Genomic DNA, 57671 nt, shown 5'->3' with positions numbered 1-57671 from the left:
TTCCAGGATGGCAAGGCGGATCCGCTCGGAGGCGAGCACGGAGCCGCCCGGCGAATCGACGCGAACGACCAGCGCCTTCAGGTCCTTCTTCGCGAGGCCGTTGAGGATCGCCTTGGCGATCGTATCGCCATGGGCGCTGCCCGGCCCGCCCTCGCCATCCACGATGTCGCCGGCGATCGTCACCACGCCGATCGAGTCGCCGGTACGCGGCAACGGATGCGCATCGACCCATGCGTTATAGGGGATGGCCGCATAGCCGCCGAGCGGCTTGCTGCTGTCGGCTCCCGCGACCTGGGCGACGCGCTGGCCGAAGGCGACGCGGTCGCCCAGCTTGTCGACGATGCCCGCAGCCAAATTCGCCTTGGCCATGTCGCCGCCAGCACCCAGGATCATCTTGTCCGGCTGGGTCAGGAAGGCGCGTACGTTCGCCTTTGGCCGCGCCTTGGCGATCGCCTCCTGCCACTGGCCGAACAGCGCGCCATAGAGCGCCTGGCTGGCGGCACGCGCCTCCGGGCTTTGGTCGGATCGCGTATAGGGTTCGACGAAACTCTTGAACTTCCCGACGCGGTAGACGTGGACGTTGACCCCCAGCTTGTCGATCAGCCCCTTGTAGTACAGGGAATTGCCACCGGGCCCCGTGAATATCGTACCCCCCAGCGGATTGACCCATATCTCGCTGGCGTTGGCGGCAAGCCGATATCCCGCGTCGGTATAGGCGGTTGCGTAGGCGAGGACCGGCTTGCCGCTATCGCGGAAGCGGCGAATCGCATCGGCGACCTCGTTGAGGGAGGCCGGATAGCCGCCGCCGAACTCGTCGAGATCGAGCACCAGCGCCTTGACCCGGTCGTCGCCGCGGCCGGCGTCGATGCTGCGCACCAGATCGCGCAGCCGGTACTGATGGGGCACCTTGCTGCCGCCGCCGGACAGCATCGCCGTGATGGAGGGCGTTTCCGGCTGTTCGACGATCGGCCCGTCGAGGTCGAGCACCAGTGCGCCGTTGCGGATCGGCTTCGATCCCGGCCGCGCGTTGAGCGCCGCGAACAACAGGCCAAAGAACAGCAGCATCGCGACGAGGACGAGCCCGTCCTTGATCGCCACCAGCAGCTTCCAGGCACCCCGAACCAGCTTCACGTCATGCTCCTCGCTCTCGTGACCGACAGAGCTAGAACAGCTGCGCCCCGCTGGCAACGGCCCGTATTACCGAGGCAACACAGGATCGGCGCTCGATTCCCCTCCCGCGAGCGGGAGGGGCGTGACAGGGTCACCCGCGCGACGGTTTCTCCGCGGCATAGGACATGGCCGCCGCGGTACCCGTCGCGGGCTTGATATGCCACCAGCCCGGGCGGTCGATCGCGACGAGAAAGGCAAGCGCGAGCAGGCCGAACGCGAGCACCAGCGCCGACGTCCAGTTTGGCTGGTAACGCTTCTTTTCGTCTTTTCCGTGCATCGATCTGTCCTTCTTCAGATTGGTCGCGGGTCGAGCACGGGAAATAGGCCGCGGGGATCAACGCTCCATGGTTGCGACGTTACGTTTTCTTGCTGCGTTGCGGCATGCGGCGGGACGACCCGGATGGCGGGACGGATCGATCACTCGGCGCTAAATCGCGCCGGCGGCTCTCTTGACCTTCATCGAGGGCGGGCACATATCCGCCGCCGTTGGCACTCCCGACATAGGAGTGCCAGAAAAGTGTCACACAACCTAAAGAGGGTATCCGCAATGAACTTCCGTCCGTTGCACGACCGCGTCCTCGTCCGCCGCGTCGAGGCCGAGGAAAAGACCGCAGGCGGGATCATCATTCCCGACACCGCCAAGGAAAAGCCGCAGGAGGGCGAGGTCGTCGCCGCCGGTGCCGGCGCCAAGAACGAGAAGGGCGAAGTCGCCCCGCTCGACGTCAAGGCCGGTGACCGCATCCTGTTCGGCAAGTGGTCGGGCACCGAGGTCAAGGTGAACGGGGAGGACCTCCTCATCATGAAGGAATCCGACATCCTCGGGATCGTCGGCTAACCAGCCTTCCGCACCACCCTGCGCACGAGGGTGCGAAGGGTGGGACTTTTGAGACTTTCCACATTCTAGAAAGGGCAGTCACATGGCAGCCAAGGAAGTTAAGTTTTCGCGCGATGCCCGTGAGCGCATCCTGCGCGGCGTCGACATTCTCGCCGACGCGGTCAAGGTCACGCTGGGGCCGAAGGGCCGCAACGTCGTGATCGACAAGAGCTTCGGTGCGCCCCGCATCACCAAGGACGGTGTGTCGGTCGCCAAGGAGATCGAGCTCAAGGACAAGTTCGAGAACATGGGCGCGCAGATGGTGCGCGAAGTGGCCTCGAAGACCAACGACATCGCCGGTGACGGCACCACCACCGCGACCGTTCTCGCCCAGGCGATCGTGCGCGAGGGCATGAAGTCGGTGGCCGCTGGCATGAACCCGATGGATCTGAAGCGCGGCATCGATCTCGCCGTGATCAAGGTCGTCGAGGACGTCAAGGCGCGTTCGAAGCCCGTCTCGGGCTCGTCGGAAGTCGCGCAGGTCGGCATCATCTCCGCGAACGGCGACAAGGAAGTCGGCGAAAAAATCGCGGAAGCGATGGAGAAGGTCGGCAAGGAAGGCGTCATCACCGTCGAGGAAGCCAAGGGTCTCGAGTTCGAGCTCGACGTCGTCGAGGGCATGCAGTTCGACCGCGGCTACCTGTCGCCCTACTTCATCACCAACCCGGAGAAGATGACGGTCGAGCTCAACGATCCGTATATCCTGATCCACGAGAAGAAGCTGTCGAACCTGCAGGCGATGCTCCCGATCCTGGAAGCCGTCGTCCAGTCGGGCCGCCCGCTGCTGATCATCGCCGAGGACATCGAGGGCGAGGCGCTCGCCACGCTCGTCGTCAACAAGCTGCGCGGCGGCCTCAAGGTCGCGGCCGTCAAGGCGCCGGGCTTCGGCGATCGCCGCAAGGCGATGCTCGAGGACATCGCGATCCTCACCGCCGGTGAGCTGATCAGCGAAGACCTCGGCATCAAGCTCGAGAACGTCACCGTCGGCATGCTCGGCACCGCCAAGCGCGTCACGATCGACAAGGACAACACCACCATCGTCGATGGTGCTGGCAACGCCGACGCGATCAAGGGCCGCACCGAGGCGATCCGCGCGCAGATCGAGAACACCACCAGCGACTACGACCGCGAGAAGCTCCAGGAGCGCCTCGCCAAGCTCGCCGGCGGCGTTGCGGTGATCAAGGTCGGTGGTGCGACCGAGGTCGAGGTGAAGGAGCGCAAGGATCGCGTCGACGACGCGCTGCACGCGACCCGCGCCGCGGTCGAGGAAGGCATCGTTCCGGGCGGCGGCACCGCGCTGCTGTACGGCACGAAGGCGCTCGACGGCCTGAAGGGCGAGAACGACGACCAGACCCGTGGTATCGACATCGTCCGCAAGTCGCTGACCTCGCTGGTCCGCCAGATCGCGCAGAACGCCGGTCACGACGGCGCCGTCGTGTCGGGCAAGCTGCTCGACCAGTCGGACACGTCGTTTGGCTTCAATGCGGCGACCGACCAGTATGAGAATCTGGTCCAGGCCGGCGTGATCGATCCGACCAAGGTCGTGCGCACCGCGCTGCAGAACGCCGCTTCGGTCGCCGGCCTGCTCATCACCACGGAAGCCACCGTGGCCGAGCTGCCGGAAGACAAGCCCGCCATGCCGGCGATGCCGGGCGGCGGCATGGGCGGCATGGACTTCTAAGCCGCATGCGGCCCCGGCCAGCGCCGCTGGTCGGGGACCCGCATCGGCGCGGCGGGCGGGGGTGGCGATGCCCGATCCGTCCGACGTCCGGTCGGCGGCTCTGCCTTCGCGGTCCGCCAAGCCATTCGAGAAGGGGAGCGACGGAGCGATCCGTCGCTCCCCTTTTTCGTCAGGCATGCGTTTCCGCGCCAGGCAACCCGCCCCGGCGCCGCACGTTTCCGCGGGCGATGAGCCAGGACGCCACCCGCACCGCACCGCCCGCCGACAGCATCATCCTGGGCTATGGCCCGATGCTGCCCACTCTCGCCGCCGCGATCGGTGCATGGGTCCTGCCGCCACCCTGGCCGCTATGGGCGCTGCACCTCGGGATCCTATGGGCGGCGATGATCCTGATCTTCATCGCCGGCGTGCGTCGAGGCTTCGGCTTCGGTTTTCCCGCCGCGTCGAAGGCCGCCTCCATCGCCAGCAGCCTTGGCTATTTCGTGCTCGCGGGCGTGGCGCTCGTCCTAGCCTCGCCGGTACTCGCGCTAATCCCGCTGCTGTTCGGCTATGCGCTCGTCGCGCTGCTCGACCGGCGTGCGGCGCAGCATGGCGATGCGCCCGCCTATTTCGCCGCACTGCGTCCGCGCCAGATGCTGGTCGCGCTGCTCGGCCTTGCCGGACTTTGGGCCTGGGTGCTCACCCGCTGACGCGGCATCGACCAATCCGCCACGCCCGATCGCTAGCGTGCGATCCAGCAAGGCTGTGTCGGTGGGGCGCCGCTTCCACGCAAGTGGAACAGACCCTAGAAGGACGCTGTGCACCGTGCCCTAGCCATCCTGCCGTTCGCGCTGATCCCCGCGGCGCTGTTCGCGCTCTTCTTCCACGTCGCGATCCTGGATCCGTCCCATATCGGCTGGCTGATCCGTGGCAGCGACAATGGCGAGAACGCCCTCGGACTGCACGCCTATCTCCATGACGCGACGGCCGCGTGGAGCCTTCGCACTTCGCTGCTCAACGCGCCGGAGGGGGTGCCGCTGCTCTTCACCGACAGCAATCCGCTGATCGGCCTTGTGACCCGACCGTTCTCGCCGCTCCTCCCGCGCGATGCGCAATTCGTCGGGCCGTGGTTCCTGCTGTGTCTTGTACTGCAAGCCGCGTTCGCCGCCGCCCTGCTGCGCCGTCACGCGCCGGACCGGCTCGCGCTTTGGGCCGGGACCGCGCTGCTGTGCCTGCTACCGACCTTGTTCAACCGGATCATCCACGCCAATCTGTTCGCGCACTGGCTGATCCTTGCGGCGCTGTGGCTGCACCTCGAGCCGCGTCAAGGCCACGCCCGCTGGTGGCTGCCGCTGCTCGCCGTCACGGCGCTGGTGCACAGCTATCTGCTCGTCATGATCGGCGCGCTCTGGGCGTGCGCGACCGCCTCGCGCATCGCCGGAACGCATGGCCCGCCGCGCCGGAGCGCGATATCGGGCGCGGCGGCGGCGCTCGTCCTCGTGGCGGCGCTCGCCTGGTGGCTGGGGGCGGGCGGGCGGTACGCGCTGGCGGGGAATTACGGCGCCTTCGCGATGCCGCTCGATGCGCTGGTCAACCCGGGCAATCCGTCCTTTTCGACACTGCTCCCGGCGACGCTTCAGCGCGAGGGCAGGGGGTTCGAAGGATTCCAGTATCTTGGTGCGGGACTGCTGGCGCTTCTCCTGATCGCGGCCGTTGTCGCCGTCGTCCGGCCGCGACCTGCGGCAGAGCGAATCATGCACCGCCGGTTGCTTTGGCTCGTGCCCGCCTTCGCCGCGCTGACGCTCTTGGCGATCAGCAATTATCCCGACATTGCCGGTCACCGGCTGCCCCGCATCGCCCTGCCGGCGATATTGGCGCCTGCGCTGGACATGGTCCGCGCCTCGGGGCGGCTGTTCTGGCCGGTCGCCTATGCGCTCGTGCTGCTCGCGGTGGCCGCGGCTTACCGGCTGGGGCGCGACCGCGCCGGACTGGTGCTGATGGCGCTGATCGCGCTGCAAATCGCCGATCTATCGGGAATGGCGACCGCGCTGCGGACGCTCACCCATGGAGGAGACACGACGTTCGTGCGAACGCGTGATCCCCGCTGGGGGGCGGCGCTGGCGCATGCGCGCGACGTCGCGGTTCTTCCCGCCGAGCCCACGCACGATCTCCAACTGTTCCAGGAAGTCGCCTGGCGCGCGACGTCCGCCGCGAAGCCGGTGCGCGCCGTCTATGCCGCGCGCACGCCCCGCGTGACGCAGGTGCGCGCCGCAGCCGATCTCGCCGGTTTCCGCGCGGGCCGGCTGCGCTGCGGGCGACTGTACCTGCTGCTCGACGCCGAACCCGCGCCGCCAGGTGCGGCGGTCACCACGCTCGACGGTGCCCGCATCATTTGGCCCCGGGCGTGCCGCCGTCCTTCATCGCCTCGATCAGCTTCTTGACCTCCTGGCTGCGACCGCGCGGCAGCACCAGCACGTCGTTGCCGCTCGCCACCACGATGAGATCCTCGACCCCGACCGCCGCGATGCGGATACCGTCGGAGCGCAGCAGGCAGTTCGTCGTGTCGATCGCCAGCACCTCGCCGCGATGGACATTGCCCCGGTCGTCCTGCTCGCTGATCGCGTGAAGCGCGTCCCAGCTGCCGACGTCGCTCCACCCCATCGCAACCGGCACGACCGCGACGCGTCCGGCCTTTTCCATGACCGCATAGTCGATCGAGTCGGACGGCGAGGCGACGAAGGCGGCGGCATCGGGCCACACGCAGGTCCGCTCGCGCCGCGCCTTGGTCATCGCCTCCTGCGCCGCGGTCAGCATCGCCGGCGCATGCTGTCCCAGTTCGCCAAGGAAGATATCCGCGCGGAACAGGAAAATGCCGCCGTTCCACGCAAAATCGCCCGCCGCGAGCATCGCCTCGGCCCGCTCGCGTGGCGGCTTTTCCACGAAGCGCGCGACGCGGTGGACACCCTTGCCGATCTCCTCACCGACCTGGATCCAGCCATAGCCGGTCTCCGGCGCGTCTGGCGTGATCCCGAACGTCACCAGCCAGCCTTCCGCGACCAGTGGCATCGCCGCTTCGATCGCGGCGTGAAAGGCGGCGACGTCGTGGATGACGTGATCCGATGGCATCACCAGCAGCGCATCCTCGCCCTTCGCCGCGAGCGCGCCGAGCGCGATCGCAGGGGCGGTGTTGCGAGCGGCCGGCTCCAGAATCACGGCCTGCGGCGCGATCCCCGCCGCGTCGAGTTGCCCTTCGATGTCGCGGACATGCGCCGCATTGGCGACGACGATCGGTGCGGCGAAACCTTCCCCATGCGCCCGCTTCGCGGTCAGCTGCAGCATCGTCTCCTCGGCCGTCAGTGCGAGCAGCTGCTTGGGCATCTCCGGGCGCGACATCGGCCACAAGCGAGTGCCCGACCCTCCGGAGAGGATCACGGGAACGATGGTCATAACGGTCGTAGTCTCCCTGGGAGGCGCATCTCTAGACAAAAGGATGCGATGCCGAAACAATCTTGGGCACGTTCCTGTTCCACGGCGGGTGCATTCGTCCGCGATCGTACATGTTCAGCAAATCTTTGCCTTTTCCTGCCAATCGGGGAACGTGTCGGAAAAGCTTACACCAAAGCGGATCGCGCGGGCTAGCCGGGAGCCGGATCGGTGATCCGCCTCTTCAAACATTATGTGCCGCAGGCGGTGCTGCTGCTTGGGGTCGTCGATGCCCTGCTGCTGCTCGTCGCTGCCGAGGCGGGCTGGGTCATTCGGGCGCATCAGATCGGCATGGCGGCCGGATCGATCACCACGCGCATCCCGCAGGTACTCAGCTTCGTCGTCGCGTTGCAGGTCGCCCTGGTATCGGTGGGCGCCTATGGCGTCGCCTCGTTCCTGTCGTTGCGGTTCGCCGCGGCGCGGCTGGCGGTCGCGATCGGACTCGGCGTGCTCTTCCTGTCGCTGATCTTCTTCCTGGTCCCCGCCCTGACGTTCTGGCGGTCGAACCTGTTCTACGCGATGTTGGTGGCGATCGTGCTGCTCGTCACGGTGCGCGCGCTGCTCGGCCGGACGCTCGGCGGCGACACTTTCAAGCGGCGCATCATCGTCCTCGGCGCAGGGCCCCGGGCCGCGCGCATCGGCGAACTCGCCCGCCGCCCGGGATCGAACGTCATCGTCGCGGGCTATGTCGCGATGGGCGAATCCGGCGTCGCGGTCGACGATGCGGTCGCGCGCGCCGACATTCCCAACCTCGCGGCGCATGTCATCGACCGGCGCGCGACCGAGGTCGTGCTCGCGCTGGAGGAGCGGCGCAACGCGCTTCCGCTCAAGGATCTTCTGCGTGTACGCACCACGGGCGTCGCCGTGTGCGAGATATCGACGTTCCTGGAGCGCGAGACCGGGCGAATAGACCTTAATTCCGTCAATCCGTCGTGGCTGATCTTCTCCGACGGCTTCGCATCCGGGCGGATCGTATCGGGCATCGTCAAGCGGGCGTTCGACATCGCGGCCAGCCTGTTGCTGCTGACGCTGACCCTGCCGCTGATCGTGGTCGCTGCGATCGCGATCAAGATCGAATCACGCGGCCCCGCCTTCTACCGGCAACGCCGCGTCGGCTTGTACAACCAGCCGTTCGAAATCCTGAAGCTGCGGTCGATGCGGCAGGATGCGGAGGTCGGCGGCAAGGCGGTATGGGCGGAGAAGGACGATCCCCGCATCACCCGGATCGGCCGCTTCATCCGCAAGGTCCGCATCGACGAACTGCCGCAGACTTGGACCGTGTTGAAGGGCGAGATGAGTTTCGTTGGCCCGCGTCCCGAACGCCCGCAGTTCGTGGCGCAGCTGGAGGATCAGCTACCCTATTATGCCGAGCGGCATATGGTGAAGCCCGGCATCACCGGTTGGGCGCAGATCAACTATCCCTATGGTGCCTCGATCGACGATGCGCGCCACAAGCTCGAATACGACCTGTATTATGCGAAGAATTATTCGCCCTTCCTCGACCTGCTGATCCTCCTCCAGACGCTCCGCGTCGTAATCTGGCCGACGGGGGCGCGGTGACGCTCGCGCTGATCCTGTGGGGCTATGCGATCGCCGCGCTCGCGTTCGGCGTGCTGGCCGTGGCGGTCGCGCGCGGTCCGGCGGCGCTGCCCGCGCGCGTGGGGCTGACGAGTGCGCTCGGGCTCACCGCGCTCTGGGCGCTCGCGGTGGCGGGGATCGCGGCACGCGATCCGGTGACGACCTTGGCGGAAAGCCTGCGCAACGTCGCCTGGCTCGCCCTGCTATGGTATCTGGTCCGCCGCGCGCGCGCGGGCAATGTCGCGCTGACGGCCCTGTATCTGGTCACTGCCGCGGTCAACGCCGGCGCCGTGGTGCTCGCCCTGCTCCAGACGCTGCCGCTGGGCGCGGATGTCGCGGCGGCCGTCGGCGGCCTTTGGCTTGCCGCCCGCATGGTCGGCGCGCTGCTGGGCCTGATGCTCTGCCATCAATATGCGACCCGCGTCGCGGCGATCGGCAGATCGGCCGCGCTACTGCCCGGTATCGCGCTCGCCGGCATGTGGACGATGGACCTGGCGCTTGCCGTCCTCGCCTATGGCCTCGACGGCTGGCCGGACGCGATGGTGGCGATGCGCGGCTTCGGCTTGGTCGCGGTCGCCGCGCTGATGCTGCCCGCGGCGATGGCGTCGGACCGGACGCTGACCGTGTCGCATGGCGGGGCGCTTCGCCTGCTGTCGGGCTTCGCAGTGCTTCTCTATGTCGCGCTGACGCTCGCGCTGCTGCGCGTGGCGGAAGGACTGGCGGGCACGCATGCGCGGATCGCGGAGACCGCGATCGTCTGCGGCGCCACCGCCGCGCTCGGCACCGTGCTGACCGCGCCGTGGCTGCGTGCGTGGGCGAAGGTGAAGCTGGCCAAGCATTTCTTCCATCACCGGTACGATTATCGGGTCGAATGGCAGCGGTTCGCGGCGCGGCTCGGCGCCCCGGGCAGCGGCGAACCGCTCGGCCGGCGCGTCGTGCGAGCGCTGGCGGACCTTACCGATTCGCCCGGTGGCCTGCTGCTGGTCGCGGCGGGCGAGGGGCTCGAGCGTGACGCGGCGTGGAACTGGTCCGCCCCCGGCGACGCCGATGCGGCGCTGGCGGCCCATCTCGCCGGCAGCGAGCGGATCGTCGCGCTGGACGAGGTGCGCGGCGGGCTCGCCCCCGTCGAAGAAGCCGCGGTCGTCCCCGACTGGATGCGGGCGCAGGCGGATGCCTGGGCGCTGGTGCCGCTGCTGCACGGGCGCGATCTCGTCGGCGCGGTGCTGCTCGCACGACCGCCCGTGGACCGGTCGCTCGATTGGGAGGACCTAGACCTGCTGCGCATCGCCGGGCGTCAGGCCGCGGGGTATCTCGCCGAGGAGCGCGCGCACGTGGCACTGGCGGAGGCGGCGCGGTTCGACGAATTCAATCGCCGCTTCGCGTTCATCCTGCACGATATCAAAAATCTGGTCAGCGGCGTCAGTCTGGTCGCGCGCAACGCCGAACGTCATGCCGACAACCCCGCTTTTCGTGCCGACATGATCGCCACCCTCCAGGATTCCGCCGCCCGCATGAATGCGCTCCTGTCCCGCCTGTCGCAGCATCACCTGAGCCAGCCCGAGGCGCTCCAGCCGGTCGACGCGGGGGCGCTTGCGGCGCGCATCGCGCGCCGACGCCGTGCCCAGCATCCGGTCGAGGCGCGCGGCGCAGGAGTCGCGCGCGCGCATCCAGGCCGGCTCGAACAACTGCTCGACCATCTCGTGCAGAATGCCCTGGAGGCGAGCGCGCCCGACGCTCCCGTCACGATCGAGATCGCGGAGGTGGACGGGTGCGTCACCATCGTCGTCGCCGACCGGGGCTGCGGCATGAGCCCGGCGTTCGTCCGGGACCGGCTGTTCCGTCCCTTCGCCTCGTCCAAGCCCGGCGGGTTCGGCATCGGCGCCTATGAGGCGCGCCAGCTCGCAGCGGCGATGGACGGCACCATCGCGGTGACCAGCCGCGAGGGCGAGGGCAGCCGCTTCACCGTCACCTTGCCGCTCGCCGCGCCGGCGGAGGCGGCGGCATGAGCGGGCACGCCGATGCCATGCCGGTTCTCCTCGTCGTGGAGGATGACCTCGCGCTGCAGCGCCAGCTGCGATGGGCTTATGACGGCTATCAGATCGTTACCGCCGCGACGCGTGCCGAGGCGATGGAAGCGCTGCGCAGCCACGAGCCCTCGGTCGTCACGCTCGACCTCGGCCTGCCGCCGGACCCCGACGGGACGAGCGAGGGCTTCGCCCTGCTCGCCGAGATCCTCGCCGCCAAACCGGATACAAAGGTCATCGTCGCCTCGGGCCATGGCGCACGCGACAGCGCGCTGATGGCGATCGACCGGGGTGCGTGGGATTTCTACGCCAAGCCGATCGACATCGACGCATTGGGCCTGATCGTCGCGCGCGCGTTCCACGTCCAGGCGCTGGAAGCGGAGAACCGGCGTCTGGCGCAGCGGGCCGATGCGGGTGCCAGCAGCTTCGGCGGCCTGATCTATGCGTCCGACGAGATGGCGCGGGTCGTGCGAACCGTCGAACGCGTCGCCCCCGCGGACGTATCGGTGATGCTGCTCGGCGCGAGCGGAACGGGCAAGGAACTGCTCGCGCGCGGCCTGCACGACGCCTCCCCACGCGCACGCGGGGCGTTCGTCGCGATCAATTGCGCCGCCATTCCCGAAACGCTGCTCGAGAGCGAGCTGTTCGGGCACGAAAAGGGGGCGTTCACGGGTGCGGTCAAGACTACGCCCGGCAAGATCGAGATGGCGGCGGGCGGCACGCTGTTCCTGGACGAGATCGGCGACGTGCCCCTGGCGTTGCAGGTCAAGCTGCTGCGCTTCCTGCAGGAACGGACGCTGGAACGGATCGGGGGACGCAAGGCCATCGCCGTCGACACGCGCATCGTCTGCGCAACGCACCGCGACATCGATGCGATGGTCGCGTCCGGGGACTTCCGCGAGGACCTCTATTACCGGCTTGCCGAGATCGTCGTGCGCATCCCGGCGCTGGTCGAGCGGCCCGGTGACGCCGTGCTGCTCGCGCGCCAGTTCGTGCGGCGTCATGCCGCGGCGATGAAACTGCCCGTCGCGGGCCTCGCGCCGGATGCGATCGACGCGATCGGCAGCTGGGGCTGGCCCGGCAACGTCCGCGAGCTGGAGAATCGGGTCAAGCGCGCGGTGATCATGGCCGACGGCAAGCAGGTGACCGCCGCCGACCTGGACCTTGCCGATCGGGCGCAGGAGCCGGTGCCGCTCAACCTGCGCACCGTGCGAGAGGCGGCGGACCGGCGCGCGATCCGCCAAGCGCTGGCGCAGGCGGAGGGCAATATCTCGGGCGCCTCGCGCCTGCTCGGCGTCAGCCGGCCGACGCTCTACGACCTGCTCAAGAGCTACGACCTTCATGGCTGAAGCGGTCTATCCGATGCTGCGCCCGCGTCGGCGAAAGCGCCGGGCCGCACCATCCGCGCGGACGGTACGCCTCCTCGCGGTCTTGGTCCTGTTCGGAATCGCCGCGGCAGCGGCGGCGCTGATCGTCCGCCGCCCCGCCCCCGTCGATCCGCAGCGTGCGCTGTCGGATGCCCGCCGCGCCTATGCGCTGGGCAATTACAGCGCCGCGCGCAATCATGCCTTGCGCGTACTCGGCGTCGCACCGCAATCGGTGCCCGCGCAACGCCTGCTCGCGGACGCCTATCTCCGGCTGGGTGACGGTAACGCCGCCGAAGGAGCGCTCAGCCGAGCGCGCGCCGCGGGCGCGCCGGGCCTGGCAGGGCATCTCGCCGCCGCCAGGCTGTTGCAGGGCGATGCTCGCGGCGTGGTCGCGCTGCCGCTGCCGGATGGCGATGTACTCGCCCTCCGCGCGCGGGCAGGGGCGCTGGCGCTGCAGGGTGACGTCGGGCAAGCCGCGCGGCTGCTGCTCGATCGCCTCGCCGCGCGACCCGACGATGGCGAGACCTGGGCGGCACTCGGCCGGATCAGGCTGGACGCGGGGCAGGTCGCCGCCGCCGCGGATGCGAGCGCCCATGCCCTGCGCCTGCGGCCCGGCGATCCCGTGGTGCTGACGCTCGCGGCGCAGCTGATGCGGACGCGCTATGGCCTCGTCGCGTCCCTGCCCTGGTTCGAGGCGGCGCTGCAACGCGACGCCTATTTCTATCCCGCTCTGGTCGAATATGCCGCGACGCTCGGCGACGCGGGCCGTTATCGCGACATGCTCGCCGCCAGCCGGCGCGCGCTCGCGGCGAGGCCCGATGCGATCGCGCCGCTCTATCTCCAGGCGATCCTCGCCACCCGTGCCGGTCGTGCCGACCTTGCCCGCGACCTCTTGCAGCGGGCGGGCGTGGGCGGCGCGGACCTGCCCGGTGCGACGCTTGCCGCCGGCGCGGTCGCCTATGGCGGCGGCCGCTATGAGCGGGCGATCGACGCCTGGCGCCAACTCGCGGTCGCGCAGCCGCTCAACGTCACCATGCGACGTCTCCTCGCGGCGGCGCTGCTCCGCTCGGGTGACGCAGCCGGCGCCATCGCCGCGCTGGCGCCCGTCGTCGCACGCGCCGATGCCGATACTTATGCGCTGACGCTCGCGGCGCGCGCGCAGGAACGCAGCGGCGACCGCGTCCGCGCGGCGATGCTGCTGGACCGCGCAGCCAGCGGTACGCGCGGCCCGTCGGCGGTCTTCGCCAGCGACCAGGGCGTCGCGGCACGGGTCGCCGATGCCGCCGCCGCGCCCGGCGACCCCAATTACATATTGGGCGTGATCCGCGCGCAGCTGACGCAGGGCGACGTGGCGGGGGCGGTCGCCCGCGCGCGGGCCTTGGTCGCGCGCGCGCCCGGCAGCCCGGCGCCGCTGCTCGCGCTCGGCGACGCGCTCGCGATCGGTGGTCGTTACGCGGAGGCGGCACCCGTCTATGCGCGCGCCGCCGACCTTGCCTTCGACGAGCCGACGATGCTGCGCGTCGTCGACGCCTGGGGCCGGGCGGGCAACCCGCGCGCGGCGGCCGCGGCCCTGTCGCTTTACCGCCAGCAAAACCCGCAGAGCCTCGTCGCGGCGCGCCTGCTCGGCCATTGGCAGGTGCTGGGCGGCGACGCGGATTCGGCGATCGACACGCTTGAAGACGTGCGCCGGCTCGTCGGCGACCGCGACGCGGGCCTGCTGGCCGATCTCGCCTACGCCTATGCGGCCGCGGACGAGGGCGCGGTCGCGCGCGTCTATGCGCGTGCCGCCTATCGCCTGCAGCCGATGAACGCGAGCGTGTGCGACGCCTATGCCGTGTCGCTCGCGGCGGCGGGCGAGATCGACGGCGCGCGCCAGCTCGCCGCCAAGGCGCTGGCGCTCGCCCCGCGCGATCCCGTCATCGCCGACCACGCCCGGCGCATTTTGAAGGCCTGAGGCCGCCAACGGTCTCGCTGCCGGACCGAGGGTCTGTTCACCTGCGCGGAAGCGGCACCGGCCCTCGCCCCCGGTGAGTATGGGGCCGGCACCGCCCCGATCCGGCCTTGCCGGATTGCCGATCATCCGATCCCATCGCGACGGTTCAGCTTTCGGGCGTCTTGTTGTACCGCGCGGCCATGGCCGATCCCCTGGACCGTATCGCCGCCGCGCTGGAGCGGCTGTCGCCGCCGCCGCCGCCCGCGGCCGATCCGCTCGCCCATCCCGCCTATGTCTGGCGCGACGGCATACTGGCCGCGGCCCGTGCTTTCGCACCGCTGCCGCTCGCGATGCTGCGTGGCGTCGAGGCGCAAAAGGCGTCCCTGGTCGCCAATCTGACGCGCCTCGCCACCGGCCACGCCGCACAGGACGTCCTGCTCTGGGGTGCGCGCGGCACCGGCAAGTCGGCACTGGTCAAGGCGGCGGTCGGCGCGGTGCAGGCGGACGGCGCGCCCCTCGCGCTGGTCGAGGTCGCGGCGGACCGTCTGGCGGACTTGCCCCATCTGTTCGCGACGCTGGCGCCGCTGCCGCGCGCCTTCGCGATCTTCCTCGACGATCTCGGCTTCGATGCCGCGGCCGAGGCGCGCATCCTGCGCTCGCTGCTGGAAGGCGGCGCGGAGGCGCGGCCCGCCAATACCCGGCTGATCGTCACCTCGAACCGTCGCCACCTGATCGTGCGTGACATCGCCGAACAGTCGAGCGCGATCAATCCGCGTGATTCGGTCGACGACCAGCTTGCGCTCGCGGACCGGTTCGGTCTCAGCCTGGGATTCCACGTCGTCGACCAGGACGGCTATCTGGCGATCGTGCGAGGCTATGCCGAGGCGCACGATCTGCCCTTCGATCCCGCTGACGCGGTGCAATGGGCGACGCGCCGCGGCAGTCGATCCGGGCGCGTCGCATGGCAATATGTCGTCGAGCTGGCTGGGCGCGAGGGGAAGGCGGTCTAGGAGTTTGATCTCCGTGCGCGGAAGCGGCGCCGGCCCTTATCCCCACTCGAACGCGCCCGTCACATGAACGGTGTGCCGCCCGTCACCGGGATCGTCGCGCCCGTCGTGTAGCTCGCGCCGTCGCTAGCCAGATAGACATAGGCCGGGGCCAGTTCCGCCGGCTGCGCCGCGCGGCCGATCGGCGTTTCCTGCCCGAAGCTCTTCACCTGGTCCTCGGGCATGGTCGACGGGATCAGCGGCGTCCAGACGGGGCCGGGCGCGACCGCGTTGACGCGGATGCCGCGCTCGGCGAGCATCTGCGCCAGCCCGCTGGTGAAATTGTGGATCGCGCCTTTCGTCGTGGCATAGGCGAGCAACGTCTGCTTCGGCTTCACCGCGTTGATCGAGGCGGTGTTGATGATCGACGCGCCTTCGCGCATGTGCCCTACCGCTGCCTTGGCGAGATAGAACATCGCATGGATGTTGGTGGCGAAGGTGCGCTGCCATTCCTCGTCGGGAATGTCCTCCAGCGCCTCGAACGTCTGCTGGTGCGCGGCGTTGTTGACCAGGACGTCGATGCGCCCGAACGCGGCGACCGCCTGATCCACCACCGTGCGGCAGTGCGCGGGATCGGACAGGTCGCCGGGCACCAGCACTGCTTGCCGCCCGGCCTCCTCGACCAGTCGTTTGGTCTCGGCGGCATCGTCATGCTCGTCCAGATAGGCGACGAGCACGTCGGCGCCCTCGCGTGCGAAGGCGAGCGCGACCGCGCGGCCGATACCGCTGTCGCCGCCGGTGACGATCGCCTTGCGGCCCTCCAGCTTGCCCGACCCGCGATAGCTGTCCTCGCCATGGTCGGGACGCGGGTCCATCGCGTCGGTGCGGCCGGGAATGGGCTGCTGCTGCGCGGGGTAGGGCGGGGTGGGGCGATCGGTCATGGCGTGTCTCTTGCGGCGGATGGGCCTGACGAACCGCACGGACGGCGCCGCCGTTCCGGCAGGTTGATCGAAATTGGCCAGTTTTCGCGCACGGCCCCCGCGCGGTTCCTGCGAAAGGTCTTGTCTTCGACGCCCATTCGGTCTCCGGCACTGGTCCATGCGCGCCCTTGCCCTCGCTGCCGTCTCGATCGTCGCGACGCCCTGCCTCGCCCAGACCGCCGGTGCGGGCGAGGGGGGCGGCGACATCGTCGTCACCGGGCGCGGGCTCGCCGGTTCGCCCGGCGACGGTGCGCTCGCGACCGTCACGATCGACCGCGACCGCCTTCTGGAGAATGCCGGCGGAAGGCTGGAGGGTGCGCTGTCCGACATCGCGGGCCTGCAGCAGTTCCGCCGCGCCGACTCGCGTAGCGCCAATCCGACCAGCCAGGGCATCACCTTGCGCGGGCTCGGCGGCAATGCGGCGAGCCGCGCGCTGCTGATCCTTGATGGCGTGCCGCAGGCGGACCCGTTCGGCGGCTGGGTCGCGTTTCCGGCCTATGCGCTCGGCCGGTTGGGGCAGGTGCGCGTGACGCGCGGCGGCGGCAGCGGCTATGCCGGCCCCGGCGCGCTGGCGGGGACGGTGGACCTGTCCAGCGCCACACCCGATCAGCTGACGCCCTTCGCCGGAAGCCTGTTCTACGGCAGCCGCAGCTCGGTCGCGGCGGACGCCTCGGCGGCACTGGTTCGCGACGACGGCTTCGCGACCCTCTCGGCCGCCTATGCCCGCGGCGACGGCTTCGTGCCCATCGTCCCGGAGGATCGGGGCCCGGTCGATCGCGCCGCCCCCTATGAACAGGCCTCGGCCGCGGTGCGCACCGTCGTGCGCGTTGCCCCGGCGACGGAGTTGCAGGCGAATGTCGCGGGCTTCACCGACACCCGCGAACGCGGCACGGCCTTCACCGCCAACCGCTCGCGCGGCGCCGACGCCAGCCTGCGACTCGTCGGCCGCGGGGCGTGGGGCTGGTCGGCGCTCGCCTATCTCCAGACGCGCGACTTCGCGTCGAGCTTCGCCGCGGTCGATGCGGCCAGGACCGTCGCGACGCAGACGCTCGATCAATATGGCACGCCCGCGACCGGCGTCGGCGGGCGGCTGGAGCTGAGGCCGCCGGTGGGCAGCGGCATCGACCTGCGGCTCGGCGGCGATGTCCGCCACGTCGACGGACGGACGCAGGAACTGTTCGCCTATGTCGCGGGCCGGCCGACCCGCCGCCGCGTCGCGGGCGGGACGTCGGCAACCGCGGGCCTGTTCGCGGACGGTGCCGTCGAGATCGGCCGGCTGACGCTCACCGCCGCCGCGCGGATCGATCGCTGGACGATCCGCGACGGCTTCCTGACCGAACGCGCGCTGGCGGGCGGGCCGGCATCGACGGACGCGCGCTACCCGGATCGCTCCGGACAGGAATGGACGGGACGCACCGGGGTCGCATGGCGCGTGTTGCCGGGCGTGACGCTGCGCGCGGCAGGCTATCGCGGCTGGCGGTTGCCGACGCTCAACGAGCTGTACCGTCCCTTCCGCGTCGGTAACGACGTCACCGCCGCCAATCCTGCGCTCGCGCCCGAACGGCTGGTCGGGGCTGAAGCTGGGGTGACCTTGACCCCCGTGCGCGGCGCCAGCCTGGCGGCGACCTGGTTCGACGACCGGCTGGACGATGCGATCGCCAACGTCACCCTGTCCACGACACCGACAAGCGCCGCCCGGGTGCGTCGCAACCTGGACGCGATCCGCAGCCGCGGGCTGGAGGTCGACGCGGCCTATGCGCCGGGGCCGGTCGGCATGCGGCTATCATGGAGCCATGTCGACGCACGGGTGCGGGCGAGCGGCGCGGCGGCGGCGCTCGATGGCCTGACACCTGCGCAGACGCCGCGCGACCAGGTGTCCGCGACACTCGACTGGCACCGCTCCGGGTACGCCGCGTCGGCGACGCTGCGCCATGTCGCGCGCCAGTTCGACGACGACCAGAACAGCCGCAGCCTTGCCCCCGCGACCACGCTCGACGCGACGGCGGCGGTGCCGTTGCGCAGGGGACTGGCGCTGGAGGCGCGCGCGGAGAACCTGTTCGACGCGCGGGTGGAGGCGGGCATCGCCAGCGGCTCCATCGTCGAGCGTGCGACGCCGCGGACTGTGTGGCTGGGGATGCGGGTGGGCTTGTGACGGAACCGCCCGAGCCCCTAGCCGACGCCGGAGGCGTATCGCGGCGGAACGAACCGACCCGCCGTGGCGTCGACCGCGCCACGACCGCGATCCGCGCCGATTGACGCGCGACCGCCCGAGCCCCTAAAGGCCCATTCGTGACGGGTCCCCGGAGACGGGGTCAAAAGGGAAGTCCGGTGAGCGCCTTTCAAAGGCACGAGCCCGGCGCTGCCCCCGCAACTGTGACCGGATAGCGGTCCCTCCACGATGCCACTGGGCGCCTGCCCGGGAAGGCGGGGGGATTGCGGCGACCCGGGAGCCAGGAGACCTGCCCTTCACCGTCGATCCACTGTGCGGACGGGGTGTGCCGGACAGCCGAAGGGGGGACCTTCGTGAGCGAACGACATCCGCCGCGTGCGAATGGTCGCGCGCGGGACACGAAGGATGTGGAAGAATGCCCGTAACCCGTTTTCTGATCACCGCCGGCGCATGCGCGCTCGTTGCGGTCGCCGCGCCTGCCGTCGCACAGGTCGCGCCCGCTGCCGACGGCAGCGACGACGTCATCGTCACCGCCGCCCGCGCCGCGCAGCGGGCGGATGAGGTCGGCCAGGCGGTCACCGTCGTCACTCGCGACGAGATCGACCGGCGCCAGACGGTCTCGGTCGCCGACCTCCTGTCGACCACCCCGGGCGTCACCGTGACGCGCAACGGCAGCCTGGGTGGCTTCACCGGCGTGCGGCTGCGCGGCGCGGAAGCCGAACAGACGCACGTCGTGATCGACGGCGTGCGCGTCAACGACCCCTCGTCGCCCGGCGGGGGATTCGATTTCGCCAATTTGCTCTCCGCCAGCGTGGAGCGGGTCGAGGTGTTGCGCGGCCCGAACTCGGTGCCCTGGGGCAGCCAGGCGATCGGCGGCGTCGTCAACGTCATCACCGAGGCGCCGACCGAGCAGATCAAGGCGCGCGGCAGCGTCGAATATGGCTATGCCGACACGCTCTATGCGCAAGGCGGCGTGTCCGGTCGCCAGGGTGCCGTCTCGGCCGCGCTGACCGGCGGCTATCTGCGCAGCGACGGCATCTCGTCCGCCGCGATCGGCACGGAGCGTGACGGCTATCGCCAATATGGCGCGACCGGCCGTGTCGGCGTCGATTTCACCGATCAGATCGGCCTCGACCTGCGCGGCTATTGGGCGAACAGCAAGACCCAGACCGACGGTTATCCCGCGCCGCTCTACGTCTTCGCGGACGATCCCAGCTATTCGACCGCGAACGAGCTGTACGGCTATGCCGGTCTGCACGCCAATTTCGGTACCTTCCGCAACCGCATCGCTTTCACCATCGCCGACATCAACCGCGACACCTATGCGCGCCCCGGCGCGACTCCGTCGCCGTTCCGCGGCCGCTCCGAGCGGTACGAATATCAGGGCGAGTACCAGCCGCTCGACCAGGTCCGCATCGTCGGCGGCGCGGAGCATGAGACGAGCCGCTATCGCGACGCGACGCTGCGCCGCTCGGTCGGCATCACCAGCGTCTACGGCGAGCTGATCGTCAAGCCGATCCAGCCGCTGACGATCACCGGCGGCGTCCGCAACGACGACCACGACACGTTCGGCAACCACACCACGTTCGGCGCCGACGCCGCGCTGGCGCTGGCGACGGGCACGGTGCTGCGCGCGAGCTACGGCGAGGGCTTCAAGGCGCCGACGCTGTACCAATTGTACAGCCCCTACGGAAACACGCGCCTCGACCCCGAAACCGCGGCCAATTACGATATCGGCGTGCAGCAGACCCTGCTCGACGGCCGCGCGACGCTGGGCGCGACATGGTTCCACCGCGACACACGCAACCAGATCAATTTCCGGGGCTGTTCGCGCGCCGAACAGACGACCGCGAGCTCGATCTGCGTCAACCGGCCGTTCGGCGTCTACGACAATATCCAGCGCACCCGCGCCGAAGGCGTCGAGTTCGCGATCGGCCTGCGCCCCGTCGACGCGCTGACCGTCTCGGCGAACGTCTCGTACATCGACAGCGAGAACCGGACGCCGGGAACGGCGTTCGGCAGCGACCTGTTGCGTCGGCCCAAGGAGACGGCGGCGTTCGTCGTCGACTATCGCCTGCCGTTCGGGCTCGGCATCGGTGGGACGGTGCAGCTCGTCGGCGACAGCTTCGACAGCGACAGCTATGGCAATCGCGTGCGCCTGGACGGCTATGCGCTCGCCTCCATCCGCGCCGAGCTGCCGCTGGGGGATCGTTTCTCGGTCTACGGCCGGGTCGATAACGTGACGGACACGCGCTACCAGGCGGTCGCCGAATACGGCACCTACGGCCGTGCGGCCTATGGCGGGGTGCGCGTGAAGCTGTGATGCGCCGGTTCCCGTCATCGCTCCCGCGGTGGCGGGACCTGCTTCGTCGGTGGCCCGGTGGCCCCGGACCCGTTTCGGCGGCCACCAAACGGCTGACGCGCGACAAGGTGGTCGCACGAAGTTCCTCGCCGCACCGGGGGCTCGGGACGGGCGCCGGGGCGACGGCGGGCGTCTGGCTCGGTGCGCTCCTCCTGCTCGCCGCCTGTGCTCCGGCCCCCGCAAGGACGGGGGGCATCGTCTCCACCAACCCCTGCGCCGACGCGATCCTGGCGGTCGTCGCGCCGGATCGGCTCGCGGCGGTCAGTCATTATTCGCATGATCCCGGCGCGACCTCGATGCCGCTCGCGCTCGCGCGGCGCTGGCCCGCGACGTCCGGCACGGCGGAGGAGGTGATCGCGCGCCGTCCCGAGCTCGTCGTCACCGACAGCTTCGCCCCCGCCGCCAGTCGCGAAGCCTATGCCCGCGCGGGGCTGAAGGTGCTGACGCTCGACATCGCCGCCACTATTCCCGCCAGCGAGGCGCAGGTCGCGACGCTCGCCGCCGCGGCCGGCCATCCGGAGCGCGGCGCGGCGCTGATCCGCGCGATCGATGGCGCCATCCCCCGTGCGACCGGCCGGCGCCCGTCGGCCTTGCTGTTCATCGCCGGCGATCTCGCCAATGGCGGCGGAACCCTGCTCGACGCGTTGTTGCAGCGCGCCGGCTTCCGCAACGCCGCCGCCGATTATGGCCTCGCCTTCACCGGCGCGCTGCCGATCGAGACGATCGCCGCCCATCCGCCGCGTGTGATCCTCAGCGATGACGATGGTCGTTCGGCGAACCTGCGGCGCCGCGTGCTCGATCGTGTCGGGGCCCGCACCGTCGAGGCGCGTTTTCCCCGCCGCCTGATGAATTGCGGCGGCCCGGCGCTGATCCCTGCGCTGCGCCGTCTCGCCGCCATCCGCGCGAAGGTCCTTTCGTGAACCGCGCGGGGCGGATCCTCGCGCTGGTGCTGCTCGTCGCGGCGGCCTTCGCGCTGTCGTTGGTCGCGGGCAAGCAATGGCTGCCATGGGACAGCCCCGCCGCCAGCGCGATCTTTGTCGAGCTGCGCCTGCCGCGCGCAGCGCTCGGCCTGCTCCTTGGCGCGATGCTGGGCCTCTCCGGCGCGGTGCTGCAGGGTTTCCTGCGCAATCCGCTCGCCGACCCCGGCGTGCTCGGCGTCTCGTCGAGCGGCGCACTCGGTGCGGTCTTCGTCATTCTCTACGTCGGGGCGAGCGGCCTCGCGCTGTTCGCGGCCGCGATGGCCGGCGCGCTGGTCGCGCTGCTGGTGCTGACGGCCCTGACGTGGCGGGGCGCGGACGCCGTCGCCTTCATCCTCGCAGGCACCGTCCTGTCCAGCCTGACCGGTGCGCTCACCGCCTTCCTGATCGCGATCGCGCCCAATCCCTACGCGGTGGCGGGCGTGCTCGACTGGCTGATGGGGGCACTGACCGACCGCGGGCTGGCCGACCTCGCCCGTGCCGCGCCGTTCCTCGTCGCGTCGATCGTGCTGCTTGCCTTCACCGGGCGCGCGCTCGATGCGCTGTCCTTAGGCGAAGCGGCGGCGCGGTCGCTCGGCATACGCGTCGACCGGCTGCAATGGGTGGTGATGGTCGGTACCGGCGTCGGCGTCGGTGCCGGTGTCGCGGCAACGGGCGTGATCGGCTTCGTCGGGCTGGTGGTGCCGCATCTGCTCCGTCCGCTGTTCGGTCACCGCCCGTCCGATCTGCTGCTGCCAAGCGCGCTGGGCGGTGCCGCGCTGGTGCTCGTCGCGGACAGCCTGTGTCGCCTCGCGCCGGGCGCGGCGGAGGTGCGGCTCGGCGTGGCCATGGCGCTGATCGGTGCGCCCTTCTTCCTGATGCTGTTGCTGCGCCGCAGGGGGCAGGCATGGATCTGATCGCGCGCGATCTGTCCGTGTCGCTCGGCGGCCGCCCGGTCCTGCATGGCGTCGACGTCGCGCTTCGCCGCGGCCGCGTCACCGCGATCCTCGGGCCCAACGGCGCAGGCAAGAGCAGCCTGCTCAAGGCGGCCGCGGGCTTGCTGCCGCCGCAGACGGGAACCGTGACGCTCGGGGACCGTGGGATCGGGACCATGGGCGAGCGGGAAAGGGCGCAGACGATCGGCTATCTGCCGCAGGACGCGACGGTACATTGGAACCTCCACGCCGGCGACCTGGTCGCGCTCGGCCGTCTGCCGCATCGCGCGCGCTTTGCCGCGCCGTCGCAGGACGATCGGGCGGCCATAGCGGCGGCCATGGCCGCGACGGAGACCGGGGACCTCGCCGATCGGCCGGTCGCGTCCCTCTCCGGCGGCGAGCGCGCGCGGGTCCTGCTGGCCCGTGTGCTCGCCGGGCGGCCGCGATGGCTGCTCGCGGACGAGCCGCTCGCCAGCCTCGATCCCGCGCATCAGATCGACCTGCTCGATCGCTTGCGCGGCCTTGCCGCCGAGGGGGTCGGGGTGGCGGTCGTCCTGCACGATCTCGCGCAGGCGGCGCGCATCGCGGACGACGTCGTCCTGATGCGCGACGGCCGCGTCGCGGCAGCGGGCACGGCCGCCGAGATCCTGTCGCCGGAGACGATCGCCGCCGTCTTCGACGTGACGGTCGCGCGCCTGCCGGAAAGCCGCATCGTCGTGCCGGTCGGTCGCATCGCGCGCTGACGGCATCGACGCGGGCGCGGTCGCGGCTTATGCGCAGGCCGTGACCGCACCTCTACGCCTTCGCCTCGATACCGCCGCCCTGCAGGACAATTGGCGCGCGCTCGCGCGGATCAGCGGCCCTGCCGCCTGCGGCGCCGCGGTCAAGGCGAACGGTTATGGTCTGGGAGCGACGGTCGTCGCGTCCCACCTGGCGGCGGCGGGATGTCGCGACTTCTTCGTGGCGACATGGGCGGAGGCGGAGCGCCTCGCCGGGCTGGGACTGCCGAACCTGTCGGTGCTGCATGGTGTCCGCGACGCCGACATGGACCTGGCCCGCTCCGCGATGGCGCGGCCGGTGCTGAGCACGCCGGCGCAGGTGGCGCGCTGGCGCGACGCGGGCGGCGGCGCGTGTGACGTCATGGTCGATACCGGCATGAATCGGCTGGGCGTCGCGCCGCAGGACGTGCACGACGGCCTGCTCGACGGACTGCGCATCGAGACGCTGATGAGCCATCTCGCCTGCGCGGACGAGGACCATCCGATGAACGCGCGCCAGCGCGACCGTTTCGCAAGTCTTGCCGGCGCGACCGGCGCGCGGCGGATGAGCCTCGCGAACTCGGCGGGTATCGCGCTCGGCAGCGGATATCACTTCGACCTCGTCCGGCCGGGTATCGCGCTCTACGGCGGCGTGCCCCGCGACGAGCTTGCGGGCGTCATCCGCCAGGTCGCCTATCCGGAGGCGCAGATACTGCAGCGGCGCACGGTTCGTGCGGGGGAGACGGTCGGCTACAACGCGACCTGGACGGCGACGCGCGACACCGAGGTCGCGATCCTGAACCTCGGCTATGCCGACGGCTATCGCCGCGCCTTTTCGGATCGGGGCAGTGGGGAGGGCGGGGCATTGCCCGTGATCGGCCGCGTCTCGATGGACCTCGTCGCGATCGACGTGACCGCGCGTCCGGCGCTCGCCGAGGGCGACTGGGTGACGCTGGACTATGCGTTGCCGGCGGCGGCGATGCGCAGCGGCGTGTCGCAATACGAGCTGCTGACGGGGCTGGGGACGCGGTTCGCCAATCAGGGTTAACGGCTCTCGGGTCCTGTCCAGACGTTGAAGGGGCGGCCCGCGATGAAGCGCGTCGCGAGGCGACCGACGCATGACGCGTCCGTCTGCCAGGCCACCTGGTTCGAGCGTGCAACCACATCCGCCGCCAGCCCTGGGGACAGAGGTGTCGTGCATCCTAGCGGGGAGGCGATCCTTTAGCGCCGCCCCGAGGGCCGTGAGATAAAAAAGGGGACCGGTGGATGCCCACCGGTCCCCGAGAGTTCATGCAAACGAGATTAGAACCGGGCGCGGAACCCCGCGTGATAGGCGCGGCCGGTAAACCGGAAGATTGCCGAGCCGGTGCCCGTCCCAAGCGTGCCGAGCGGCGGGAGCTGATTGAACACGTTGTCAACGCCCGCGTAGAACTGGAAGGCGTCCTTCTTACCGTTGTTCGCGATATCCCACGTCATCTGGAGATCCGAATAGCTGATCACCGGATACTTGATGGGCGACGAAGCATCGATATTTGCCGCCGGCAGGCCGTTCACGGAATTGAAGTTGCTGTACGAGGTCACGTACTGCGCCCCGATCAGGTGCAGGCGATACCCGAACGTGACCGCGCCAATCGCCAGATCGTTATCCCATTGGAATTCATCCTTGGGGAACCCGACGTTTTCGAGGTTATGCGTTTCGAAGTTCGGATTGGTCGGATCTTGATAGTCGCTGTTCCGCAGCGTGTGGACATACACCATGTTGGTGTTGAACCTCACGGTCTCCGACAAGTCCTTGCGATAGGATATGTTGAAGTCGATACCCTTACGCTCGCGCTTCGCAAAGTTGAGCGGCGCCTGGATCAGCGAGTTGGCAAGGATCTGCCCCGGCAGTTCGCCGGCAGGACCCGTCCCGGTGCCCAGGTAACGCGAGAAGGCCGAGCAGAAAACGTTGTTCAGGCTTGCCGAGTCATAGCACTGGTTGACGATCGTCTGTGCGGCGACGGAGGCGATGATGCCCTTAACCCGAATGTTGTAATAATCCACCGTCACCGACAGGCCCGGGATGATACGCGGCTGGAACACGCCGCCGAACGTCCACGAGTCCGACTTTTCAGGTGAGAGGTTCGGGTTGCTGCCGCTCACGATCGGCAGGGCGACACCGTTTACGAGGTTGTTCCGCTGCGCGGCCGTCAACGCGGCCGTGCAATTGGTGTTGCGGTTCGCGTTCGCGCCGATGTTGTTGGCCTGACAGGGATCCTGGAAATTGTTCGCGAAATTCGGAACCAGCGGGAAGCCGGTTTCCGAGACGTTCGGCGCACGGACCGCTCGGCCATAATTGGCGCGGAAACGGACGTCAGCGATCGGCGACCACTGGGCGCCGGCGTTATACGTCCAGGTCGAGCCGATGCCCTTGCCATAATCCGAGTAACGACCCGCTCCGGTAACGGTCAGTTCCTTGAAGAACGGAAGGTCGCGCAGAATCGGCAGCTGAATTTCGCCGAAGCCTTCCTTCACCTTGAAGGCGGGCGGGTCGAACAGCGGGATCGAAACGCCGTTGGTATAGCCATCGGTAACGAACGGATCCTGCCGGTAGAAGGCCTTCTCACGCCGATATTCGCCGCCGAGCGAGAAGCGGACGGGACCACCCGGCAGCTCGAACAACTGGCTCGAGTCGCCGCCGAAGAATGCCTGGATGTCGAGCTGGGTCAGCTTGGCCTTGGCATCAAAGGCGCGCGAGAAGTAGGAGACGGCCGCACTGTTGTCCGAGCCGCCAAACGGATTGTACGGCTTACAGGCCGCGATATCCGCCGCAAGTCGCGCCGCATTGACTGCGGGATCGCCGGAAGCACCGCGCTGGATGGCGATTGCAGCAGTCGGATCATACTGGGACCGGCACTGGATCTGACCGGTGGTCGGATTCCGTCCGGCATCCATCGCCAGCGAGAACCGCTGGCGGTCGATGAAGCCGTTCGTGTTGGTCGTCTGATTGAACTCGCCGTAGTTGCCCGAGATTTCGTAGTTCCAGTCGCCGTTGAAGGTGCCACGAAGGCCGCCGACGATACGGTACGTTTCGCGGGTGAACTTTTCGTCGCGCAGACCAACGTCGAGCAGATTGCGGGCAAGCTGGAAACGGTACGAGCCATCTGCAATCGCAGCGCGGTTCGCGGCGGTCAGATTGCCGCCCGCCGGACACGAAGCGGTGAGACTGGTATTACAGCCCGACGCCAGAATCAGATTCGTCAGCGTGGTGCGGTCTGCCGCAGCCAGGAACGGGTTGTCGAGACGCGGCCGCTCGCGCGCGTCGCCGATGTTGCCCGTGTTCCCCGAACCGGTCTGGATGAAAGACGGACCGGCATTGTTGCCGAGAGCCTTAACCCGGTCGTACTTCGCCTCGAGGAAGACCTCCACCGCCGGCGCGAACTCGTAGTGCGACAGCACGTTGAAGTTGACCCGCTCCAGGAACGGCAGGACCGAGACCGTCTGTCCCTCGCGGCCGGTCGCCCCGTTTCCGCCGAGGATACCACCGGTCGGACCCGAGCCGTAGCGCGCGCCGGTCTGCGGAACCAAGCGGCCGTCCTGGGTGAAGATGTAGGTGCAGTTGTACGGCGTGCCGAGGTTGTTGGGGCCACCGTTGGTGGGCAGCGTGCCGGTGCCGCAAGCTGCAATGCCGGGCTGCTGCTGGATGGGGATCAGGCCGTACGGATTGTTCGTCGCGCTGCGGATGTCACGCAGGAAGATGGCGTCCGGGAACCCGTCACTGCCGTTGGGCAGGCCGCCCGGATCGGTATCGACAGTCGCGATGCCGCTGACTGTCCGGAAGTACGGCACGCTGGATGCGAAGACGCGATCCTGATGCGTGAATTGGCCGCTAACCGTGATGTTGCCGCGACCTTCGGAGAAGTTATGCCCCGCGACCGCGGAAATCAGCTGATTCCCACCGAAGCCGCCTTGATTGATAGCGGTCGTACCACGCACCTCGAGCCCGTTGTAATCGCGCTTCAAGACGAAGTTCACGACGCCGGCGATGGCATCCGACCCGTACACTGCGGAGTTGCCGCCGGTCACGATATCGACGCGGTCGATAAGATTGTTCGGGATCGAATTGACGTCCGGCGACACTGCGTTGTTCAGGATGTCCGCCGCAACGTGGCGACGACCGTTGACCAGAACCAGCGTGCGCGAAGTGCCCAGGCCGCGAAGGTCGAGGAGGTTCAGACCACCGATGCCGATGCCCGCACCGGGGTTCTGCTGTGAAAACGTGCTCGCAAGCTGCGGCAGATCATTCAGCGCCTGGCCGACGTTGGTCTGTCCTTGGGCCAGGAGGCTATCGCCGCTGACGGAGGTGATCGGAATATCAGAGACGAGGTTGGGGCTGCGGATGCGCGAACCAGTAACGACGATTTCCTCGCTCGGCCGTGTCGCCTCGCCCTTGGTGGCGCTGTCGCCCGTTTCGTCGGAGGCGGATCCTTGCGGCGAACATTCCGTCTTCACGGTGTCCGAGCACGGCGGAAGCGTGGTCGTTTGCGCTATCGCCGCGGGAGCGAGCAACAGACCTCCCGCGAGCGCGCTCGCGGACAGCAGCCAAGTCTTCATTATGAACCCCTATTTGCGGCACTTTTGCCTTTGACAGGGGTATGTTGGCTTAACGGCTTGCCGACAAACAAGCCGTTTTCTGACAACCGTATGAACGACGCGTCACATTGCGACGGAGTGTCGCCAAAAAGACACAAAAATGCGTCTGCAATCCTTTCCTATCCGATAAGTTTCGATTTTGGGGCCAAACGCGCCTCACCGCTCGACGCACATGGCGATCCCCATGCCGCCGCCGATGCACAGCGTCGCGAGGCCCTTTTTCGCGTCGCGCTTCTGCATCTCGTAGAGCAAGGTGGTCAGCACGCGGGCGCCGCTGGCGCCGATCGGGTGGCCGAGGGCGATCGCGCCGCCGTTGACGTTGACCTTGTCGGCGTCCCAGCCCAGCTCCTTGCCGACCGACAGCGCCTGCGCCGCGAACGCCTCGTTCGCCTCGATGAGGTCGAGGTCGGCGATCGTCCAGCCGGCCTTTTCCAGCGCCTTCTTCGAGGCGGGGACGGGGCCGATACCCATCACCGACGGATCGACGCCCGCGCTCGCCCAGCTGCGGATCGTCGCCAGGACCGGGGCGCCGCGCCGCTCCGCCTCGTCACGCGACATCAGCACCAGCGCGGCCGCACCGTCGTTGAGGCCGCTGGCGTTGGCCGCGGTGACCGTGCCGTCCTTCTTGAACGCCGGCCGCACGCCCGACACGCTGTCGATCGTCGCGCCGGCGCGGATATATTCGTCCTGGTCGACGACGGTGTCGCCCTTGCGGCCCTTGACGGTCACCGGTGCGATCTCGTCGGCGAAGCGGCCCGAGCCGCGCGCGGCCTCGGCGAGATTCTGCGAGCGGACGGCGAACGCATCCTGCTCGCCGCGAGTCACCTGATATTCCTGCGCCAGGTTCTCGGCGGTGATGCCCATATGATAACCGTTGAACACGTCGGTCAGCCCGTCGTGGACCATCGTGTCGACCAGGCTGACGTTGCCCATCTTGGTGCCGCCGCGCATCGTCTGGGCATGCGGGCTGAGCGACATGCTTTCCTGCCCGCCGGCGACGACGATCGTCGCGTCGCCGGTCTGGATGGCCTGGGCGGCCAGCGCGACCGCGCGCAGGCCCGATCCGCACACCTGATTGACGCCCCATGCGGGCACTTCCTTGGGGATGCCGGCCGCCATCGACGCTTGGCGGGCCGGGTTCTGCCCCTGCGCCGCGGTCAGGACCTGGCCGAGGATCACTTCCGATACCTCCTCGCCGTCGACGCCCGCCTGGGCCAGGGCCGCCTCGATCGCGACGCGACCCAGTTCATGCGCGGGGGTCGCGGCGAAGGCGCCCAGGAAGCTGCCGACGGGGGTGCGCTTGGCGGCGGTGATGACGATCTCGGTCATGGCGATCTCCTTGTGTGGCGGCCTTTAGCGGGTGGCAGCGCACCGATCCAGTCGGCCAGCGGCTGCCAGAGCGCGCCGCGGGCCCGCCCGCCGACGATCATCCCGACATGCCCCAGCGACAGGTCGCGGCGATCGGCCAGGCCCGCGGCGGTGGCGGCCGGTACGATGCGGTCGGTGGTAGAGACGAATTCGACCGCGGGGCAGTCCAGACGGTGCGGTCCGGCGGGAGCGCCCGCGATCGACCAGAGGCCACGGCCGGGCGCGTCCTGCGCCACGAACGCCTCGAACAGATCGGTGGCGAAGGCAAGGGGCAGCGGCGCGCCGGCATTCGCCCAATCCTCCAGCCGGACGAACGCCCGCGCCGCCGGGGCATCCGGCGCGAGGCGGCCGAACCGCACGTATTTGTCGATCGTCCGCGCCGGGTCGAGGCGCCAGAAGCCGCTCTGCAACGCCTCCATGGGCAGGACGCCCAGCGCGTCCGCGGCGGGACGGGCGGCATCCCAGAGGTCGAGCATCGCGCCGCGCGCCGCCTCGCCATAGCCACGATGCCGCCATGGCGCTGCGATCGTGGCGAGGCCGGCGACGGGCGTCGCGCAGGCCGCGGCGAGCGCCAGCGTGCCGCCCAGGCAGTAACCGACCAGCACCGGCGGGCGATCGAGCACGGCCAGCAGCGGCACGAGCATAGCCTCGACATGCGCGGTGACGCCCAGCTCGCGGTCCGCGGCCGTGGCCTCGCCCCAGTCGATCGACAGGACGCGATGGCCCCGGTCGACCAGAAAGGCGGCAAGCGATGCGTCGCCGAGATCGAGGATCGCCGGCGGATTGATCAGCGACGGTACCAGCACGACGGTGGCGAGGCCGGCGTCGGCGTCGCCGCCATGGTCGCGCAGCACCGCGCGGCCCGCGCTCGCCACGACTGGATGGCTCGGCGGCGGAACGGGGCGCGGCGCGGCCTGATAGGCGGCAAGGCCGGCGAGCGCTGCGGTGCGGCGCACGGGATCGTCCCGCGTTTCCTCGCGCAGCATCGCCAGGAACAGAGGCAGCGGACGCGGCCCGTGTTGCGACGCAGAAAACACAGGTCTATCATCCCCTTTCGTCACGGACGGGATCGTCGCGGACAGGGGAGCCGTATGAAGAAACAGAACAAGGGCGACGGCACGGTCATCATCAAGAAATACGCCAATCGGCGCCTCTACAATACCGAGACGTCATCCTACATCACGCTCGACCATCTGGCGACGATGACCCGCGAGGGGCGTGACTTCAAGGTCGTGGACGCGAAGACCGAAGAGGACATCACCCACAACGTCCTCACCCAGATCATCATGGAGGAGGAAAGCCGGGGGCAGACGATGCTGCCGGTCAGCTTCCTGCGGCAACTGATCGCGATGTACGGCGACTCGATGCAGGCGATGGTGCCGGGATATCTGGAGGCGTCGATGGACAGCTTCCGCCGCAACCAGGAGCAATTCAAGAGCGCGGTCGAGGGCGCCTTCGCCGGCTCGCCCTTCGCGGAGATCGCCAAGCGCAACCTGGCGATGTTCGAGGCGGCGGCGGCCGCGTTCAAGCCGGCATCGCCCGCGCCGGCGCCGACGCCCGCACCGGGCGGCAACAAGGACGACGAGATCGCCGCGTTGCGCGCCGAACTGTCGCGCCTGCAGGAAAAGGTCGAGAAGCTCGGCTGAGCCGGTGGCGGTGCCGGTTGCATTCGCGGGCGCGGGCGCGGGCGTGGTGGTCGCCATCCTCGCCGCATGGCGGGAGCGGCGGCGGCATCGACGCGCCGACCTTGATCGCGTCGGCTGGATCGACTGGCGTTCCGTCCAGCTGGCGGCGCTGGTCGTGGCGATGATCCTGGTCAGCATCGGCCTCAACGCTCGCTGACCGCCAACGACGATCCTGAGGGCGACGTCGGTCATGCCGAACAGCAACAAGCCTGGCTTTCCTCCGCCATCGGGGCGGGCCGTGACCCTCGACGATCTGGGTCCGCGGGTCGTCCTGATGGGCCCCTCCAATGCCGGCAAATCGACGCTCGCGCGCGCGATCGGCAGGGCGCGCAAGATGCCGGTCGTGCACCTCGACCTGTTGCATCACCTGCCGGGGACCGATTGGGTGCCGCGTGCCCCGGATGCCTTCGTCCGGCTGCACGACGCCGCGATCCAGCAAGACCGCTGGGTGATGGAGGGCAATTATACCCGATTGCTGCCGCAGCGGCTGGCGCGGGCGTCGGGGCTGATCCTGCTCGACGTGCCGACGCGGGTCAGCCTCTGGCGCTATGTGCGGCGGTGCTGGTTCGAGAGCGACCGCGCCGGTGCGCTGGAGGGCGGCAGGGACAGCGTCAAATGGAGCATGCTCCATCATATCGCGGTCGCGACGCGCGCCAGCAGACGCCGCCATACGGCGCTGCTGGCCGACCTGGACATCCCCTGCATCGCACTGCCTTCGCCCGATGCGATCGCCGAATTCTACCGACGCGAGGGGCTGGGCCGATGACGGCTCAATAGAAACGACGCGTGGTAAGCGATCGCAAGGCGCCCCCGCACAGGCCGAGCCGCACGATGGTGCCCGGCGGCGCGATCGACCAGTCGGCGAGCGCGCTGCGGGCATAGTCCGCCGGGATCGCCGCGCCGTCGATCGTGCAGATCATGTCGCCGGCCGCCCAGCCCGTCATCGCGGCGGGGCTGTCGCGCATGACGTGGAGGACCTTGAGCCTGCCCTGCTCCATTCCGACCAGAAGCCCGCTCGTCGAGCGCAGCGGCGGCACGTCGGCATCGGGACCGGGCTGCAGCACCATCCGCCCCGCCGACGGGTCGAGCAGCACGCGATAGTGTTGCAGGAACCCCGATCCGATCCGCCCGGCGACGCCGATCTGTTCGGAAAAGCCACCCTCCGGTTCGACGCGAACCTCCACCTCGCGGGCGACGCGTTCGCCGATCGACAGCCTGGGCAGGATGGCGAGCGTGCTCGTCACCGCGCCGGCGAGTCCGAACGAGATGGTCGTCGTGGTCGGCAGGCCGTTGGGCCGTACCGCGCGCCACGTCGGCTCCGACAGCGTCAGCGCGGCGCCGTCGCCGGTATCGAGGACGAGCGGCGCGACGCGGCGGCCGGCGATCGTCGCGCTGCTTTCGTAGACGCGGCGGGTCGGCGACACGGAGAGCGGCGCGAGCGCGCCCGCGAACGGCAATTGCCCGGAGGGGAGCAGGCGGAAACGATGATTGGCGAAGTCGATGTCGAGCGCCTGGCCCGCGACGATGTCGCGACCGACGAGGATGTCGACAGGTGTGGCGCTTCCGGTGGCGAGCGCGGGCAGGTCCGCGACGGTGACGCCGCCGCCGGTGCGCGTAAGGCCGCCCAGGCTCAGCCGCGCGGTGGGCAGCCAGCCGATCGGCACCGCGCCGCCGATCGCGGTCGCCTTGCCCCCGTCGGTGATGCGTGCCGGATCGGCGGCGGCGGACTTGCGCGCGAGCACCGAATGGCTGACGCCGGTATCGAGTATGGCGACGAGCGAGCGGGCGTCCAGCGTCAGCGTGAACCGGATCTGGTTGCCCGGCGTCAGGTCGAACGGCACCCAGCGCACGTCGCTGTCCGGCGCGAGCGTCGCGATGCCATCGCCCTGCGGCGGCACGAGCGCCGGCGTGCGCGCCACGACGGAAGGGGCGAAGGCGGCCGCGGCGGCGGCGAGGAGCAGGGTGATCGGCAACATCGGTCGCCCCTGCTACCGCGCGAGCGAGCGCGAGGCTATGGGCGTGGCGCGATCACCGGAACGCCGTCGAGCAGCAGCGGCGTCGTGCCCGCCGGCGGGGACGCCGTGGGCAGCAGGACGTACATCCGACCGGGGACGAGCGCCCCGCGATCGAATGCCTGCCGTTCACCTCGCAGCCGTGCGGCGGTCTGGCGGCTGATCCGCGCGGCGTAGACGCTGGTGACGGGAATGCCCGCGTCGATCGCGCGCCAGGCCACTTCCTGGAACAGCGACAGGTCGCGCGGCGGCTGGCCGGGCATGAAGGCGACCGAACGCGCCCTGCCGATCAACATTTCCCAACGCGGATCGAGCGTGCGTCGCCACAACCGGTGACTGGCCGCATCGGCGCTGGTGGTGCGGATCGCCCGCGCCATCGGGGCGAGGTCGATCGCCTGAACGGTCACCAGCAGCGCGAGGAGCGGGCCCGCGTAACGGGCGGGCAGGCGGTAGACGGCGAGCAACGCGACGAACACCAGCACATAGCCGATCGGCCAGAACAGCCGCCCGGACGCGCGCACCGGATCCAGCACATGCAGCACCGCAGCGGGTAGGGGCGCGCTCCAGATCGACAGCAGTCCCAGCAGACCCAAGGCAGGCACCAGCGCGCGGAGCCGATCCGTCGTCTCCCGCATTGCGGCAGGGGCGGCGTGACGGCGTGCGATCAGCAGCGCCACGGCGACGAGCGCCAGTCCGCCGGCGCCCATGTACTGGAACCCTTCGGACCATTGCGCTTGATCGTAGGGGCCCTGGCCCGCGAGACGCGATAGGCCACCGGCATGCGGATTCCAGAGCGCATCGATCGGTACCGCGAAGGCACCGAAGAATTCGGTCGGCATCTGGTCGCCGACGCCGAGCCACCGTGCCAGCACCGCGACGATCGCCAGCATCGCCGTGCCCGCCAGCAGAACCTGTCCGCGCACAGGCCACGATCCACGGCTGAAGCGGTCGAGCAGCGCCGCGCCCCATAGCGCGCCGACCATGACCAGCAGGTAGCTGTGGATCAGCGCGGTGGCGACGATCAGCGCCGCCCACCAGCGCCATCGGTCGCGGCGCGCCGGGTCGACGAACAGCCACAGCGCGGCAAGGATCGTCCAGTGCGCCATCAGATTGACGTGGATGAACCGGTTGGCCAGCGTCGGCGGAAAGGCGAGCAGCACCACGCCCGCGCACAAGGCCAGCGGTCCCGGCGCATGCCGGCGCAGCAACGCCCAGGCGAACAGCGCCTGCAACATCAGGTTCAGGAGCAGGACCGGCCCGACGAGCTGTGCGTCGGCGGGCAGGAGGGCGGCGAACGGCTTTGCCAGCAGCACGGCGAGCGGGTTGCTGTCGGTATACAGGACCGGGACGCCGTCGGGCGCGTTGAGCAGGCGGGTCCTGAGCGATGCGCCGGCATGCACGTCATGCCAATAGGCATGGGCGCCCAGCGCATTCTCGCCATTGTCGGTGCCGCGGATCAGCCAGCCGACATTGCCGATGTCGAGCGTCGCGGGTTGGAACAGCGCGAGATAGAAAGCGAGCGGCAACAGCAGGAGCAGCGCGGGCAAGAGCAGCGCACCTGCGCGCGCGCGCCAGCGACGAGGCACATCGGCCGACATCTCTCCGCGATCCGGCGTGCGCAGGGCGCGCGCGACGGCGCCATAGGCCGCGCCGTTCACCGGCACGTCCGCGACGAAGGATGCAGCGGTGAAAGGCGCGCCATCACCATGGCTGTCGTCCCCGGCCGCCCCCGCTGCCTTACAGGCACGCTTCCAGGAACGCGCTGTCGAAGCCGAACTGCTTGGCCTTGTCGAGCGTGTAGGGCCTGAGGCCCATCGAGCGATATTCGCCGATGATCTTGCCGTCGGCGCTTTCGTCCAGATACTCGAACTTGAAGAGTTCCTGCGTGACGATCACCGGCCCTTCCATGCCGATCACCTCGGTGACGTTGGTGACGCGGCGGCTGCCGTCGCGGAGGCGCTTCACCTGGATGATCAGCTCGACGGAATCGGCGATCTGGCGACTGATCGCCTCCTTGGGCACCTTGATGTCGCTCATCAGCACCATGTTCTCCATACGCGCCAGCGCCTCGCGCGGCGAGTTGGCGTGGAGCGTGCACATCGAGCCGTCGTGACCGGTGTTCATCGCCGCGAGCATGTCGAAACATTCCGCGCCGCGGATTTCGCCCAGGATGATCCGGTCGGGACGCATACGCAGCGCGTTCTTGACGAGGTCGCGGATGTTGATCTCGCCCTGGCCCTCCAGGTTGGCGGGGCGCGTCTCCAGCGGCAGCCAGTGCGGCTGCTGCAGCCGAAGCTCGGCCGCGTCCTCGATCGTCAGCACCCGCTCGCCGGGGTCGATCATCTTCGACATGGCGTTGAGCATCGTCGTCTTGCCCGAGCCGGTGCCGCCCGAGATGATGACGTTGAACCGGCTCGCGCCGGCGATCTTCAGCGCCGTCGCCATCTTCGTCGACATCGATCCGCCGGCGGCCATCATGTCGAGCGTGATCGGCTTGGCCGAGAATTTACGGATCGAGATCGCGGTGCCGCGCAGGGACAGCGGGGGCACGATGACGTTGACGCGGCTGCCGTCCTTGAGGCGCGCGTCGGCGAGCGGCGTCGTCTGGTCGACGCGGCGGCCGACCGAGTTGCAGATCCGCTGCGCGATCTGGAACAGATGCTCCTCGTCGCGGAACTGGATCTGGGCGAGCTCCAGCTTGCCCTTGCGCTCGACATAGGTCTGGTCGGGTCCGTTGACCATGATGTCGCTGACCGCCGGATCGGCCAGCAGCTCCTCGAGCGGGCCCAGGCCGAGCAATTCGTCGACCAGCACCTTTTCCAGCGCGAATTGCTCGCGACGGTTGAGCGTCAGCTTGAGCTCGGCGAGCACCTCGCCGATGATCGGTCGGAATTCCTCCGCGAGCTCGTCCTTGCCCAGCGTCGCCGCGGCTTCGGGATCGACGCGCTCCAGCAGACGCGGAAGGACCTGCTCCTTGATCTTGTGCACGGAGGCCTCGAAGCCCTCGGCGCGGCTGTTGCCGGCATCGCCGCTGGCATTCTGGCGCTCGGCGAGGCGCGCCATCGCGTCCATCGCCGTGCCGGGCATGGTGCCCGGACCGAAGCCGTCGGCCGCGCCGGCGTCTGCCGCACCCATCGGCGGCATCGATTCCAGGGGCGGAAACTGGCCTCCGCCGGTCAGCGGATCCGGCTCCGGGCGGGCGAGGCCGCCACCCTGCATAGGCTTGGCGACACCGAACGCCGGGCGCACCGGTTGCCCGCTCCCCATTCCATTGCGACGGCCGAACGCGCTCATCCCTCAGTCCTCATATTCGAGTGCGAAGGGGTAGGGGCCAAGGTTTGACATTTTCCTAACCAAACCACCCGCCTGGCGGCGGACACGCTTGACAGCGCGGCCCCGCCCGCGTTCGAAGGCGCGGCCATGCTGCGCCGCCTCCTCATCCCTCTCGCCCTTCTCGCCGGGGCGACCCCGGCGGCTGCGGACGACATCGGCGCGACCGCGCGCGGCGTCGTGCGCATCGTCACCATCGCGGTCGTCGACGGACAGGTGGTGGGCTTTGGCCACGGCAGCGGCGTCGCGGTCGCGCCCAACCGCATCGTCACCAATGCGCACGTCACCGAACTCGCCGAACGCTATCCCGACAATGTCGTCGTCGGCGTGGTGCCGAGCGAAGGCGACAAGAGCTTCCAGGGCCATGTCGTCGCCTATGATGCCAAGGCGGATCTGGCGATGATCGAGTTCTCCGGCGCGCGCCTGCCGCCCGCGACGCTCTACACGGGGCCGGTGAGCGAGGGCGATCCGGTCGTCGCGCTCGGCTATCCCGGCAACGTCGATCTCGCCACCGCCCGGTCCGCCGCCGACTATATACGGCCGACGTCGCCGGTTCGCTCGGAAGGCGTCTTTTCCGGTCGTCGCACGCTGACCGGGGTCGAGGTGCTGCTTCACACCGCCAGCATCGCCCGCGGCAATTCGGGCGGCCCGCTGCTCGACCGCTGCGGACGGGTGATCGGGATCAATTCCGCGATCACGCGCGGCGAGGAGGGCGACAGCTCGTTCGGCTTCGCCATCGCCGATACCGAGCTCGCCGCCTTCCTCCGCGCCGCCAAGCAGCCGTTCCAGCAGGTCGGCACGCCCTGCACCTCGATCGAGGAGCGGCTGCGCGAGGACAGCGACGCGGATGCCCGCGCGCGCAGCGACGCTGCGTCGAACGCGCGGGAGACGCTGGCGCGCGAGACGCTGGCGCGCGAGGCGGCGCTGGCGGAGGCGCGCGCCACGGCGCTGACCCGGCGGGAGAATGCGATGGCGCTCGCTGGCCTGATGCTGGTGCTGGGTGCGATGGGGATCGGCGGCGCCGGGTTCCTCGTGCTGCGCGAGGACGCGCGGCGCGCCCGCTGGGCGCTGTATGGCGGCGGCGCGGTGATGGCCGGTGCTGTGGTCGTCTATCTGCTGCGCCCGTCCGCGGAGATCAGCCTGCCCGCCGTCGCCGCCGCGGCGCGCCCGGTGGCGAGCGCCAATGCGCCGCTCGGCCGGCTGACCTGCGCCTTCGTGCCGCAACGCAGCCGCGTCACCGTCTCCTCGACGCAGGACGTGTCGCTCGACTGGGGACGCAGCGGCTGCGTCAACGGTCGCACCCAATATCTGCCGGGCGGCGACCGGTGGGAGCGGGTCCTGGTCCCCGACGGCGAGCAGACCGTGTCGGTGCTCGGCTTCGACCCGGCGACGAAGACCTACACAAACACGCGCTACCTCCTCGGATCGGCGGCGATGGAGTCGGTGCGCAAGATGCGCGGCGATGCGGTCCCGAAATCCTGCACCGTCGCGCCCGCGACGATCGAGCGCCTGACGCAGGCGGAGGCCGCAATCCGCGCCGCGCTGCCGCCGCTGCCCAACGAGAAGCTGGTCTACAGCTGTCGAAAGACCGGATGAGGCGCGCGGGGACGATAATAATCCGTTTTCGATCTATCCGGCCCATGAATCCTTGCGAGATAAGCAGACGCTTTTAGTCTCGACCCCGGTCTTTGGGGAGGGCGGGTATATGGCGCGGATTCTGGCATGGCTGTCGGGCGCGGCGTGCGTGGCGGCATGCGCCGTCGCCTCCCCCGCCGCGGCCGAATGGCGCCAGGCGACGAGCAGCCACTTCATCGTTTACGGCGATACGAGCGAGACGAGCCTGCGCGCCACGGCGGAGCGCCTCGAACGGTTCGACGGCGTCCTGCGCTATTTCCACGCCATGCCGGCAAAGCCGGCGGGAGAGGACGAGGCGAACAAGCTGACCGTCTACATCGTGCCCAGCGTCGGCGCGGTACAGCGGCTCTATGGCAAGGGCGGAAACGACGTCGCCGGCTTCTACTTCGGTCGGGCGAGCGGATCGGTGGCCTTCGTCCCCGACAAGGGGATGGGGGACGGCGACAACGGGCTCCAGCCCCAGATCGTGCTGTTCCACGAATATGCGCACCACATGCTGCTGACGAACTACGCGATCGCCTATCCGTCCTGGTTCGCTGAGGGTTATGCCGAATTCGCCTCCACCACGCGTTTCGACAAGGACAAGATTTGGGTGGGCGGCGCGGCGCAACATCGCGCCTACAGCCTGTTGCTGACCCGGGGGCTGACCGTCCAGCAGCTTTTCGAAGCCGACCGCCGCAAGCTCAAGGCAGAGGATACCGAATCCCTGTATGCCCGCGGATGGCTGCTGACGCATTACCTTATGCTCGATGATACGCGCCGCAAGGCTTTCCAGCGTTTCCTCGTTGCTTTCAACAAAGGCACGCCGTCGTTGGAGGCCGCAAAGGCCGCGTTCGGTGATCTTGGCAGCCTGAACCGCGACCTCAACGCCTACCTCAACCGCAACACCCTTCCGGCCGTGACCATTCCGATGGACAAGTTGCCGACGCCTCGCGTTTCCGTTCGCCTGCTCACCGAGGGCGAGCGCGCGCTGATCCCGTTGCGCATCCGCTCGGACCGCGGCGTCGGGGAAAAGGATGCCGCCGATGTGTTCGCCCGCGCGGCGCCGCTCGCCGCGCGCTTCCCCGCCGACGCGACCGCGCAGGGCTGGTTCGCCGAAATGGCCTATGACGCCGGCAAGGACGACGAGGCGGAGGCCGCGGCCGATCGCGCGCTGACACACGATCAACGATCGATCCAGGCGCTGATCTATAAGGCCAAGGTGCATCTGCGGCGAGCCGTGACACGCAAGGCGGATGTCGCGGGATGGACGGAAGCGCGCAGCTGGCTGCTCAAGGCCAACAAGGTCGAAAATGACAATGCCGAGGCGCTTGAGACCTATTACGACAGTTTCGGCATGGCGAACGTCAAGCCGACGAAGAATGCCGTCGACGCGCTTTACCGCGCGATGGAGCTGGTGCCGCAGGACGATAATCTGCGCTTCCGTCTCGCCCGCCAGACGCTGATCGACGGCGATGTCGGGACGGGGCGGCAGGTGCTGCGCCCGCTCGCCTATTCACCCCACGCATCGGCCGACAATGCCGCCGCGCGCCTGCTCGCCCTACTCGACGACGGAAAATCCGGTCCAGCCGCCATCGCTGCACTGGAAGACGGCGGCAATCCGGCGAAATAGGCTCAGAGCGCCGCCATGTGGCGCACGTCCTCGTCGCCCGCGGCGAGCGCGCCGACGCGGGCGAGACCGCGGGTCACTTCGCCGCCGGCCTTGGGCGCGAACAGGCGCGCCCGGCCATAGCGGTCGCGCGCTTCGGGATAGAGGCCCGCGGCTTCCGCGCAGAGCGCGAGGTTGAACATCGTCGGACCGTGATCGGGGACCATCGTGTCGACCTGCGCGAACCCACGGCAGGCGGCGGCGGGATCGTGCTTGGTCTGTCGCACGGCCTGCTTGAACACCGCCGCGGCTTCCGGCGGCAGGCCGTCGCGGCTTTCCAGCACGCGGACCTTGTAGCTCTCGCGATGCGGAGCGAGGTCGAGGCGCACCTCCTGCGCGATCGAATCGACCATGGACTGGATCTCGCCGTCGACGCTCGTCTCCACCCCGGAATCCTCGCACCAGCTGCTGCTGTCGTCGCGGGTCTTGGGGCTTGCGAACAGCATGCGGCGATCGTTCCAGCGCAGGACCCTTAGGTCGGCGCGTACCGCGATCGTGCGGCGGGTGCAGGCGACGCGGTAGCGCGTGCGGCTGACGCATTTGCCGTCCTTCTTCTCCGTGCAGCGCTCGCGCGTCTCGCTATAGTCTTCGTGCGACACGGTGGCGCCCGCATCGCCGACGAGCAGGCCGTCGGGGCGGAGCGAGGCCGGCACGATCTGCGCATGCCGTACGCCGTCGCGCCCGAGCGTCGCCAGCCGCTGCGCGATGGCATCCGCCAGTCGCCCGCCCTCCGGCCCGCCGATCGCGCCGACGCCCAGCGTCGGAAGCAGGCTCGCCTCGCGCGCGGTGGCGGCGAAGATGCCCTCGACCCGCAGGACTTCGGCGTCGGCAGATATAGGAAAAAGGGCTGCTAGGACGGCGGCCGTCATCGGCAGCACGGGGGGGCGTATCCGATCGCGTGCCTGCGCCGGCCGCTCCGCCTCGACAGGGGAGGCAGCGTCCGTTGCGGCGTCGCGGCCGCGACCTTGCTGTCCCGATCCGCCGACTGTCGCACACCGCATCGCATTGCTCCCTTGTCTCGCCCGTTTGCCGATCGTTACGGCGGCGTTCCTGAACGGGCCGTTGCGGCCGCGTTCATCGGGTGTTGCCTCGCCGGCCGTGCGCGTCTTGCATCCTCGCCACCCCCATGCTAGCCGCCCGCAACCCATAGCAGGTGCGAGCTTTCGCGCCCTCTTCCCCATGGGCCAACATCAGTTGTGAGGGATTTCGATCGCGTGGAGACGTCCGGCGGTATTCAGGCAAGTTTAGGCGGACGCTACGCGCTCGCGCTGTTCGAGCTGGCACGTGATTCGAAGAGCATCGACACGGTCGAGTCCAGCCTGTCGCGTGTCCGCGACGCGCTCGACCAGTCGGCCGATTTCAAGGCGCTGACCGCGAGCCCGCTGGTCGCGCGCGGCGCGGCGGCGAAGGCGGTGCTCGCCGTCGCCGACGCGCTCGGCGTCGATTCGACCACCAAGAATTTCCTCGGCGTGCTCGCCGAGAACCGCCGCCTGGGCGCGCTGCCGCAGATCATCCGTGCCTTCCGCCAACTCGCCGCGCGTCATCGCGGCGAGGCGACCGCCGAGGTGACGAGCGCGCATCCGCTCAGCGGCGACCAGGTCGACGCGCTCAAGCAGCAGCTGCGCCAGCGCCTTGGCCGCGAAGTCGCGGTCGACCTGTCGGTCGACCCCGCGCTGCTCGGCGGGCTCGTCGTCCGCATCGGTTCCCAGATGATCGATTCGTCGATCCGTACCCGTTTGAATGCGCTCGCCAGCGCGATGAAAGGCTGACGTAATGGATATCCGCGCCGCAGAAATCTCGAAGGTCATCAAGGACCAGATCGCCAATTTCGGCACCGAGGCCCAGGTCAGCGAGACCGGCCAGGTGCTCAGCGTCGGTGACGGCATCGCGCGCATCTACGGCCTCGACAACGTCCAGGCGGGCGAGATGGTCGAATTCGCCAATGGCGTGCAGGGCATGGCGCTCAACCTCGAGGCCGACAACGTCGGCGTCGTGATCTTCGGCTCGGACGCCGAGATCCGCGAGGGCGACACGGTGAAGCGCACCGGCACGATCGTCGACGTGCCCGTCGGCAAGGGCCTGCTCGGCCGCGTCGTCGACGGCCTCGGCAATCCGATCGACGGCAAGGGCCCGATCGTCGCCGACCAGCGCAGCCGCGTCGAGGTCAAGGCGCCCGGCATCATCCCGCGCCAGTCGGTGTCGGAGCCGATGCAGTCGGGCCTGAAGGCGATCGACGCGCTGGTGCCCGTCGGCCGCGGCCAGCGCGAGCTGATCATCGGCGACCGCCAGACCGGCAAGTCGGCCGTCGCGATCGACACGTTCATCAACCAGAAGACGGTGAACCAGGGCAGCGACGAATCGAAGAAGCTGTACTGCGTCTATGTCGCGGTCGGCCAGAAGCGCTCCACGGTGGCGCAGCTCGTCCGCACGCTGGAGGAGAATGGCGCGATGGACTATTCCATCGTCGTCGCCGCCACCGCCTCGGACCCCGCGCCGCTGCAGTTCCTCGCGCCCTATACCGGCTGCGCGATGGGCGAATATTTCCGCGACAACGGCATGCACGCGCTGATCGTCTATGACGATCTGTCGAAGCAGGCGGTCGCCTATCGCCAGATGTCGCTGCTGCTGCGCCGTCCGCCGGGCCGCGAGGCCTATCCGGGCGACGTCTTCTACCTGCACAGCCGCCTGCTCGAGCGCGCGGCGAAGATGTCGGACGCGAACGGCGGCGGCTCGCTGACCGCGCTGCCGATCATCGAGACGCAGGCAGGCGACGTGTCGGCCTATATCCCGACGAACGTCATCTCGATCACCGACGGCCAGATCTTCCTCGAGACCGACCTGTTCTTCGCGGGCATCCGCCCGGCGATCAACGTCGGCCTGTCGGTCAGCCGCGTCGGCTCGGCCGCGCAGACCAAGGCGATGAAGAAGGTCGCGGGCTCGATCAAGCTGGAGCTGGCGCAGTATCGCGAGATGGCGGCGTTCGCGCAGTTCGGCTCGGACCTCGACGCGTCGACGCAGCGCTTGCTCAACCGCGGCGCGCGCCTGACCGAGCTGCTCAAGCAGGCGCAGTTCAACCCGATGCCGTTCGAGGAGCAGGTCGCCTCGATCTTCGCCGGCACGCAGGGCTATCTGGACACTGTCGCGGTGAACGACGTGGTGCGCTACGAGGCGGCGATGCTCGCCGACCTGCGCGCGAACCATGCCGACGTGCTGACCAAGATCCGCGACACGCGCGATCTGGGCGACGAGGCGAAGGCGGGGCTGAAGGCCGCGCTCAACCAGTTCGCGAAGACGTTCGCGTAAGGACGCGCATAGCGGCTGACACACACACGCCGTCACCCCGGACTTGTTCCGGGGTCCACCGATCCACAATTGCCCATGGCGCGGGTGGCGAAGTGGATGCCGGAACAAGTCCGGCATGACGGTTTGAGGGAATGGTGACGCACTAGAATGGCAAGTTTGAAGGCCCTCAAGCTTCGCATCGGCTCGGTGAAGTCGACGCAGAAGATCACCAAGGCGATGAAGATGGTCGCCGCCGCCAAGCTGCGCCGTGCGCAGGAAGCGGCGCAGAACGGCCGCCCCTATGCCGAGCGGCTCGAGGCGGTGATGGCCAGCCTGGCGAGCCGCGTCGGCGGCGTCGGCGCTTCGCCGCTGCTCGCCGGCACCGGCAAGGATCAGGTGCAGCTGCTCGTCGTCGCGACCAGCGAGCGCGGCCTCGCGGGCGCGTTCAACAGCAACATCGTCCGCGCGGCGCGCCGCAAGGCCGAGGAGCTGATCGCGCAGGGCAAGACGGTGAAATTCTACCTGGTCGGCAAGAAGGGCCGGGTGCTCAAGCGCTTCTATCCGAATGCGATCCTGGCGGACCAGGAGATGGGCCATATCAAGACCGTGTCGTTCGAGGACGCGCGCGTCGTGGCCGACGATCTGGTCGCGCGCTTCACGCGCGGCGAGTTCGACGTCGCCCACCTCTTCTTCTCCAAGTTCGTCTCGGCGCTGGTGCAGGAGCCGACCGGCCGCCAGCTGATCCCGGTGCCGCTCGCCACCGACCGCGCGCCCAAAAGCGGCGCGGACGCGGTGGTCGAGTATGAGCCGAGCGAGGAGGACATCCTGGCCGACCTGCTGCCGCGCAACATCGCGGTGCAGATCTTCCGCGCGCTGCAGGAGAATGCGGCGTCGGAACAGGGCAGCCGCATGAACGCGATGGACAATGCCACGCGCAACGCCGGCGACATGATCAACCGCCTGTCGATCCAGTACAACCGCACCCGCCAGGCCGCGATCACGACGGAGCTGGTCGAAATCATCTCGGGCGCCGAGGCGCTGTAAGTCAAAGACGTTGTTCCCCGGCGAAGGCCGGGGCCCAGTTACGCAGGTCCCCATGCTGGACCCCGGCCTTCGCCGGGGAACTAGAAGGAAACGAAAATGGCAACTGCCGCAGAAGATATCCGCCAGGCGACTGGCTCGACCAACAACACCGGCACGATCGCCCAGATCATCGGCGCCGTCGTCGACGTGCACTTCCCCGACCAGCTGCCGGCGATCCTGTCGGCGCTGGAGACCAGCAACAACGGCAACAAGCTGGTGCTCGAGGTCGCGCAGCATCTGGGCGAGAACACCGTCCGCACGATCGCGATGGACGCGACCGAGGGCCTGACCCGCGGCCAGTCGGTCACCGACACCGGCGCGCAGATCAGCGTCCCCGTCGGTCCGGCGACGCTGGGCCGCATCATGAACGTCGTCGGCGAGCCGATCGACGAGCGCGGTCCCGTCGCCACCGACCTGCGCGCGCCGATCCATGCGGAAGCGCCGCTGTTCGTCGACCAGTCGACCGAGAATGCGATCCTGGTCACTGGCATCAAGGTCATCGACCTGCTTGCGCCCTATGCGAAGGGCGGCAAGATCGGCCTGTTCGGCGGCGCCGGCGTCGGCAAGACCGTGCTGATCCAGGAACTGATCAACAACATCGCCAAGGGCCACGGCGGCACGTCGGTGTTCGCCGGGGTCGGCGAGCGGACCCGCGAGGGTAACGACCTGTATCACGAGTTCCTCGACGCAGGCGTCATCGCCAAGGACGCGGACGGCAACCCGACCAGCGAGGGGTCGAAGGTCGCGCTGGTGTTCGGCCAGATGAACGAGCCGCCGGGCGCCCGCGCCCGCGTCGCGCTGTCGGGCCTGACGATCGCGGAATATTTCCGCGACCAGGAAGGGCAGGACGTGCTGTTCTTCGTCGACAACATCTTCCGCTTCACCCAGGCGGGCGCGGAAGTGTCGGCGCTGCTCGGCCGCATCCCGTCGGCGGTGGGCTATCAGCCGACGCTGTCGACCGACATGGGCGCGCTGCAGGAGCGCATCACCTCGACCAACAAGGGCTCGATCACCTCGGTGCAGGCCGTCTACGTCCCCGCGGACGACTTGACCGACCCGGCGCCGGCGACCTCGTTCGCCCACCTGGACGCGACGACGGTGCTCAGCCGCGCCATCTCGGAGCTCGGCATCTATCCGGCGGTCGATCCGCTCGATTCGACCAGCCGCGTGCTCGAGCCGCGCGTCGTCGGCCAGGAGCATTACGAGACCGCGCGCGCGGTGCAGTCGCTGCTCCAGCGCTACAAGTCGCTGCAGGACATCATCGCCATCCTGGGCATGGACGAGCTGTCGGAAGAGGATAAGCTGACGGTCACGCGCGCGCGCAAGATCCAGCGCTTCCTGTCGCAGCCGTTCCACGTCGCCGAGGTGTTCACCGGCATCCCCGGCAAGTTCGTGCAGATCGAGGACACGATCCGTTCGTTCAAGGCCGTCGTCGACGGCGAATACGACCATCTGCCGGAAGCGGCCTTCTACATGGTCGGCGGCATCGACGAGGCCGTCGCCAAGGCCGAGAAGCTCGCCAAGGAGGCGTAAGCCGTATCGCCTTCTCCCCTTGTGGGAGAAGGATACCGAAGCCTGGCAGCCATGCTGCCTGGCGGAGGTTGGATGAGGGGGAAGCGCCGCGCCAGCCTTTGCGGCGCGCACCCCTCACCCTCCCATCGCCGCCGCGATGGGCCCCTTCCTCTCCCACAAGGGGAGAGGGGTGTCAGGACCTGAGACAATGCTCCACTTCGAACTCGTCACGCCTGAAAAGCTGATCCGCTCCGAGGAGGTCCACATGGTCGTGGTCCCCGGCACCGAGGGCGATTTCGGCGTGCTGGAGGGGCATGCCCCCTTCATGTCGACGATCCGCGACGGCGCGCTGTCGATCTACCGCAGCGCGGGCGCGCAGCCCGAGATCGTGCCGATCCAGGGCGGCTTCGCCGAGGTCAACGCCAAGGGGCTGACCGTCCTCGCCGAACACGCGGGGTAAGGCGGGCCGGCGCCGGTCCTGTGAGGCAGGACCTTCATATCCGATGCTGAGCGGCGGAGGCGGCGTGTATCGGTCATCCCCGCGCAGGCGGGGATCCGGACGCGCAGGTCGTCGGTTCGAGCACCACCGTCAGCGTTTCCGCATTCCCGCCCGCGCGGGAATGACGGGAACAGCGAGCGATTTCGGGCACGCCACCGGCGTACTCTGGCCGGTCGGTCGCGAACTGCGGCTCACGCACTAAGCCGTGAACAGCGACGGTGCCTTCAGGACGACGGTCGTGCCGTCCGCATCCGTCACCGCATAGGTGAAGCCCGGCAGCAGGCAGAAGGCGCCGACCTCGCCCCGCGGCGACAAGGCAAGAAAGCCGACCTGCACCCCCTTGATCGCATCGCCGCGCAGCGCGGCGATATGCCGCACCACCTCCTCGCACGCCTTTTGCGGCGACAGGCCCGCGCGCATCGACGCGACGACGCGGGCGCTGCCCGATACGCGCGTCACTTCCTCGCCCAGGCCGGTCGAGGTCGCGCCGCCGACGCCGCGCTCGACGTACAGGCCCGCACCTACCTGCGGCGAATCGCCGACGCGGCCGCGCATCTTGAACGCCATGCCCGACGTGGTGCACGCGCCCGCCATCCGCCCCGACGCGTCGCGCGCCAGCAGGCCGATCGTGTCGTGGTCCAGCGCGCCCCCACGGGGGCCGGCATGCGGCCCCCGCTTGTTCTCGACATTCGCCTCCGGCTTGTACTGAGAGGTCTTCAGCCAGTCGCGCCACGCCTGCTCGGCGGGCGGGGTGAGCAGGTCGACCTTCGGAAAGCCCTGGTCGCGCGCGAAGCGGGTCGCACCCTCGCCGACCAGCAGCGTATGCGGCGTCTTCTCCATGACGCGGCGCGCGACGGAGATGGCATGGACCGTATCCTCCAGCGCCGCGACGGCGCCGACGCCCCCCGCATCGTCCATGATCACCGCGTCGAGCGTGACATGGCCGTCGCGATCGGGATAGCCGCCGTAGCCGACCGAATGGTTCTCCGGGTCAGCCTCCGGCACCATCGCCGCCGCTTCGACGATGTCGAACAGCGAGCCGCCCGCGCGCATCTTCGCGAATCCCGCGGCATTGGCGGCGGCGCCGAAGTCCCAGGTCGACACGATCGTCGCGCGTGGCGTGGCGGCCCGTGCCGCGGTCCCCGCGGCCACGCCGCTCGCCGCCATGCCGCCCAGGAACGTGCGCCGTGTCGTCATCTCTTCACCCTTTCAACGTCCTGCCGGACCCGTCCCTGCAGCGACCATGCCGCAGGGGGCATCGGCCCGACCGTGCGGCACGGCGGACCCCGGAACAACCCTGGCGAGACGATTCGCGCGGTCGTGGTGCGCGACTCACAGGAAATTGTACGGATCGACGTCGACCGTCACCCGCACTTTCGCCTGCCAGTCGAGCCCACCCAGCCAGCCCCGGATCACGTCCTGCACGTCGAGCGCGCGGCGGGCGTGGACGAGCAGGCGGAATCGGTGGCGTCCGCGCAGCATCGCGAGCGGGGCGGGGGCGGGGCCATAGACCGCCATGCCGTCGATGCGCGGCGCGGCGGCGGCGACGCTGCGCGCGACGTCGTGCGCCGCGGCCTGATCCTCGGAGGAGACGATGATCGCCGCATAACGACCGAAGGGCGGCGCGCCGGCGTCCGCGCGCGCTTCCGTCTCCGCGGCATAGAAGGCGTCGGCATCGCCGGTGACCAGCGCCCGCATCACCTGCGCGGACGGACTGTGCGTCTGGATGAAGACATGCCCCGGTTTCTCGCCGCGCCCCGCGCGCCCCGACACCTGGCGGATCTGCTGGAAGGTGCGCTCGGCGGCGCGCAGGTCGCCGCCCTCCAGCCCCAGGTCGGCATCGACGACGCCGACCAGCGTCAGATTGGGGAAATGATAGCCCTTGGTCACGAGCTGCGTGCCGACGACGATGTCGATGTCGCCCGCCTCCATCCGCCCGACGAATTCCGCCGCCTTGGCGGGGGACCAGATGGTGTCGGAGGTGACGACCGCGACCTTCGCCTCGGGGAAGAGCGCGGCGACCTCGTCCGCGATCCGCTCCACGCCGGGGCCGCAGGCGACCAGGCTGTCCTCCGCGCTGCACTCCGGACAGGCGCGCGGCGTCGGCATGACATGGCCGCAATGGTGGCAGGCGAGGCGGCGGGTCAGCCGGTGCTCGACCATCCATGCGGTGCAATTGGGGCACTGGAACCGGTGGCCGCAGTTACGGCACAGCGTCAGCGGCGCATAGCCGCGGCGGTTGAGGAAGAGCAGCGACTGTTCGCCGCGCGCCAGCGTCTCGCCCAGTGCCTTGACCAGCTTCGGCGCCAGCCAGCGGCCGCGCTCCGGCGGCTCCGCGATCAGGTCGATCGCCTCGATCGACGGCATTTCCGCCGGTCCGAAACGGCCGGGCAGCTTGAGCTCCTCGTATCGGCCGAGCACGACCTGCTGGCGCGTCTCGATCGCGGGGGTCGCGCTGGCGAGGATCACGGGGCAGCCCTCGAACTTGCCGCGCATCACCGCGACGTCGCGCGCATGATAGTGGACGCCCTCTTCCTGCTTGAAGCTCGTCTCGTGCGCCTCGTCGACGACGATCAGGCCGAGGTTGCGATAGGGCAGGAACAGGGCCGAGCGCGCGCCGACCGTCACCAGTGCCTCGCCGCTCGCAATCGCGCGCCAGGCGCGCCGGCGCTGGGTCGAGCGCAGGCCCGAATGCCACGCGACGGGCTCGCAGCCGAAACGGTCGTGGAAGCGCTTGAGGAACGGTTCGGTCAGCGCGATCTCGGGCAGCAGGACCAGGCACTGGCGCCCCTGCCGGATCGACTCGGCCACCGCCTCGAAATAGACTTCGGTCTTTCCCGACCCGGTGACGCCGTCGAGCAGCGTCGGATGGAAATCGTGCGCGGCGACATGGCCGACCAGCGTGTCCGCGGCCGCCTGCTGGTCGGCGGACAGCGTCGGCGGCCCGAAGGCGGGGTCGGGGCGGGGGAAGGGGCTGTCGATGTCGACCTCGACCGCCGCGATCGCGCCGGCCTTCACCAGCCCGCGGATCACCGCGTCGGAGACGTCGGCGATCGCCGCCAGTTCGCGGATCAGCCCCTGCCGGTCGCCGATCCGCTCGAGCGCCTGCTCGCGCTGCGGCGTCAGGCGCGGCGGCACGTCGCCCGTCGCGCGATATTCGGTGACGGTGCGCGCGCCCTCCAGCGCGGACGTCGAGGAGAGCGTCATGCGCACCACGGCGGCGGGCGGCGCCAGATAATAATCGGCGGTCCATTCGACCAGCCGGCGCAGCGCCGCACCGAGGGGCGGCGCATCGGCGACCGCGAGCAGGTTGCGCAGCCGGTTGTCGCCGACCTCCGCATCCGACGGCAGCCGCTCCGGCTCCCACACCACGCCGATCAGCTGGCGCGGGCCGAGCGGTGCGACGACGATCGAGCCGGGCTCGACATGCATGCCCGCGGGCACGCGATAGTCGAGCGGACCGAGGGCGGAATTGAGGACGAGGACGCGGGCGCGGGTCGACATGCGCGCCCCATATGGGGCGCGACGCGGGCGGAGGAAACCGCCTTATGCCGCCTCGCGGGCCCGGCGCTGGCGACCGATGCCGACGCGGCCGCGCTTCGCGGCATAGAGATCGCTGTCGGCGCGGCGCGCGAAATCGCGCAGCGACTGCATGTCGCCGTCGAGCGCGGCGATGCCGATCGAACCCGCGCTGGTCATGACGATGCCGTCCGCATCGACGGAGATGCGCAGCGTCGCCTCGATCCGTTCGCGGAGAAGGTCGGGATCGCGCGCGAGCGCGGGATCGCTGACGATCAGGGCGAATTCGTCGCCCCCGATCCGTGCAGGGTGGCACTGCGCGAGCCACGGCTGCCGCAGGGCCTGGGCCGTGCGGCGCAGCACCTCGTCGCCGGCATCGTGGCCGAGCGAATCGTTGATGTCCTTGAACCCGTCGAGGTCGACGAGCACGAGCAGCAGCGGCGTGTCGTCGCGACGGGCGCGCGTCATCGCGCGCTCCAGCTCGCGGTCGAACGCGGCGCGATTGGCGATACCGGTCAGCGCGTCGGTGTCGGCGGAGCGGCGCAGCTGCTGTTCCAGGCGATAGCGGTCGGTCACGTCCTGGAACACGCCGATGATCGCGGTGACGGTGCCGTCGACGATCTCCGGTTCGCCCATCGCGCGGACACGGATCTGGCGCCCCTTCGCGGTGACGAAGTCGGTCTCGTAGTCGAACGGCTTGCCTTCGTCGATCGTCGCCTGGATCACCGCCTGCACATAGTCGCGCGCGGCGGCGGGGTAGAAATCGAGGGCGGTGTCGATCGTCGGCTGTTGCCCGACCGGCACGTCGTGGATGCGGTAGACGTTCTCCGACCAGTCGACCTTGTATTCGGGCAGCGTCACGCGCCACGAACCCATCGAGGCGATGCGTTCCGCCTGACGGAAGATGCGATCCTTCTCGGCCAGCGCGCCGAGCAGCGTCTCGCCGCGCATGGCGATGTGCAGCGCGTCCTGTGCCGTACGCCGGGCCGTGATGAGCGATTCGGCGAGCGTCGCGAGGTGGACGAGCGCACCCTTGCCGGCGGCGTTGAGCGAGCGCGGCGCGACGTCCAGCACGCAGATCGTCCCCACCGCATGGCGCACGCCGTCGGCATCGCGCGCGTGGATCGGCGCCCCCGCGTAGAAGCGGCTGCCAGCGCTGACCAGCGGCGTCGTCGCGAAGCGCGTGTCCGCGCTCAGGTCGGGGATGATGACGGGGGCGTCCGTCGCGATGGTACGATCGCAGAACGCGTCATGGCGGCCGATCTGCCGCGGCGCCGGGGCATTGCTGGCCTGGATCCAGACCGTGTCCCGATCGACGAGGTTTATCAGCGCGGTCGGACACCCCAGCATGTCCGCCGCCAGCGCGACGAGCGAATCGAATTCGCGGATCGGCTCTCCGTCGATGAGGGCGAGGGCATGCAGGGCCGCGAGGCGGGCGTCCTCGTCGGCGTAGGCGTTCGTGCGGGTCGTGTTTGTCACCGGCAAAGCCATGATCACAAACGGTTAAAAAGGGCTTTGCAATGCGGTGAACATGGACGACATCGATCGGGCCATGGACCAGGAACAGCCCCCGTCGATGCGCTGGGCGGCGCACCTTTCGCACGACCGGCGGCGCTCCATCCACACGGTGCGCGCCTATCAGGCGGCGGCGGAACGGCTCGTCGCCTTTTTGCAGGTGCATCGCGGCGAGCGGATCGACGCGGCGGCGTTGCGTGGCGTCGACGCGACGGACCTGCGGGCCTTTCTCGCCGCGCGCCGCGCGGAGGGGATCGGCAATGCCTCGGCGGCGCGCGAACTGTCGGCGGTGCGCGGCTTCCTGACGTGGCTGGGCGCCGAGCCCCTCCGGCTCAAGGGGCCGCGCGTGCGCAAGGGTGTGCCCCGGCCGATCGCGCCCGACGAGGTGGTGGCGCTGGCGGAGGCGATCGCGGACGATGCGCGCGAGGAATGGACGGGCCGGCGCGACTGGGCGCTGCTGCTGCTGCTCTACGGCGCCGGGCTGCGGATCGGGGAGGCGGTGGCGCTGACCGGCGCGGTCCTGCCGCTGGGCGAGACGCTGGCGGTGACCGGCAAGCGCGACCGGACGCGCGTCGTGCCGCTGCTGCCGCAGGTCCGCGCGGCGATCGAGGCCTATGCCGCCGCCGTCCCCTATGCGCTGGAGCGTGGCGCGCCTCTGTTCCGCGGCGTGCGCGGCGGCGCGCTGTCGCCGGGCATCGTGCGCAAGGCGGTGCAGGCTGCGCGCGGTCGCCTCGGCCTGTCGGAGCGGACGACCCCGCATGCCCTGCGCCACAGTTTTGCGACCCATCTGCTCGGGCGCGGCGCGGACCTGCGCCAGCTGCAGGAACTGCTCGGCCATGCCAGCCTCAGTTCGACGCAGGTCTATACCGGCGTCGATGCGGCGCATCTGCTCGACGTCTATCGCAACGCGCATCCGCGCGCCTGAGCGTTATCGCCCGCGCGGCTTCCACGTCGCGACGCGCCACAGATAGGCGCCCACCATCGCCGCCGTCAGCACGATGGCCGCCGGCCCGACGTAGCGGTCGATCGCGGCGAAATTGGCGCCGAGATAATAGCCGGCACCCGCCAGCATCGTGTTCCAGATCGCACTGCCCGCGAAGGTCCAGACGACGAACTTCCAGCGCGGCATGCGCGTGATCCCGGCGGGCAGCGAGATCATGGTGCGGAAGGTCGGCATGAAGCGGAAGACGAACACCACCCAGCCGCCGCGCTTGACGAAGTAGCGATGCAGCGCCTCGACGTCGCGCCACTCCATCGTCAGCCACCGCCCGTGGCGCTCGACGAACGGGCGGAAGCGTTGGTAGCCGACGCGTCGCCCGAGCGCATACCAAGCGTAATTGCCCGCCGTCGTGCCGGCGGTGCCCCAGGCGATCAGCGGTACGAGGTCCATGTCGCCGCGCGCCACCGCCATGCCGCCAAGGCCCATGATCACCTCCGACGGGATCGGCGGGATGATGTTCTCGAGCGCCATCAGCAGGAAGATGCCGATATACCCGCCCCGCGCGATCGCATCGAGGATGAATGCGGTCATGACCGGACGAACGGCCGCGCCGTCGCGGACGTTCCGTCAGCCGGTCGCACGCCGTCAGCCGCGCACCGCCACCCGACGCTCGATCGCGTCCCAGATCAGGCCTGCGACGTCCGTCCCGTCGAATCGCTCGATCGCGACGATCCCGGTCGGGCTGGTGACGTTGATCTCCGTCAGCCATTCGCCGCCGATCACGTCGATGCCGACGAAGAGCAGCCCGCGCCGCTTCAGTTCGGGGCCCAGCGCCGCGCAGATCTCGCGCTCGCGCGGCGTCAGCTCGGTCTTCTCCGCCGATCCGCCGACCGCGAGGTTGGAGCGTATCTCCCCCTCGCCGGGCAGGCGGTTGATCGCGCCCACCACCTCGCCGTCGACCAGCACGATGCGCTTGTCGCCCTTCGCCACCGCCGGCAGGAACGCCTGGATCATGTGCGGCTCGCGCCAGGTCTGGTTGAACACCTCGATCAGCGCGGACAGGTTGGCGCCATCGCTGCCGACGCGGAAGATCGCCTTGCCGCCGTTGCCGTGCAGCGGCTTGACGACGATCTCGCCATGCTCGGCGAGGAAGGCGCGCGCCTCCTCCAGGCTGCGCGTCACCAGCGTCGGCGGCATGAAGCGCGCATAGTCGAGGACGAAGACCTTCTCGGGCGCGTTGCGGACGCTGGCCGGGTCGTTGACGACCAGGGTGCGGTCGGCGATCCGCTCCAGCAGATGCGTCGCGGTGATATAGCCGAGGTCAAAGGGCGGGTCCTGCCGCATCAGCACGACATCGGCCTCGTCGCCCAGATCGAGGTTCACCGGCGCGTCGAAACGGAAATGGTCGCCCTTCGTGCCTGGGGCGGGCCGCTGGACCGTCACCGGATGTGCCTTCGCCCAGACGCGGCCGTCGCGATAGTTCAGCGCGTCGGCGGTGTAGTGGAACAGGCGGTGGCCGCGAGCCTGGCCGGCGAGCATCAGCGCGAAGCTCGAATCGCCCGCGATGTTGATGCTGTCGAGCGGGTCCATCTGGACGGCAACGGTCAGGGTCATGGGTCCTCCGGAACGGCGTGGCGAGCGGCCGAGGTAGGCGCCCGCGCGCCGCTTGTCAGTAGCCGATCCAGGCATTCTCGATATGCCGCGGCCGTGTGCCGGGGGCGAGCAGGATGACGTCGACGCGCATGTCGTCGCCCGCCGCGACGTAGCGCGGCATCAGCAGCTCCGCCGCGGCGGCGACGCGTGCCAGCCGCCGCTCGTCGATCGCGCTGTCGAGGTCGGCGGCGCTCGCCCGCGTCTTCACCTCGACGAAGGCGACCAGATTGCTCTTGCGCGCGACGAGGTCGATCTCGCCCGCCGCGGTCCGCACCCGCCGGTCGAGGATGCGCCATCCCTTGAGGCGCAGCCACCACCCCGCGAGCCGTTCGCCGCGCCGGCCGGCGGCTTCCGCGGCTTGCCGGGCGGGCGTCGGGGGGCGGCGGGACGGCGGGGTCATGCGACGAGGCTGCGTCATCCCGACCCTCGCGGCAAGCGTGGCGTTTGCGCCACAGCGATGACCAAATCAGGCCCAGGTAAGGCAATGGTCATCCAAATGTATTGACTGACAAGACCAATAGGAAAAGATTGCGGGCTTGTTGCTGACCTTTTCCTACAGGGGCGGCGAGAAGGGGTTCCGAAAATGTCACGTCTATCCACGATCTCCACGCTTGCGCTCGCGGTGGCGATGCTCGGCGGCGCGCCGGCCCTGGCCCAGCAGCAGCCTGCGGGCGGTACTGCGCAGACCGATACCAATGGCATGCCCGTTGCGGACGGTACGACGCCCGGCGACACGGTTCAGGCATCCGCTGCGGATCGCGCCGCTGCCATCGACGGCGCGCCCGCACGCTCCGACCGCGGCAATGGCGAAATCGTCGTGACCGGGACGCGGATCGTCCGCCCGAACCTCACCGCGGCCGCCCCGATCACCTCCGTCACCTCGGCGGACATCCGCGCGCAGGCGCCCCTCAACGTCGAGGAGGTGCTGAACCGGCTGCCGCAGGTCGCGCCGGACAGCCAGCAGAACTATCAGGATTCGGATGGCCGCCAGCGCATCAAGCTGCGCAGCCTCGGATTCGAGCGCACGCTGGTGCTGGTGGACGGCAAGCGCCTGGGCACGCAGAACGGCGAGGATACCAATATCATCCCGGTGACGCTGCTCGACCGGGTCGACGTGCTCACCGGCGGCGCCTCGTCGGTCTATGGCTCCGACGCCGTGGCCGGCGTCGTCAACTTCATCATGAAGCAGAATTTCACCGGCGTTCGCGTCGATGCCAACTACAATTTCTACGACCACGTCAACCGGTCGAACGTCGTCAGCCAGACCGCGCAGGCCTCGGGGTTCTCGCCGCTGCTCGGCCATGTCAACGACGGCGGCCGTGCCGACCTCACGCTGACCGCCGGCACGTCGCTGTTCGACGGCAAGCTGAACGTCGAAGGCTTCGTAAACTACAAGCACGCCGATCTCGTGCCCTACGACGCGCGCTCGACCTCGGCGTGCCAGTTGCTCCAGACGGGCAAGGACGGTCCGCTCAGCTGCTCGCTGTCGACCTATTCGGTCAGCGGCTACGTCCGACCGCTCGCCGGTGCCAATGCCGGCACCGCCTATGTCAACGATCCGAGCGGCACGCGGACGTTCGTCCCCTACGGGATCGGGGCGGGCAATGCCGCCAATCCTTATGACGGCTATTCGTACCAGCGCCAGGACGAGCGCGTGAACGCGGGCGGCTTCGTCACGCTGAAGCTCGCGCCGGAATACGAGGTCTACGGTTCCGCCCTCTGGTTCCGCGACAAGTCGATCAACCGCGTGCCGACGCGCGTCTTCGCCGCCGCCAATTACGGCTCCGATCCGTTCCAGGTGAACTGCAACAACCCGTTCCTGTCGAGCCAGCAGGCGGCGATCATCTGCGGCGCGGCGGCTGGGACCAGTGCGCTGGCGCCCGTCGACATCCGGTATCGGTTCAACGCGCCCTATCTGGACGACGTCTACACGAACAGCGCGATCCGCGCGACGGGTGGCCTGCGCGGCAAGGTCGGCGATGCCTGGACCTATGACGTCGGCGGCGTCTATGCGCGCAACCAGCAGATCTGGAATTCGTCGCGCCTACCCGACTTCGGCCGGATCAACAACGCGCTGAACGTGGTCAACGTCAACGGCACGCCGACCTGCGTGTCGGGGGGCGCCTGCGTTCCCTTCGACGCCTTCTCGGCCGGCAACGGCAACCAGGCGCTCATCGACTATATCTACGGCGGGCAGGGGCCCGCGATCCAGAAGACCGTCGGCATCCTGTACGACGTCCAGGCGAACATGACCGGCGACCTGGGCAAGTACGGCATCACGTCGCCGCTCGCGACCGACGGCCTCGCCTTCGCGCTGGGGACGGAATATCGCAAGGACCGCCAGTTCTCGCAGCTGACGCAGGGCTTCATCGACGATTACGGCGGCAGCCCGTCGGACCTCAGCCAGGACGTATGGGAATCCAACATCGAGGCGCAGGCGCCGCTGGTGCAGGATCGTCCCTTCGCGCACCTGCTGCAGGTCAACGGCGGTTATCGCCTGTCGAAGTACAGCAGCAATCCGAACCGCTTCACAACCTGGAAGGTCGAGGGCATCTACGCGCCGGTCAGCGACCTGACCTTCCGCGCCTCGTTCAACAAGGCACAGCGCGCGCCGACGGTGGTCGAGGCCTATCAGGCGTCGAACATCAGCTTCTCGCGACAGGGCGGCTCGCAGAACGATTTCTGCGCACCGGTGCCGCGCCAGATCGCCGACCCGAACAATCCCGGTCGGACGATCACGACGACCACGCCGCTCGCCTCGCCGGCGGTCTGCGCGGCGACCGGCCTGTCGCCCGCGCTCTATGGCAGCCCGACCTTGCTGTGCCCGAACGACCAGTGCACGGTGCGCTCGGGCGGCTTCACCGCCGATCCGGAAACCGCCTACACGCAGACCTATGGTCTGGTGGTGAAGCCGCGCTTCATCAGGGGGCTGGTCTTCTCGGTCGACCGCTACCGGATCAAGATCAACAACTCGCTCGGCTATAACGACGACAGCTACTATACCGACGGCTGTCTGCGTTCGAACGGCAACCCGTTCTTCTGCTCGGGCATCGTGCGCGCCGCCAACGGCACGCTCTATGCCGCGGCATCGGGCAATCCGACGAGCGGCTTCATCCGCGCCGGCACCACCAATTATTATTTCTCGATCGCGCGCGGCTGGGATTTCCAGGGCACCTACACGCTGGGTCTGGGCGGCGCGGGCCGGATGGACTTCGACTTCAACGGCTCGATCACGACCTTCGCCGGTGGCCAGGATTCGCCGCTTCAGCCGATGCGCAACTGCACCGGCTATTTCGGCAACGGTTGCGGCCAGCTGATCCCGAAATGGGCGCACGGCCTGCGCGCGACCTATTCGACCGCGGACAGCTTCCTCAACGCGTCGTTCAACTGGCGCTATGTCGGCGCGCTGACCAATGCCAACAACGCGTCCGACCCGGCGATCAGCGGCGCCAACGCGGCCAATCCGACGCCGGCGCAGACGACGTTCTACCGGCTCGCCCCGGTCAGCTATTTCGACCTGGCGCTGACGTTCAACATCGCCAAGCGGTTCGCCTTCCGCGTGATCGCGAACAACCTGCTCGACAAGAACCCGCCGATCATCCCGAACTCGTACAACGTGTCGCTGGCGCGCAACAACACCATCCCGCAGCGCTACGACTCGCTGGGCCGCCAGATCGCGATCGGCACGACGATCCAGTTCTGATGCCGCGCCGGTCCCCGCCCGCCCGGCCGGCGGGCGGGGATCATCCGTCCTTGAGCGCCAGCGCGCGCGCGTAGAGCGTCTTGCGGTCGAGGCCGAGCCGCTTCGCCACCTCGCCCGCCGCCTTGGCGAGGGGCAGGCGGGTCATCGCCTCCACGAGCGCGGCGTCCGCATCTTCGATCGTCGAGGGCGCCGCTTCGCCGGGCGGCGCGACGACGACGACGATCTCGCCCTTGGGCGGCGCATCGGCGTAGCGGGCGGCGAGCGTCGACAGCGTCCCGGCCACCGCCTCCTCGAACTTCTTGGTGATCTCGCGCGTCACCGCCGCCTCCCGGTCGCCGAGGCCCTCGGCCAGCGCCGCCAGGCAGGCGGCCAGCCGCGGCCCCGATTCGTACAGCACCAAAGTCGCCCGCACCGCCGCG

Annotated in this window: 45 protein-coding genes and 1 riboswitch (2 of these 46 only partly in view); of the genes, 27 read left to right on the top strand and 18 right to left on the bottom strand. The window is 69.3% G+C overall.

Annotation, left to right across the window (positions count from 1 at the left end; translation table 11 throughout):
* A protein-coding gene (gene sppA / locus IQ292_RS01345; RefSeq protein ID WP_203308509.1) for a signal peptide peptidase SppA crosses the window boundary here: on the bottom strand, positions 1–1131 show its 5' portion. 774 nt of this gene lie to the left of the window's left edge; 1131 of the gene's 1905 nt are visible here — the first part of the coding sequence; it begins with the start codon at positions 1129–1131; the stop codon falls past the left edge of the window.
* Positions 1132–1261: 130 nt separating this feature from the next.
* Positions 1262–1447, bottom strand: a complete 186-nt coding sequence (locus IQ292_RS01340; protein ID WP_203308508.1) for a hypothetical protein — start codon at positions 1445–1447, stop codon at positions 1262–1264.
* 270 nt (positions 1448–1717) lie between these two features.
* On the opposite strand from IQ292_RS01340, the gene groES reads away from it, so the two are divergent.
* The 4 genes from groES to IQ292_RS01320 all read left to right on the top strand — a co-directional run bounded on the left by groES (position 1718) and on the right by IQ292_RS01320 (position 6145).
* Positions 1718–2005 (top strand): co-chaperone GroES, encoded by a 288-nt coding sequence (gene groES, locus IQ292_RS01335; RefSeq protein WP_203308507.1) that lies wholly within the window; start codon positions 1718–1720, stop codon positions 2003–2005.
* Positions 2006–2087: 82 nt separating this feature from the next.
* The gene (gene groL, locus IQ292_RS01330; RefSeq protein ID WP_203308506.1) at positions 2088–3725 is read left to right on the top strand and encodes a chaperonin GroEL; all 1638 of its coding nucleotides are present in this window, start codon (positions 2088–2090) and stop codon (positions 3723–3725) included.
* A 227-nt stretch (positions 3726–3952) separates the two neighbouring features.
* Positions 3953–4414 carry a DUF3429 domain-containing protein gene (locus IQ292_RS01325; protein ID WP_203308505.1) on the top strand — a complete coding sequence of 154 codons (462 nt, stop codon included), beginning with the start codon at positions 3953–3955 and terminating at the stop codon, positions 4412–4414.
* Between the two features lie 108 nt (positions 4415–4522).
* Complete coding sequence (locus IQ292_RS01320; RefSeq protein ID WP_203308504.1) at positions 4523–6145, top strand: DUF6311 domain-containing protein; 1623 nt, start codon at positions 4523–4525, stop codon at positions 6143–6145.
* Here the strand turns inward: IQ292_RS01320 and IQ292_RS01315 are convergent.
* Positions 6093–7151 carry a mannose-1-phosphate guanylyltransferase/mannose-6-phosphate isomerase gene (locus IQ292_RS01315; protein WP_203308503.1) on the bottom strand — a complete coding sequence of 353 codons (1059 nt, stop codon included), beginning with the start codon at positions 7149–7151 and terminating at the stop codon, positions 6093–6095. The genes IQ292_RS01320 and IQ292_RS01315 overlap by 53 nt on opposite strands.
* 207 nt (positions 7152–7358) lie before the next feature.
* Here IQ292_RS01315 and IQ292_RS01310 point away from each other — a divergent pair, with 207 nt between their 5' ends.
* From IQ292_RS01310 to IQ292_RS01290, 5 genes are all read left to right on the top strand, one after another.
* Positions 7359–8747, top strand: coding sequence for a TIGR03013 family XrtA/PEP-CTERM system glycosyltransferase (locus IQ292_RS01310; RefSeq protein WP_203308502.1), 1389 nt, complete (start codon positions 7359–7361; stop codon positions 8745–8747).
* Positions 8744–10771, top strand: a complete 2028-nt coding sequence (gene prsK / locus IQ292_RS01305; protein WP_338057563.1) for an XrtA/PEP-CTERM system histidine kinase PrsK — start codon at positions 8744–8746, stop codon at positions 10769–10771. The genes IQ292_RS01310 and prsK overlap by 4 nt, the downstream gene beginning before the upstream one ends.
* Complete coding sequence (gene prsR, locus IQ292_RS01300) at positions 10768–12138, top strand: PEP-CTERM-box response regulator transcription factor (RefSeq protein ID WP_203308501.1); 1371 nt, start codon at positions 10768–10770, stop codon at positions 12136–12138. Before prsK ends, prsR begins: the two co-directional genes overlap by 4 nt.
* The gene (locus IQ292_RS01295) at positions 12131–14110 is read left to right on the top strand and encodes a tetratricopeptide repeat protein (protein WP_203308500.1); all 1980 of its coding nucleotides are present in this window, start codon (positions 12131–12133) and stop codon (positions 14108–14110) included. The genes prsR and IQ292_RS01295 overlap by 8 nt, the downstream gene beginning before the upstream one ends.
* Before the next feature lie 179 nt (positions 14111–14289).
* Positions 14290–15099 (top strand): ATP-binding protein, encoded by an 810-nt coding sequence (locus IQ292_RS01290; protein WP_203308499.1) that lies wholly within the window; start codon positions 14290–14292, stop codon positions 15097–15099.
* 59 nt (positions 15100–15158) lie between these two features.
* Here IQ292_RS01290 and IQ292_RS01285 read toward each other — a convergent pair whose 3' ends face one another.
* Positions 15159–16016 carry an SDR family oxidoreductase gene (locus IQ292_RS01285; protein WP_203308498.1) on the bottom strand — a complete coding sequence of 286 codons (858 nt, stop codon included), beginning with the start codon at positions 16014–16016 and terminating at the stop codon, positions 15159–15161.
* Positions 16017–16173: 157 nt separating this feature from the next.
* On the opposite strand from IQ292_RS01285, the gene IQ292_RS01280 reads away from it, so the two are divergent.
* The 6 genes from IQ292_RS01280 to alr all read left to right on the top strand — a co-directional run bounded on the left by IQ292_RS01280 (position 16174) and on the right by alr (position 24284).
* Entirely contained in the window at positions 16174–18207 is a 2034-nt protein-coding gene (locus tag IQ292_RS01280; RefSeq protein WP_203308497.1) for a TonB-dependent receptor, read from the top strand.
* A gap of 125 nt (positions 18208–18332) precedes the next feature.
* Positions 18333–18536: riboswitch (cobalamin riboswitch) on the top strand.
* 104 nt (positions 18537–18640) lie between these two features.
* Entirely contained in the window at positions 18641–20548 is a 1908-nt protein-coding gene (locus tag IQ292_RS01275) for a TonB-dependent receptor plug domain-containing protein (RefSeq protein ID WP_203308496.1), read from the top strand.
* 107 nt (positions 20549–20655) lie between these two features.
* Positions 20656–21507, top strand: coding sequence for an ABC transporter substrate-binding protein (locus IQ292_RS01270; RefSeq protein ID WP_338057562.1), 852 nt, complete (start codon positions 20656–20658; stop codon positions 21505–21507).
* On the top strand, positions 21504–22460 hold the full coding sequence (locus IQ292_RS01265; protein WP_203308494.1) for an iron chelate uptake ABC transporter family permease subunit: 957 nt from the start codon (positions 21504–21506) through the stop codon (positions 22458–22460). The genes IQ292_RS01270 and IQ292_RS01265 overlap by 4 nt, the downstream gene beginning before the upstream one ends.
* On the top strand, positions 22451–23221 hold the full coding sequence (locus IQ292_RS01260) for an ABC transporter ATP-binding protein (RefSeq protein ID WP_203308493.1): 771 nt from the start codon (positions 22451–22453) through the stop codon (positions 23219–23221). The genes IQ292_RS01265 and IQ292_RS01260 overlap by 10 nt, the downstream gene beginning before the upstream one ends.
* Before the next feature lie 40 nt (positions 23222–23261).
* A complete protein-coding gene (alr, locus tag IQ292_RS01255; protein WP_203308492.1) occupies positions 23262–24284 on the top strand; it encodes an alanine racemase in 1023 nt (340 codons plus the stop codon).
* Between the two features lie 254 nt (positions 24285–24538).
* On the opposite strand, the gene IQ292_RS01250 is transcribed toward alr, so the two are convergent.
* The 3 genes from IQ292_RS01250 to IQ292_RS01240 form a co-directional block, all read right to left on the bottom strand.
* Complete coding sequence (locus tag IQ292_RS01250; RefSeq protein WP_203308491.1) at positions 24539–27829, bottom strand: TonB-dependent receptor domain-containing protein; 3291 nt, start codon at positions 27827–27829, stop codon at positions 24539–24541.
* Positions 27830–28024: 195 nt separating this feature from the next.
* Positions 28025–29197, bottom strand: a complete 1173-nt coding sequence (locus IQ292_RS01245) for an acetyl-CoA C-acetyltransferase (RefSeq protein ID WP_203308490.1) — start codon at positions 29195–29197, stop codon at positions 28025–28027.
* Positions 29194–30222 carry an alpha/beta hydrolase gene (locus tag IQ292_RS01240; RefSeq protein WP_238940745.1) on the bottom strand — a complete coding sequence of 343 codons (1029 nt, stop codon included), beginning with the start codon at positions 30220–30222 and terminating at the stop codon, positions 29194–29196. The genes IQ292_RS01245 and IQ292_RS01240 overlap by 4 nt, the downstream gene beginning before the upstream one ends.
* 105 nt (positions 30223–30327) lie before the next feature.
* Between IQ292_RS01240 and phaR the strand changes: the two genes are divergently transcribed.
* The 3 genes from phaR (at position 30328) to IQ292_RS01225 (ending at position 31687) form a co-directional block, all read left to right on the top strand.
* A complete protein-coding gene (phaR, locus tag IQ292_RS01235) occupies positions 30328–30882 on the top strand; it encodes a polyhydroxyalkanoate synthesis repressor PhaR (RefSeq protein ID WP_203308489.1) in 555 nt (184 codons plus the stop codon).
* Positions 30883–30892: 10 nt separating this feature from the next.
* Positions 30893–31078 (top strand): hypothetical protein, encoded by a 186-nt coding sequence (locus IQ292_RS01230; protein WP_203308488.1) that lies wholly within the window; start codon positions 30893–30895, stop codon positions 31076–31078.
* An 81-nt stretch (positions 31079–31159) separates the two neighbouring features.
* Positions 31160–31687: a P-loop NTPase family protein gene (locus IQ292_RS01225; protein ID WP_203308487.1), complete on the top strand. Its 528-nt coding sequence runs from the start codon at positions 31160–31162 to the stop codon at positions 31685–31687.
* Between the two features lie 4 nt (positions 31688–31691).
* Here IQ292_RS01225 and IQ292_RS01220 read toward each other — a convergent pair whose 3' ends face one another.
* From IQ292_RS01220 to IQ292_RS01210, 3 genes are all read right to left on the bottom strand, one after another.
* Positions 31692–32897, bottom strand: coding sequence for a hypothetical protein (locus IQ292_RS01220; RefSeq protein ID WP_203308486.1), 1206 nt, complete (start codon positions 32895–32897; stop codon positions 31692–31694).
* Positions 32898–32932: 35 nt separating this feature from the next.
* A complete protein-coding gene (locus IQ292_RS01215) occupies positions 32933–34591 on the bottom strand; it encodes a DUF6311 domain-containing protein (RefSeq protein ID WP_203308485.1) in 1659 nt (552 codons plus the stop codon).
* 79 nt (positions 34592–34670) lie between these two features.
* On the bottom strand, positions 34671–36227 hold the full coding sequence (locus tag IQ292_RS01210) for a TadA family conjugal transfer-associated ATPase (protein ID WP_203308484.1): 1557 nt from the start codon (positions 36225–36227) through the stop codon (positions 34671–34673).
* A 126-nt stretch (positions 36228–36353) separates the two neighbouring features.
* On the opposite strand from IQ292_RS01210, the gene IQ292_RS01205 reads away from it, so the two are divergent.
* Both IQ292_RS01205 and IQ292_RS01200 read left to right on the top strand, forming a co-directional pair.
* Positions 36354–37859: a S1C family serine protease gene (locus IQ292_RS01205; RefSeq protein WP_203308483.1), complete on the top strand. Its 1506-nt coding sequence runs from the start codon at positions 36354–36356 to the stop codon at positions 37857–37859.
* 109 nt (positions 37860–37968) lie between these two features.
* Positions 37969–39510, top strand: a complete 1542-nt coding sequence (locus IQ292_RS01200) for a hypothetical protein (protein ID WP_203308482.1) — start codon at positions 37969–37971, stop codon at positions 39508–39510.
* 2 nt (positions 39511–39512) lie between these two features.
* On the opposite strand, the gene IQ292_RS01195 is transcribed toward IQ292_RS01200, so the two are convergent.
* Positions 39513–40547, bottom strand: coding sequence for a hypothetical protein (locus IQ292_RS01195; RefSeq protein WP_238940709.1), 1035 nt, complete (start codon positions 40545–40547; stop codon positions 39513–39515).
* 213 nt (positions 40548–40760) lie between these two features.
* Between IQ292_RS01195 and IQ292_RS01190 the strand changes: the two genes are divergently transcribed.
* The 5 genes from IQ292_RS01190 (at position 40761) to IQ292_RS01170 (ending at position 45883) form a co-directional block, all read left to right on the top strand.
* Complete coding sequence (locus tag IQ292_RS01190; RefSeq protein ID WP_203308481.1) at positions 40761–41315, top strand: F0F1 ATP synthase subunit delta; 555 nt, start codon at positions 40761–40763, stop codon at positions 41313–41315.
* A gap of 4 nt (positions 41316–41319) precedes the next feature.
* Positions 41320–42849 (top strand): F0F1 ATP synthase subunit alpha, encoded by a 1530-nt coding sequence (atpA, locus tag IQ292_RS01185; protein WP_203308480.1) that lies wholly within the window; start codon positions 41320–41322, stop codon positions 42847–42849.
* Positions 42850–42996: 147 nt separating this feature from the next.
* Positions 42997–43872 (top strand): F0F1 ATP synthase subunit gamma, encoded by an 876-nt coding sequence (locus tag IQ292_RS01180; RefSeq protein WP_203308479.1) that lies wholly within the window; start codon positions 42997–42999, stop codon positions 43870–43872.
* 96 nt (positions 43873–43968) lie between these two features.
* Positions 43969–45444: a F0F1 ATP synthase subunit beta gene (atpD, locus tag IQ292_RS01175; protein ID WP_203308478.1), complete on the top strand. Its 1476-nt coding sequence runs from the start codon at positions 43969–43971 to the stop codon at positions 45442–45444.
* Positions 45445–45631: 187 nt separating this feature from the next.
* Entirely contained in the window at positions 45632–45883 is a 252-nt protein-coding gene (locus IQ292_RS01170) for an ATP synthase F1 subunit epsilon (RefSeq protein WP_203308477.1), read from the top strand.
* A gap of 237 nt (positions 45884–46120) precedes the next feature.
* On the opposite strand, the gene IQ292_RS01165 is transcribed toward IQ292_RS01170, so the two are convergent.
* From IQ292_RS01165 to IQ292_RS01155, 3 genes are all read right to left on the bottom strand, one after another.
* Positions 46121–47119, bottom strand: coding sequence for a glycosylasparaginase (locus IQ292_RS01165; protein WP_203308476.1), 999 nt, complete (start codon positions 47117–47119; stop codon positions 46121–46123).
* A gap of 135 nt (positions 47120–47254) precedes the next feature.
* Positions 47255–49426 carry a primosomal protein N' gene (locus IQ292_RS01160; protein WP_203308475.1) on the bottom strand — a complete coding sequence of 724 codons (2172 nt, stop codon included), beginning with the start codon at positions 49424–49426 and terminating at the stop codon, positions 47255–47257.
* Between the two features lie 42 nt (positions 49427–49468).
* Positions 49469–50920 carry a diguanylate cyclase domain-containing protein gene (locus tag IQ292_RS01155; protein ID WP_338057561.1) on the bottom strand — a complete coding sequence of 484 codons (1452 nt, stop codon included), beginning with the start codon at positions 50918–50920 and terminating at the stop codon, positions 49469–49471.
* A 97-nt stretch (positions 50921–51017) separates the two neighbouring features.
* Between IQ292_RS01155 and IQ292_RS01150 the strand changes: the two genes are divergently transcribed.
* A complete protein-coding gene (locus tag IQ292_RS01150; RefSeq protein WP_203308843.1) occupies positions 51018–51881 on the top strand; it encodes a tyrosine-type recombinase/integrase in 864 nt (287 codons plus the stop codon).
* A gap of 3 nt (positions 51882–51884) precedes the next feature.
* Here IQ292_RS01150 and IQ292_RS01145 read toward each other — a convergent pair whose 3' ends face one another.
* Genes IQ292_RS01145 through IQ292_RS01135 form a run of 3 tightly spaced genes read right to left on the bottom strand, consistent with a single transcriptional unit; the run spans position 51885 to position 53949 of the window.
* Entirely contained in the window at positions 51885–52487 is a 603-nt protein-coding gene (locus IQ292_RS01145) for a DedA family protein (RefSeq protein WP_203308473.1), read from the bottom strand.
* 54 nt (positions 52488–52541) lie between these two features.
* Positions 52542–53510 carry a glutathione synthase gene (gene gshB / locus IQ292_RS01140; RefSeq protein WP_203308472.1) on the bottom strand — a complete coding sequence of 323 codons (969 nt, stop codon included), beginning with the start codon at positions 53508–53510 and terminating at the stop codon, positions 52542–52544.
* Positions 53511–53565: 55 nt separating this feature from the next.
* The gene (locus tag IQ292_RS01135; protein WP_203308471.1) at positions 53566–53949 is read right to left on the bottom strand and encodes a YraN family protein; all 384 of its coding nucleotides are present in this window, start codon (positions 53947–53949) and stop codon (positions 53566–53568) included.
* Between the two features lie 183 nt (positions 53950–54132).
* On the opposite strand from IQ292_RS01135, the gene IQ292_RS01130 reads away from it, so the two are divergent.
* Positions 54133–57252, top strand: coding sequence for a TonB-dependent receptor domain-containing protein (locus tag IQ292_RS01130; RefSeq protein ID WP_203308470.1), 3120 nt, complete (start codon positions 54133–54135; stop codon positions 57250–57252).
* 40 nt (positions 57253–57292) lie between these two features.
* Here IQ292_RS01130 and rsmI read toward each other — a convergent pair whose 3' ends face one another.
* On the bottom strand, positions 57293–57671 hold the final stretch of the coding sequence (gene rsmI / locus IQ292_RS01125) for a 16S rRNA (cytidine(1402)-2'-O)-methyltransferase (RefSeq protein WP_203308469.1). Its footprint extends 467 nt past the window's final position; 379 of the gene's 846 nt are visible here — the last part of the coding sequence; its start codon lies off the right edge, out of view; the stop codon is at positions 57293–57295.

The organism is Sphingomonas beigongshangi (assembly GCF_016820445.1).
Classification (GTDB): Bacteria; Pseudomonadota; Alphaproteobacteria; order Sphingomonadales; family Sphingomonadaceae; genus Sphingomonas; species Sphingomonas beigongshangi.
The sequence above is the reverse complement of the archived record's forward strand: the minus strand, read 5'-3'. Positions and strand labels throughout refer to the sequence as shown.

Coding starts and splice junctions, on each gene's coding strand:
- IQ292_RS01340 (WP_203308508.1), bottom strand. CDS start 1,447: ATGCACGGAAAAGACGAAAAGAAGCGTTACCAGCCAAACTGGACGTCG.
- groES (WP_203308507.1), top strand. CDS start 1,718: ATGAACTTCCGTCCGTTGCACGACCGCGTCCTCGTCCGCCGCGTCGAG.
- groL (WP_203308506.1), top strand. CDS start 2,088: ATGGCAGCCAAGGAAGTTAAGTTTTCGCGCGATGCCCGTGAGCGCATC.
- IQ292_RS01325 (WP_203308505.1), top strand. CDS start 3,953: ATGAGCCAGGACGCCACCCGCACCGCACCGCCCGCCGACAGCATCATC.
- IQ292_RS01315 (WP_203308503.1), bottom strand. CDS start 7,151: ATGACCATCGTTCCCGTGATCCTCTCCGGAGGGTCGGGCACTCGCTTG.
- prsR (WP_203308501.1), top strand. CDS start 10,768: ATGAGCGGGCACGCCGATGCCATGCCGGTTCTCCTCGTCGTGGAGGAT.
- IQ292_RS01295 (WP_203308500.1), top strand. CDS start 12,131: ATGGCTGAAGCGGTCTATCCGATGCTGCGCCCGCGTCGGCGAAAGCGC.
- IQ292_RS01290 (WP_203308499.1), top strand. CDS start 14,290: ATGGCCGATCCCCTGGACCGTATCGCCGCCGCGCTGGAGCGGCTGTCG.
- IQ292_RS01285 (WP_203308498.1), bottom strand. CDS start 16,016: ATGACCGATCGCCCCACCCCGCCCTACCCCGCGCAGCAGCAGCCCATT.
- IQ292_RS01280 (WP_203308497.1), top strand. CDS start 16,174: ATGCGCGCCCTTGCCCTCGCTGCCGTCTCGATCGTCGCGACGCCCTGC.
- IQ292_RS01275 (WP_203308496.1), top strand. CDS start 18,641: ATGCCCGTAACCCGTTTTCTGATCACCGCCGGCGCATGCGCGCTCGTT.
- IQ292_RS01260 (WP_203308493.1), top strand. CDS start 22,451: ATGGATCTGATCGCGCGCGATCTGTCCGTGTCGCTCGGCGGCCGCCCG.
- IQ292_RS01250 (WP_203308491.1), bottom strand. CDS start 27,829: ATGAAGACTTGGCTGCTGTCCGCGAGCGCGCTCGCGGGAGGTCTGTTG.
- IQ292_RS01245 (WP_203308490.1), bottom strand. CDS start 29,197: ATGACCGAGATCGTCATCACCGCCGCCAAGCGCACCCCCGTCGGCAGC.
- IQ292_RS01240 (WP_238940745.1), bottom strand. CDS start 30,222: ATGCTGCGCGAGGAAACGCGGGACGATCCCGTGCGCCGCACCGCAGCG.
- phaR (WP_203308489.1), top strand. CDS start 30,328: ATGAAGAAACAGAACAAGGGCGACGGCACGGTCATCATCAAGAAATAC.
- IQ292_RS01220 (WP_203308486.1), bottom strand. CDS start 32,897: ATGTTGCCGATCACCCTGCTCCTCGCCGCCGCCGCGGCCGCCTTCGCC.
- IQ292_RS01210 (WP_203308484.1), bottom strand. CDS start 36,227: ATGAGCGCGTTCGGCCGTCGCAATGGAATGGGGAGCGGGCAACCGGTG.
- IQ292_RS01205 (WP_203308483.1), top strand. CDS start 36,354: ATGCTGCGCCGCCTCCTCATCCCTCTCGCCCTTCTCGCCGGGGCGACC.
- IQ292_RS01200 (WP_203308482.1), top strand. CDS start 37,969: ATGGCGCGGATTCTGGCATGGCTGTCGGGCGCGGCGTGCGTGGCGGCA.
- IQ292_RS01195 (WP_238940709.1), bottom strand. CDS start 40,547: ATGCGGTGTGCGACAGTCGGCGGATCGGGACAGCAAGGTCGCGGCCGC.
- atpA (WP_203308480.1), top strand. CDS start 41,320: ATGGATATCCGCGCCGCAGAAATCTCGAAGGTCATCAAGGACCAGATC.
- IQ292_RS01180 (WP_203308479.1), top strand. CDS start 42,997: ATGGCAAGTTTGAAGGCCCTCAAGCTTCGCATCGGCTCGGTGAAGTCG.
- atpD (WP_203308478.1), top strand. CDS start 43,969: ATGGCAACTGCCGCAGAAGATATCCGCCAGGCGACTGGCTCGACCAAC.
- IQ292_RS01170 (WP_203308477.1), top strand. CDS start 45,632: ATGCTCCACTTCGAACTCGTCACGCCTGAAAAGCTGATCCGCTCCGAG.
- IQ292_RS01165 (WP_203308476.1), bottom strand. CDS start 47,119: ATGACGACACGGCGCACGTTCCTGGGCGGCATGGCGGCGAGCGGCGTG.
- IQ292_RS01160 (WP_203308475.1), bottom strand. CDS start 49,426: ATGTCGACCCGCGCCCGCGTCCTCGTCCTCAATTCCGCCCTCGGTCCG.
- IQ292_RS01150 (WP_203308843.1), top strand. CDS start 51,018: ATGCGCTGGGCGGCGCACCTTTCGCACGACCGGCGGCGCTCCATCCAC.
- IQ292_RS01145 (WP_203308473.1), bottom strand. CDS start 52,487: ATGACCGCATTCATCCTCGATGCGATCGCGCGGGGCGGGTATATCGGC.
- gshB (WP_203308472.1), bottom strand. CDS start 53,510: ATGACCCTGACCGTTGCCGTCCAGATGGACCCGCTCGACAGCATCAAC.
- IQ292_RS01135 (WP_203308471.1), bottom strand. CDS start 53,949: ATGACCCCGCCGTCCCGCCGCCCCCCGACGCCCGCCCGGCAAGCCGCG.
- IQ292_RS01130 (WP_203308470.1), top strand. CDS start 54,133: ATGTCACGTCTATCCACGATCTCCACGCTTGCGCTCGCGGTGGCGATG.